Source organism: Methylobacterium sp. E-065 (assembly GCF_022829605.1).
GTDB lineage: Bacteria > Pseudomonadota > Alphaproteobacteria > Rhizobiales > Beijerinckiaceae > Methylobacterium.
This window is the reverse complement of sequence record NZ_JAKSYD010000289.1, coordinates 111816-166805: the sequence shown is the minus strand read 5'-3', so window position 1 is coordinate 166805 and position 54990 is coordinate 111816. Positions and strand designations below refer to the sequence as shown.

General features: G+C 64.9%; 54 protein-coding genes and 4 pseudogenes (1 of these 58 cut by a window edge). 34 read left to right on the top strand and 24 right to left on the bottom strand.

Annotated elements, in window-relative coordinates:
- Positions 1–433 carry the 5' portion of a hypothetical protein gene (locus tag MKK84_RS32805; protein ID WP_243926811.1) on the bottom strand. It extends 374 nt beyond the left edge of the window, so only the first 433 of its 807 coding nucleotides appear in the window; it begins with the start codon at positions 431–433; the stop codon falls past the left edge of the window.
- An 83-nt stretch (positions 434–516) separates the two neighbouring features.
- On the opposite strand from MKK84_RS32805, the gene MKK84_RS32800 reads away from it, so the two are divergent.
- The 5 genes from MKK84_RS32800 to MKK84_RS32780 are packed head-to-tail and all read left to right on the top strand — an operon-like array spanning position 517 to position 1890.
- Positions 517–723 carry a hypothetical protein gene (locus MKK84_RS32800; protein WP_243926809.1) on the top strand — a complete coding sequence of 69 codons (207 nt, stop codon included), beginning with the start codon at positions 517–519 and terminating at the stop codon, positions 721–723.
- Positions 724–733: 10 nt separating this feature from the next.
- Positions 734–1096, top strand: coding sequence for an HNH endonuclease (locus MKK84_RS32795; protein ID WP_243926808.1), 363 nt, complete (start codon positions 734–736; stop codon positions 1094–1096).
- On the top strand, positions 1089–1382 hold the full coding sequence (locus MKK84_RS32790; RefSeq protein WP_243926806.1) for a hypothetical protein: 294 nt from the start codon (positions 1089–1091) through the stop codon (positions 1380–1382). The genes MKK84_RS32795 and MKK84_RS32790 overlap by 8 nt, the downstream gene beginning before the upstream one ends.
- Positions 1383–1384: 2 nt before the next feature.
- Positions 1385–1672 carry a hypothetical protein gene (locus MKK84_RS32785; protein ID WP_243926804.1) on the top strand — a complete coding sequence of 96 codons (288 nt, stop codon included), beginning with the start codon at positions 1385–1387 and terminating at the stop codon, positions 1670–1672.
- Positions 1669–1890 (top strand): hypothetical protein, encoded by a 222-nt coding sequence (locus MKK84_RS32780; RefSeq protein WP_243926803.1) that lies wholly within the window; start codon positions 1669–1671, stop codon positions 1888–1890. Before MKK84_RS32785 ends, MKK84_RS32780 begins: the two co-directional genes overlap by 4 nt.
- 3 nt (positions 1891–1893) lie before the next feature.
- Here MKK84_RS32780 and MKK84_RS32775 read toward each other — a convergent pair whose 3' ends face one another.
- On the bottom strand, positions 1894–2142 hold the full coding sequence (locus MKK84_RS32775; RefSeq protein WP_243926800.1) for a hypothetical protein: 249 nt from the start codon (positions 2140–2142) through the stop codon (positions 1894–1896).
- A 576-nt stretch (positions 2143–2718) separates the two neighbouring features.
- Between MKK84_RS32775 and MKK84_RS32770 the strand changes: the two genes are divergently transcribed.
- The 6 genes from MKK84_RS32770 (at position 2719) to MKK84_RS32745 (ending at position 8026) form a co-directional block, all read left to right on the top strand.
- A complete protein-coding gene (locus MKK84_RS32770; RefSeq protein ID WP_243926798.1) occupies positions 2719–3012 on the top strand; it encodes a hypothetical protein in 294 nt (97 codons plus the stop codon).
- Positions 3002–3274 carry a helix-turn-helix transcriptional regulator gene (locus MKK84_RS32765; RefSeq protein ID WP_243926796.1) on the top strand — a complete coding sequence of 91 codons (273 nt, stop codon included), beginning with the start codon at positions 3002–3004 and terminating at the stop codon, positions 3272–3274. The genes MKK84_RS32770 and MKK84_RS32765 overlap by 11 nt, the downstream gene beginning before the upstream one ends.
- Complete coding sequence (locus MKK84_RS32760) at positions 3271–4425, top strand: tyrosine-type recombinase/integrase (RefSeq protein ID WP_243926794.1); 1155 nt, start codon at positions 3271–3273, stop codon at positions 4423–4425. Before MKK84_RS32765 ends, MKK84_RS32760 begins: the two co-directional genes overlap by 4 nt.
- Positions 4426–4960: 535 nt before the next feature.
- A complete protein-coding gene (locus tag MKK84_RS32755) occupies positions 4961–5245 on the top strand; it encodes a hypothetical protein (RefSeq protein WP_243926792.1) in 285 nt (94 codons plus the stop codon).
- A gap of 90 nt (positions 5246–5335) precedes the next feature.
- Entirely contained in the window at positions 5336–7234 is a 1899-nt protein-coding gene (locus MKK84_RS32750) for a DNA polymerase (RefSeq protein WP_243926790.1), read from the top strand.
- A 60-nt stretch (positions 7235–7294) separates the two neighbouring features.
- Entirely contained in the window at positions 7295–8026 is a 732-nt protein-coding gene (locus MKK84_RS32745; RefSeq protein WP_243926788.1) for a hypothetical protein, read from the top strand.
- 151 nt (positions 8027–8177) lie between these two features.
- Here the strand turns inward: MKK84_RS32745 and MKK84_RS32740 are convergent, their stop codons facing one another.
- Positions 8178–8852 carry a Crp/Fnr family transcriptional regulator gene (locus MKK84_RS32740; RefSeq protein ID WP_243926786.1) on the bottom strand — a complete coding sequence of 225 codons (675 nt, stop codon included), beginning with the start codon at positions 8850–8852 and terminating at the stop codon, positions 8178–8180.
- 188 nt (positions 8853–9040) lie between these two features.
- On the opposite strand from MKK84_RS32740, the gene MKK84_RS32735 reads away from it, so the two are divergent.
- The 5 genes and pseudogenes from MKK84_RS32735 to MKK84_RS32715 all read left to right on the top strand — a co-directional run bounded on the left by MKK84_RS32735 (position 9041) and on the right by MKK84_RS32715 (position 13814).
- Positions 9041–9841: a pentapeptide repeat-containing protein gene (locus tag MKK84_RS32735; RefSeq protein WP_243926785.1), complete on the top strand. Its 801-nt coding sequence runs from the start codon at positions 9041–9043 to the stop codon at positions 9839–9841.
- Positions 9842–9885: 44 nt separating this feature from the next.
- Positions 9886–10275: a thioredoxin family protein gene (locus tag MKK84_RS32730; RefSeq protein WP_243926783.1), complete on the top strand. Its 390-nt coding sequence runs from the start codon at positions 9886–9888 to the stop codon at positions 10273–10275.
- 7 nt (positions 10276–10282) lie between these two features.
- A pseudogene (locus tag MKK84_RS32725) lies at positions 10283–11002 on the top strand (cytochrome c biogenesis CcdA family protein).
- A gap of 198 nt (positions 11003–11200) precedes the next feature.
- Positions 11201–11401: a type II toxin-antitoxin system ParD family antitoxin gene (locus tag MKK84_RS32720; protein ID WP_243926781.1), complete on the top strand. Its 201-nt coding sequence runs from the start codon at positions 11201–11203 to the stop codon at positions 11399–11401.
- Positions 11402–11588: 187 nt separating this feature from the next.
- Entirely contained in the window at positions 11589–13814 is a 2226-nt protein-coding gene (locus MKK84_RS32715; RefSeq protein WP_243926779.1) for a PAS domain-containing sensor histidine kinase, read from the top strand.
- Positions 13815–14133: 319 nt separating this feature from the next.
- Here MKK84_RS32715 and MKK84_RS32710 read toward each other — a convergent pair whose 3' ends face one another.
- The gene (locus MKK84_RS32710) at positions 14134–14997 is read right to left on the bottom strand and encodes a helix-turn-helix transcriptional regulator (RefSeq protein ID WP_243926778.1); all 864 of its coding nucleotides are present in this window, start codon (positions 14995–14997) and stop codon (positions 14134–14136) included.
- 99 nt (positions 14998–15096) lie between these two features.
- Between MKK84_RS32710 and MKK84_RS32705 the strand changes: the two genes are divergently transcribed.
- From MKK84_RS32705 to MKK84_RS32695, 3 genes are all read left to right on the top strand, one after another.
- On the top strand, positions 15097–15999 hold the full coding sequence (locus MKK84_RS32705; protein WP_243926776.1) for an SDR family oxidoreductase: 903 nt from the start codon (positions 15097–15099) through the stop codon (positions 15997–15999).
- Positions 16000–16398: 399 nt separating this feature from the next.
- The gene (gene argC / locus MKK84_RS32700) at positions 16399–17373 is read left to right on the top strand and encodes an N-acetyl-gamma-glutamyl-phosphate reductase (RefSeq protein WP_243926774.1); all 975 of its coding nucleotides are present in this window, start codon (positions 16399–16401) and stop codon (positions 17371–17373) included.
- Between the two features lie 405 nt (positions 17374–17778).
- Positions 17779–18633 carry a hypothetical protein gene (locus tag MKK84_RS32695; protein WP_243926772.1) on the top strand — a complete coding sequence of 285 codons (855 nt, stop codon included), beginning with the start codon at positions 17779–17781 and terminating at the stop codon, positions 18631–18633.
- An 88-nt stretch (positions 18634–18721) separates the two neighbouring features.
- On the opposite strand, the gene MKK84_RS32690 is transcribed toward MKK84_RS32695, so the two are convergent.
- On the bottom strand, positions 18722–19237 hold the full coding sequence (locus MKK84_RS32690; protein ID WP_243926770.1) for a hypothetical protein: 516 nt from the start codon (positions 19235–19237) through the stop codon (positions 18722–18724).
- A gap of 169 nt (positions 19238–19406) precedes the next feature.
- Here MKK84_RS32690 and MKK84_RS32685 point away from each other — a divergent pair, with 169 nt between their 5' ends.
- A complete protein-coding gene (locus MKK84_RS32685; protein ID WP_243926768.1) occupies positions 19407–19742 on the top strand; it encodes a hypothetical protein in 336 nt (111 codons plus the stop codon).
- Positions 19743–19795: 53 nt separating this feature from the next.
- Positions 19796–20710, top strand: coding sequence for a 3'-5' exonuclease (locus MKK84_RS32680; protein ID WP_243926766.1), 915 nt, complete (start codon positions 19796–19798; stop codon positions 20708–20710).
- Between the two features lie 9 nt (positions 20711–20719).
- Here the strand turns inward: MKK84_RS32680 and MKK84_RS32675 are convergent, their stop codons facing one another.
- The gene (locus MKK84_RS32675; protein ID WP_243926764.1) at positions 20720–21580 is read right to left on the bottom strand and encodes a hypothetical protein; all 861 of its coding nucleotides are present in this window, start codon (positions 21578–21580) and stop codon (positions 20720–20722) included.
- Between the two features lie 311 nt (positions 21581–21891).
- Here MKK84_RS32675 and MKK84_RS32670 point away from each other — a divergent pair, with 311 nt between their 5' ends.
- Entirely contained in the window at positions 21892–22641 is a 750-nt protein-coding gene (locus MKK84_RS32670; protein ID WP_243926762.1) for a hypothetical protein, read from the top strand.
- 236 nt (positions 22642–22877) lie between these two features.
- Here MKK84_RS32670 and MKK84_RS32665 read toward each other — a convergent pair whose 3' ends face one another.
- On the bottom strand, positions 22878–23342 hold the full coding sequence (locus tag MKK84_RS32665; protein ID WP_243926760.1) for a DUF6641 family protein: 465 nt from the start codon (positions 23340–23342) through the stop codon (positions 22878–22880).
- Between the two features lie 754 nt (positions 23343–24096).
- On the opposite strand from MKK84_RS32665, the gene MKK84_RS32655 reads away from it, so the two are divergent.
- Both MKK84_RS32655 and MKK84_RS32650 read left to right on the top strand, forming a co-directional pair.
- On the top strand, positions 24097–24774 hold the full coding sequence (locus tag MKK84_RS32655; protein ID WP_279598371.1) for a DUF6629 family protein: 678 nt from the start codon (positions 24097–24099) through the stop codon (positions 24772–24774).
- Between the two features lie 259 nt (positions 24775–25033).
- A complete protein-coding gene (locus MKK84_RS32650) occupies positions 25034–26062 on the top strand; it encodes an SDR family oxidoreductase (protein ID WP_243926754.1) in 1029 nt (342 codons plus the stop codon).
- A 25-nt stretch (positions 26063–26087) separates the two neighbouring features.
- Here MKK84_RS32650 and MKK84_RS32645 read toward each other — a convergent pair whose 3' ends face one another.
- The 11 genes from MKK84_RS32645 to MKK84_RS32595 all read right to left on the bottom strand — a co-directional run bounded on the left by MKK84_RS32645 (position 26088) and on the right by MKK84_RS32595 (position 40225).
- Positions 26088–26537 (bottom strand): cytochrome o ubiquinol/quinol oxidase subunit IV, encoded by a 450-nt coding sequence (locus MKK84_RS32645; RefSeq protein WP_243926753.1) that lies wholly within the window; start codon positions 26535–26537, stop codon positions 26088–26090.
- Positions 26534–27160, bottom strand: coding sequence for a cytochrome c oxidase subunit 3 (locus MKK84_RS32640; protein ID WP_243926751.1), 627 nt, complete (start codon positions 27158–27160; stop codon positions 26534–26536). Before MKK84_RS32640 ends, MKK84_RS32645 begins: the two co-directional genes overlap by 4 nt.
- Entirely contained in the window at positions 27157–29259 is a 2103-nt protein-coding gene (locus MKK84_RS32635; protein ID WP_243926750.1) for a cbb3-type cytochrome c oxidase subunit I, read from the bottom strand. Before MKK84_RS32635 ends, MKK84_RS32640 begins: the two co-directional genes overlap by 4 nt.
- Positions 29256–30176, bottom strand: coding sequence for a cytochrome ubiquinol oxidase subunit II (locus MKK84_RS32630; RefSeq protein WP_243926748.1), 921 nt, complete (start codon positions 30174–30176; stop codon positions 29256–29258). The genes MKK84_RS32635 and MKK84_RS32630 overlap by 4 nt, the downstream gene beginning before the upstream one ends.
- Positions 30169–31872 (bottom strand): GMC family oxidoreductase, encoded by a 1704-nt coding sequence (locus MKK84_RS32625; protein ID WP_243926747.1) that lies wholly within the window; start codon positions 31870–31872, stop codon positions 30169–30171. Before MKK84_RS32625 ends, MKK84_RS32630 begins: the two co-directional genes overlap by 8 nt.
- A gap of 15 nt (positions 31873–31887) precedes the next feature.
- On the bottom strand, positions 31888–32547 hold the full coding sequence (locus MKK84_RS32620; RefSeq protein ID WP_243926744.1) for a gluconate 2-dehydrogenase subunit 3 family protein: 660 nt from the start codon (positions 32545–32547) through the stop codon (positions 31888–31890).
- Positions 32548–32560: 13 nt separating this feature from the next.
- Positions 32561–33652 (bottom strand): hypothetical protein, encoded by a 1092-nt coding sequence (locus MKK84_RS32615; RefSeq protein ID WP_409566570.1) that lies wholly within the window; start codon positions 33650–33652, stop codon positions 32561–32563.
- A 166-nt stretch (positions 33653–33818) separates the two neighbouring features.
- Positions 33819–35606, bottom strand: a complete 1788-nt coding sequence (locus tag MKK84_RS32610) for a thiamine pyrophosphate-requiring protein (protein ID WP_243926740.1) — start codon at positions 35604–35606, stop codon at positions 33819–33821.
- A 177-nt stretch (positions 35607–35783) separates the two neighbouring features.
- Positions 35784–36719 (bottom strand): SMP-30/gluconolactonase/LRE family protein, encoded by a 936-nt coding sequence (locus MKK84_RS32605; protein WP_243926738.1) that lies wholly within the window; start codon positions 36717–36719, stop codon positions 35784–35786.
- 89 nt (positions 36720–36808) lie between these two features.
- Positions 36809–38575, bottom strand: coding sequence for a glycoside hydrolase family 15 protein (locus MKK84_RS32600; RefSeq protein WP_243926736.1), 1767 nt, complete (start codon positions 38573–38575; stop codon positions 36809–36811).
- Between the two features lie 81 nt (positions 38576–38656).
- The gene (locus tag MKK84_RS32595; RefSeq protein ID WP_243926734.1) at positions 38657–40225 is read right to left on the bottom strand and encodes a GMC oxidoreductase; all 1569 of its coding nucleotides are present in this window, start codon (positions 40223–40225) and stop codon (positions 38657–38659) included.
- Positions 40226–40458: 233 nt separating this feature from the next.
- On the opposite strand from MKK84_RS32595, the gene MKK84_RS32590 reads away from it, so the two are divergent.
- Both MKK84_RS32590 and MKK84_RS32585 read left to right on the top strand, forming a co-directional pair.
- Positions 40459–40935, top strand: coding sequence for a DoxX family protein (locus MKK84_RS32590; protein ID WP_243926732.1), 477 nt, complete (start codon positions 40459–40461; stop codon positions 40933–40935).
- Positions 40936–40946: 11 nt separating this feature from the next.
- Complete coding sequence (locus MKK84_RS32585; RefSeq protein ID WP_243926730.1) at positions 40947–41408, top strand: cupin domain-containing protein; 462 nt, start codon at positions 40947–40949, stop codon at positions 41406–41408.
- A gap of 23 nt (positions 41409–41431) precedes the next feature.
- Here the strand turns inward: MKK84_RS32585 and MKK84_RS32580 are convergent, their stop codons facing one another.
- Positions 41432–42409: an SMP-30/gluconolactonase/LRE family protein gene (locus tag MKK84_RS32580; RefSeq protein WP_243926728.1), complete on the bottom strand. Its 978-nt coding sequence runs from the start codon at positions 42407–42409 to the stop codon at positions 41432–41434.
- Between the two features lie 167 nt (positions 42410–42576).
- Between MKK84_RS32580 and MKK84_RS35605 the strand changes: the two are divergent.
- From MKK84_RS35605 to MKK84_RS32560, 4 genes and pseudogenes are all read left to right on the top strand, one after another.
- Positions 42577–42726 (top strand): annotated as a pseudogene (locus tag MKK84_RS35605) (MarR family transcriptional regulator); the annotation flags it as partial.
- A gap of 6 nt (positions 42727–42732) precedes the next feature.
- Entirely contained in the window at positions 42733–42936 is a 204-nt protein-coding gene (locus MKK84_RS32570) for a hypothetical protein (RefSeq protein ID WP_243926726.1), read from the top strand.
- A 471-nt stretch (positions 42937–43407) separates the two neighbouring features.
- On the top strand, positions 43408–45321 hold the full coding sequence (locus tag MKK84_RS32565) for a PAS domain-containing protein (RefSeq protein ID WP_409566571.1): 1914 nt from the start codon (positions 43408–43410) through the stop codon (positions 45319–45321).
- 203 nt (positions 45322–45524) lie between these two features.
- Positions 45525–46070 (top strand): PAS domain-containing protein, encoded by a 546-nt coding sequence (locus MKK84_RS32560; protein ID WP_243926722.1) that lies wholly within the window; start codon positions 45525–45527, stop codon positions 46068–46070.
- 120 nt (positions 46071–46190) lie between these two features.
- Here MKK84_RS32560 and MKK84_RS32555 read toward each other — a convergent pair.
- From MKK84_RS32555 to MKK84_RS32535, 5 genes and pseudogenes are all read right to left on the bottom strand, one after another.
- Positions 46191–47780 (bottom strand): annotated as a pseudogene (locus MKK84_RS32555) (ATP-binding protein); the annotation flags it as partial.
- Between the two features lie 2 nt (positions 47781–47782).
- Entirely contained in the window at positions 47783–49555 is a 1773-nt protein-coding gene (locus MKK84_RS32550; protein ID WP_279599835.1) for a PAS domain-containing protein, read from the bottom strand.
- A gap of 27 nt (positions 49556–49582) precedes the next feature.
- A complete protein-coding gene (locus MKK84_RS35600) occupies positions 49583–49816 on the bottom strand; it encodes a hypothetical protein (RefSeq protein WP_279599834.1) in 234 nt (77 codons plus the stop codon).
- A gap of 264 nt (positions 49817–50080) precedes the next feature.
- Positions 50081–50491: an ester cyclase gene (locus MKK84_RS32540; RefSeq protein ID WP_243926720.1), complete on the bottom strand. Its 411-nt coding sequence runs from the start codon at positions 50489–50491 to the stop codon at positions 50081–50083.
- A 17-nt stretch (positions 50492–50508) separates the two neighbouring features.
- Positions 50509–51585, bottom strand: a pseudogene (locus MKK84_RS32535) (catalase family protein).
- 352 nt (positions 51586–51937) lie between these two features.
- On the opposite strand from MKK84_RS32535, the gene MKK84_RS32530 reads away from it, so the two are divergent.
- The 4 genes from MKK84_RS32530 to MKK84_RS32515 all read left to right on the top strand — a co-directional run bounded on the left by MKK84_RS32530 (position 51938) and on the right by MKK84_RS32515 (position 54923).
- Positions 51938–52174, top strand: coding sequence for a hypothetical protein (locus MKK84_RS32530; protein ID WP_243926718.1), 237 nt, complete (start codon positions 51938–51940; stop codon positions 52172–52174).
- A 78-nt stretch (positions 52175–52252) separates the two neighbouring features.
- Complete coding sequence (locus MKK84_RS32525; protein WP_409566569.1) at positions 52253–53134, top strand: cytochrome b/b6 domain-containing protein; 882 nt, start codon at positions 52253–52255, stop codon at positions 53132–53134.
- Complete coding sequence (locus MKK84_RS32520) at positions 53131–54054, top strand: molybdopterin-binding protein (RefSeq protein WP_243926717.1); 924 nt, start codon at positions 53131–53133, stop codon at positions 54052–54054. The genes MKK84_RS32525 and MKK84_RS32520 overlap by 4 nt, the downstream gene beginning before the upstream one ends.
- Positions 54055–54134: 80 nt before the next feature.
- Positions 54135–54923: an alpha/beta fold hydrolase gene (locus MKK84_RS32515; RefSeq protein ID WP_243926715.1), complete on the top strand. Its 789-nt coding sequence runs from the start codon at positions 54135–54137 to the stop codon at positions 54921–54923.
- Positions 54924–54990: the final 67 nt, after the last annotated feature.

Genomic DNA, 54990 nt, shown 5'->3' with positions numbered 1-54990 from the left:
AAACTGGATATATATCCTGCAAGTCTCTATCATCATAAAATTCCAAAAGTCTTCGCGTTTGATACCGGACATCATTAAAATTATCGAGAAAAATAATCTCTTGTTCGAGATCTTTAGCGAGATCGACCATGGGCTGGCGAGCAGACACTGCAGTCTGCCTATACATCTGGCGAAGCTGGCCACGCGCAGGTATTACGGCAATAGCAGCAGCACCAAGCGCCACAATCGCACCGATGAACGCCTGGTATCGATTAAACCAGAACTCGAAACAGCCAGCAGACTCATTGATTTTTGCGGCTTTAGCGGCTTCCTCATCCCAGCAGACACTTTCCATGCTGGTCTCAAGCACGATAGCCAACAGCATCAACGCGACCGCGCCGGCCCACGGCGCCCAGCGCCGCAACTCGCCATCGCGCACAAAGTTCTTGAACACGCCCGGTCCTCTCGATCGCAGCGCGCGAGCGTAGCAGCGCGCTGGGCTACGCGCACCGCCACCGAAGCCGCGGATCTCGTCCCATGAAACCGAACGCCTGCCACATGCCGGAACCGGCCCCGCGCTCCGAGGCCGAGATCTACCGGAGCATCCGGGACGTGGTCATCCGCTCGCACTGCAAACGGAAGGTCGGAGCGCACCAGTGCGCCGGCGCGATCACGATCACCCGAACGGACATCACCCTGAACTGCCGGCTGTGTGGCGATCTCCGCCAGACGCTGGCGAGCTGAAAGTAGCGACATGCCGATCTCAGCCGCCCGCATGAAGCGTTACCCGGGTGGGTCGATCCGTTCACCAGAATGGCTCGCCCTACGCGCGTCGATCTTGGACCGGGCCGGCGACCGCTGCGAGGGCACACCGCAGTTCCCGGCCTGCCGCGCGGTCAACGGGGAGCCGCATCCGGAGACGCGGTCGAAGGTCGTGCTGACGATCGCGCACATGGACCAGGATCCCGGTCACAACGACCCGGCGAACCTGCGGGCGCTCTGTCAGCGCTGCCATAACGCCTGGGACCGGCCCCACCGCGCGGTGAACGCCAGCATCACCCGAAAGCTGCGCATCGGGCAGCCCGACTTCTTCGCAACGGAGGCGTCCCATGGGTGAGCAGAAGCGCCGCGCAGCCGCCGGCCACGTCCCGCCCGACGGCATGGCGAACGTCTCGGGCCGGCACGTCACCGAGCTCGCCCGCGGGATCATGGACCTGCTGGAGAAGCCCTTCGACGAGGGGATGCAGGCCGACATTGCCGCGCACGTGATGGTCGTCACCGCGGTGGACCTCTGGCGGGCGAACTACGGCGACGAGCACGCCGCCCGGATGCTGAAGCGCGCGATCGACCGGCGGCTGGAGATGCCGACGGAATACTGGGGCGGCACGAAGGGGAGCGCCTGACCATGCATATCGGACGCGTGGCGGGCGCGACCCGCAACCTCGGAGCGCCGGCCGACTGGGACCCGGCGAAGGACGGCATCTGCGGCGGCCTGCCGATCCGCGACGAGCTGCACAGCCCGGGCGTGAATCGGATGATCTCGGCTTGGCTGCCGACGCCGGAGGAGATCGCGCTCATCGCCGCCGGCGCCCCGATCTACCTCGGTGTACTCGGCATCGCGCACCCGCCCGTCTCGCTGTCCGTCGGCAACCCGCCGGTGGAGGATGCTGCTCAGTCGGAGCCCCGCCCATGATCGGCCGCACGTACCTCGAGAAGGGCGCGCCCGTCCGCATCCTGATCCGCTGGGGCAAGACCGGTGCTGGGCTGGCCGCGCCGATCGGCAAGCTGGATGGTTCCGCCTGGGGCCTCCGCCGCGCCCCGCACAACGTCTTGATCGAGCGAGAGGACGGCAGCCGGGTCGTCCGGCCGTTCCGTGGTCTGCGCAAGCTGCCGGAGGCGAGCCATGGATGAGCGTCATTCTGTGGTGAACTTCACCCTCACAAAATCTGCGCCTCTCTCGACCACCTCGCAGCGGTGCCGCAGCTGGATCGACATCGCGATCAGGAGAAACTGGTCGGGGAGGCGGCTGGCGTCTGAAAGCTCCACGAAGGCAGCTTGGTTGCCCTCGCGCTTGGCGACGCAATCGACGGTGCGAAACGGGTCTCCGAAGACAGCAGAAGCTACCTTGAAGCCTACGCGCGGCTTTAGAGGATCTGCTGGCATGCAATTTGAGCTCGAAGCCGTATCACGGCACTTTATGCGTGTTTCGACGAACTCAAACTTCTTTTATTTTGCGCATCCCGTAAATTTAAATATCTGCAACTTTGAGTGCGATGACAATGATTGTATGAAAAATCCAGTCTTTGAAATTACATGCGCGTCCCACGATTTGACAAAGGGCGCTAACGGTCCACGCGCTGCCTTCCAGAGTAAATATCAATCGCCAAATTTGACGCCGATTTTTCGCTCACTTCGCCATATCACCTCACAATGTTGGTTTAGCGAAAGACCTGCCGAAACCAGACGGAATGTATCTGGCGGGGCTGAATGCCCATCAACTTTAATCATTGCCCCGGATTTGCTTAGATCCCAAACGAGACAGTCGAGGCTGTCTTGTGGGGCCCCGAAAGAAATTTGCCCTGTTTTCAGAGCCGACCTCCGGACTTCGCTTCTAAAATCCTCAGCCATTGTCTGCCTCCGAACATTCAATAGGCAGGATATAGGCGACTCTATTAAATCTAGGTTGCCGCTCAAAACTGTCATCGCCCCAGCCGACGCGCTCGACATCGCGGGGGCAGCATGACGAGCGACGACAGCTTCATGATGCTGGCCGGTGTCCGCTACTGTCTCGGCCGCCACAGCTACGCGCCGGGCCTCTGCTGCGACTGGCTTCAGGCGAAGTGGCCCGAGGTCGACGAGCGTGATCGAGCGCAGATCGTCCGCGAGATCGGCGAGCACATCGCCGGAGTTGAAGAAGGCCGCTGGCACAACGTGCAGGCCGGCTGGGAGAGCGACCTGCAGATGTGGCAGGCCTTCCTCGCGTGGGCCGCCAGCGCCGGGCTGAAGGAACGGGGAGGGGGCAATGCCGCGTAGCGTCCGCACAGAAGAGCGGGTCGAGCGCCCCGCACTGGCTTTCGCTCCGAAGGGTCTCTCGCGCCTCGAAGCCGCTCGGTACGTCGGAGTCTCGACGACCACCTTCGACGAGATGGTGCGCGAGCGCCTGATGCCGCGTCCGAAGGCGGTCGGGACACGTGTGCTGTGGGATCGCGCCCAGGTCGACCTCTTCTTCGAGGCGCTGCCGGAGCGCGAGACGACCCAGGAGAGCGACGACGAGATCCTGGCGAGGCTCGGTTGACGCGCATCCGGGTGAAGGGGTTCAAGATCTTCGCGGACCGGCACGGCGCCATGCGGTGCTACCACCGGGCGACCAACGAGAAGATCGACCTGAAGACCGCCCCGCTCGGTTCGGCCGCGTTCTTCGCCGAGGTGGCTCGGATCGGAAAGAGCGCCGAGGCGGCCGCGGCGCCGAAGGTCGGCACGCTCGGCAGCCTGATCGTCGCTTACCGGGCGCACGCCGCCTTCACGGATCTCGCGCCGCAGACCCGGTCCGATTACCAGAAGGTGCTCGACTACCTGAAGGACATTGACGGGACCGACCTCGCCCGCTTCACCCGCCCCTTCGTCGTGAAGGTCCGGGACCGCGCGGCCGAGCGGAAGGGCCGGCGGTTCGGCAACTACGTGAAAGCGGTGCTGTCACTACTGTTCGCCTGGGGCTCGGAGCGCGGCCACCTGCCGGCCAACACGGCGACAGGCATCAAGGACCTCCGTAAGAAGAAGGGCGAGCCCGAAGCGAACCGGCCGTGGTCAGACGCTGAGCGGGAGGCGGTGCTCGCAGCTGCGCCGCCGCACATTCTGACGCCGGTGGCGCTGATGATGTTCACCGGTCTGGGGCCGAAGGAGGCGCTCGGCCTTCCGCGCGAGGCCTTTCGCGACGGCGAGCTGTCGACGAGTCGCGCCAAGACGGGCGAGCCAGTATTCTGGCCGGCGCCGCTACCGCTCACGATGGTTCTTGCTGCCGCTCCCGAGCACGCCGCACCGACGCTGTGCGCAAACTCGGAAGGACGGCCGTGGACCCTCAGCGGGTTTCGGGCCTCGTGGCGGCCGATTCGGGTGAAGCTGGAGAAGGCAGGGAAGGTGCAGCCCGGGCTCACGCTCTACGGGCTCCGGCACACCCTGGCGGTCGTGCTGCGCGAGATCGGGCACGACGAGCGGGCGATCGCTGATGCGCTGGGGCAGCGCACGATCGAGATGGCGCGTCACTACGCGAAGGGGGCCGATCTGGCGCCGAAGATGCGGGCGCTGGTGGCTTCTCTGGATGCAGAATTTGCGCGTCGGAGCGCGAGCGGGCGTCAAACCAAGGCGCCAGAAACGTCAAACCCGCCGGAGGGCGGGTTGGGTACGTCAAACGAAAACAATGAGTTAGATGGTAGCGAGGGACGGATTTGAACCGCCGACACAAGGATTATGATCTGAGCGCGAGCACGGCTAAGTCTTTGTATTAATTGACGGGAGTAGACTGCTGCGCTAGCACCGCGCTAGACTCAAATTTTAAAACAAATGCTGACAATTAGATCAAAAATTATTTGATTGACCTCCCTTGAAGTACTGGATTTTATCCTGTGCAGATCAGCCACGCCAGCGATATGGAGTGCCTCGAGTTGGTGCCTGCACGGCACCCGTTGATAGGCTCAGTTATGATCATTCAGGTCATAATCGGCTCTTCGACAGGCTAGGGGAGTGTGGTTCGGAGTTTAGGGGCATAATCGCGTCCTTCGTACCGGTAGTAGCGTAAGCGAGCCGGCTCCGCTGAGAGCAGAATCTCTCAGTATTCCTCGGATATACCGAGGGATCCTCGCCCTGATCAGGCGATCCCCGACGTGCAGAGGCACGTGGTGGATCGCCTTTGCGCGCGTGCATCGTGTGAGCCATTGCGTCTTTTGCCCGTCGTTCACTGTAACGGCACCTGCAAAAGGAACGCCAAATGGCACGGCAAAACAATCTCTACGATCTTTACATCAATGGACCAGGCAGTTCCGGAGGAGCTCTGCTCTCAACCATGGGTTCTGCCCGTCTTACTCAAGACGGCCAGGTCATCATCGCAGACCGGTTCTCGAACCGACCCGTGATGGTTCTGGACCCTGCTGAATTTTCTGGCGAGTACGAGAACAAGCCCGATTTGATCCTTCGGGATCTCAACCGGATGCTTAGTTTCTACAGCATCGGCCGAAGAATTCAGCTTCCATCCTGGTGCACTGACTTCGAATAAATTTAGCCATTGATTGTGGAAGGGGTCCGACGCGTCGGACCCCTTCTTTGCGCGCCGATGCCTCTCAGATCTTTTGTCGGACCTAAGCAAATGGCTGATTTCAAAACGCAAATTCAAAGGTGTAAAACTTCCGATGGGGACACAAGCGGGGCTACACCACCTGGTCGCCGTCCATCGCTCAAGTCGCGCCCCCGGGCTACATCAAAACCCTTCATCGCTCCACTCATTCACATTGCCTGCGGGGTCGATGCGGAATGGGTCACGCGGGTCGATGCCGTCACGGGCAAGCCCTACAACCAGATTCTCAGCTACCAGCTAACGCTCGATTTTCGGGGCCAGAGGGTCGAGCTGATTCGCTACACCCGCGGCAAGACGCGACGGCATAGAATAACTCTGGAGCGCCTTCTCGAACTTGGCATTCGAAAGGCCATAAAAGAAGGCGTGCTTCCGGACTGGCCTGATCGCGTCACGGTGTTCGGCCATTTCCTACGTGCGGACATCACGGCTTTTAATAACTTCTGGCCCCGCAAGCGTGAGTTCGATGGTTTTGGTCGCACCTTCACAGCCGCATCAGTCCGTTATGATCTCGATCTAGGGAGCGAGGACAGTGAAGTCACGCCGCGGCAACGGTCTTCCGGTCGCCGTGGTTCTTTGACCGTGTGGGCCGGCGGTCGAGGCGGCGCTGCTCGGCTAGTATACGTACGTTATATCGATACGATGCTCCTCACGCCCGGGCGAGGGAGCTTGGAGTCTGCTGCAAATCTGATCGGTACGAGCAAAGTGCCGCTGCCGCCGGGCTACCAAATCGACCGCATGGATTTGCTGCTGGCGGGCAATCGACCAGCGTTCGAGGCTTACGCGCTCCAGGATGCACGAATTGCGCTGGACTATGGCTTGGAGCTTCAGCGGCTTTCTGATGAGATCGGTCTTATCCGTTTGCCATCGTCGCTGGCAGGCTTTGCATTGGCTGTTGCGCGGCGGGAGATCGAGCGCACCGGCCTCACACTTGAAAAGTCCTTTAGTTTCGAAACGCTCAAGAAAACCCTGTACAGCAATATCACCGGCAGATTTCGTACCGCGACTGAGCGACAATCCCTATTTTCGCGTCAGATCTTCGATGAGATCGCGGCGATGGGTTATCATGGAGGTCGTGGTGAGTCTTATGCGTTCGGGCCCGCAGAGCCAGGAACCTACTACGATCTCGATCTTCCAGCCGCGTACACGAGCGTGATGTGCCTGCTTAGACCTCTCGATTATTCACGAGCGTTCATTTCTCGATACAAGGAAGATTACACTCCGGACGTGATGGGGGTAGCGCAGGTGCGATTCAGCTTTCCCACCGGCACGCTTCGTCCGAGTTTGCCCGTCCGTGACAATGGCATCCTGCTGTTCCCGTTGGAGGGCGTCAGCGTTTGCACGTCCCCTGAGATTTTTGCCGCCGTCAACCAAGGCGCGGAGGTGGAGATCCTTCTAGGCATTGTCGTTCCCTGGGCCTCCGACGTAGCCATCTTCGAGAACTTTACCCGCCGCGTTCAGTTGCATCGACACCAAGCTGGCAAGGGTTCGCTCCGCGGACAGTTGTGGAAGGAGATCGGGAACAGCCTTTATGGCAAGACCGCCCAAGGTGTACGGCAGAAGCGGGTGTTCGATCCTCGATCGGGCCGTATGGATACCATGTCGCCCTCTGCGATCACGTCGCCCTGGTTCGCCGCATATATCACTGGTTTCGTGCGAGCCCTGCTGGGTGAGATCTTAGCCGGGGTGCCGGGGCACCGCACCGTAGTGAGCGCCACCACCGATGGGTTCCTCACGGACGCTCCCCTGCAGGAACTCGAGCTCAATGGCCCTCTGTGCGAGATGTTTCGGGGCGTGCGTGAACGCGTTTTCGGGTCCGCAGACATCCTCGAGGAAAAGCATCGAGTGGCCCAGCCCGTGCCCATGCGAACCCGTGGAGTGTTCACTGGAGCCTTCCTACCCGGCTATCCTTAACCGGTGCTGGCAAAAGCTGGTGTGAAACCTCATGCTCCTCGGGATCAACACAACGACTACATGCGAAAGCTTTTTCTTGATCGGCAACCCGGACAACGGCATATTCAAACCTCGCTGATCTCGTTGCAAGAGCAATTCCACACTGAGAGTGATCTCATTGCCATCACGAAGAATACTCGGCTCAACCTGGAATACGATTTCAAGCGGCGGCCGGCGCGGCCGACCGAGCGCGCCGTACAGGGCAGGTTGCACTTGGCCTTCGATAGTGTGCCCTGGCGCAATGTAGCTGAGGCACGAGAGGCGATCGTTCGCTTCAAGTCGTGGAGTCGCGGTCAGGGTAGGCCCGAGGACAAGGGTTACGTGCCGGGCAGGCTGTTGAAGACACTACCCGATTTTCTGGCCTGGCAGGCCTACCACACCATGGCAGCGCCCGTGCGGGCAGCTGGCGTGGGTTTGCGCGGCGACGGGCCTCTGGGACACCTCTACCGGCAATTCCTGCGGGCACTGGTTCGAGGGGAGTGGGGACTGAGCCTGGTTGACCCCGCCACAGGCCATCGCAGCACGTATGGGGAGGTCACTCACTGGCTCGTTACGATTGGATTTCCCGATGCCAACGTGGATGATCTCAAAAACGCCAAACGCAACACGGCCAAGCTGGCTCCGCAAACGATCTATTTGAACGAGGATGTGGCGCGGCTGCTCGTGGCGATCGTCGAGCAATACCCTGGCTTTGATCTAGAGCAGGCCATGCATCCGGATCACCTTATGGAGGCGCAATCCCTATTCTCGTAGTCGAATCTGATGCTCGCCTCCGCGGAGGTCTACAACGGGCTGGGGGCGGGCAATGAACTTTGCGCTGGAGCGGACGTTCCGCGCCCGACCCAACCCGGTCGAAAAGCTGGATTTGCTTCGGCCTCGAAAGCAGACACCAGCAAGCCGTGGATCAGCGTCGACCTGCGGCCTCCAAGCTCGTACGGTCGACTATCTCGACTGCGCCGCGGCGCAGTTCGATGAGACCCGCCTCAGCCCATTGCGCCAGGATGCGGCTCACCACTTCTCGTACGCTGCCGACGTCGTCTGCGAGCTTCTGATGGGTCACCGCCGCGACACCCCGCGGATCGGCCTCGGCCAGGAGCCGTTGTGCAAGACGCTGCTTCAGCGGCGCGAACGCGACCTCATCGATGAGCGTGAATAGGCCGGACATCAGCCGCGTGTAGTCGTCCATGACGAAGCTGCGGAAGGCGGCGCTCTCGCCCATCAGGTGTTGAAACGTGCTCACCGGTAGCGCCGCCAGTTCGGTCCGCTCCTCAGCGACGCTTTGCGCTGGGAAGGTACCGCCGGACAGGAGGCACTGCGTGGTCAGGGCACAGGTGCCACCAGGGCCGACCTTGTAGATCAGCACCTCGCGCCCGGCCTCTGACATGCGGAAGATCCGCGTGCGCCCCTCCAGGCACATCAGGTAATTGGCGCACTCGCCATCCAGTTCGTAGGCAATGGCGCCCGCGTCCAGCTTCGGGAAGTGGACGGTTCCGCGGGCGATTTGCAGGTGCGCTGGGCTCAGCGCTTGAAGGAGCGGGAACCGGTCGATCCAACGTTCGACCTTTTGGGCATCCGTCATGGCTGGCGCCGTCCCCCCCCGGCCATGACGACGGGTTGATCGTCCGGCTCGCGTTGCGTTTTTCTCCCGCCGCGCCGGACTTGTGTGACCTGGGTCACCGACCGGGTGCAGCGGGTCGGCATAGCATCGCGACACAACGAACACTATAAGGGCGCCCGCCACGCGCGACGCCCACCGGGAGTGAACCGATGCGCCGCCTCGCCTTAAGCTTCATGCTCGCCGTCCTCGCCGCCGGCCCCGCCGCGGCCGAACAGGACCTGCTGCTCGGGGCCGACATGTCCTCGCCCGCGATGACCAAGGCCGAGATGAGCCGCGCCGACGTCGAGGCGATGATCAAGGCCGCGGACGGCAAGCCGGTCGACCTGCACGACAAGTCCCTGTCCGGTCTCGACCTCTCCGAGCTGAACCTCCGGGGGGTCAACCTGCGGACCGCACGGCTGAACAAGGCCAACCTACGCGGCGCCGACCTCAGCGGCGCGAACCTCGAACAGGCGTGGTTCATCAAGGCCGACCTGTCGGGCGCCAAGCTCGCAGATGCCAAGATGTTCGGCATCACCGCCCGCGACGCCAACCTCAGCGGCGCCGACCTGAGTCGCTCCATGCCCATCGGCGACTTCAAGGGCGCCAACATGAGCGGCGCCACGCTGGTCGACCTCAAAGGCGGCGCCGACATCAAGAACCAGTCCATGGGCCTGATGCGGGCCGTGTTCGTGTCGGTGAACCTCTCCGGCGCTAACCTGAAGGGTGCCAACCTCGGCCGGTCGCGTCTGGAATACGCCGATCTCAAGGACGCCGACCTCACCGACGTGGTGTTGATGGGCTCGGACCTGTCAGGCGCCAACCTGACCGGCGCCACGGTGACGGGCACGGACTTCGAGAATGTCGATGTCAGCGGTGCCCGTCTTATCGACCTCAAGGGTCAATCCGACGCCAAGAATTGGGCCGAGCGCGTGAATATCGACCGCTCCGTCACGCAGGCATCCAATTGAGCAGCCCGTTTGCCTCGACCCATCACCAAGGAGACGTACAGCCCATGACCACCCGTCGCATCCTGCTCGGCGCCCTGGCCGCCGCTCCCCTGCTGTTCGGCACAGGCGCAAATGCCGCTGAGGCCGCCTTCACCCCCGTCGCCTTCGAGGCGGCGCAGAAAGCGGGCAAGCCGATCCTCGTCCATGTCACCGCGCCGTGGTGCACCGTTTGCGCGGCGCAGAAGCCGATCCTGGCCAAGCTGGAAGCACAGCCTCGCTTCAAGGACCTGCAGGTGTTCGACGTCGACTTCGACAGCCGCAAGGACGTGTTGAAGCGGTTCGACGTGACGACGCAGAGCACCCTGATCACCTTCAAGGGTGAGAAAGAGACTGGGCGCTCGGTTGGAGACACCCAGCCGGAGTGGATCCAGGGGGCCGTCGAGAAGGTCCTGTAGGTCGGCCATGGCGACGACGTTCGGCCTCGCGTTTCTCGCCGGCATCCTTTCGGTGTTGTCTCCCTGCGTGTTGCCCCTCCTGCCGCTGGTTCTGGGCGCGGCGGCATCGGAGCATCGGCTAGGCCCCGCCGCTCTCGCCGCCGGCCTCGCGCTGTCCTTCGTGGCCATTGGGCTGTTCGTGGCGACCGTGGGGTTCGCCATCGGTCTCGACGCCGGCATCTTCCGAACCGGCGCGGCCATCATGCTCATCCTGATCGGGCTGGTCCTGATGGTGCCGGCCGCCCAGACCCGCCTGGCCGTGGCGGCGGGACCCATGAGCAACTGGACGGAGAGCCGGTTCGGCGGCTTCACGACCGACGGCCTGCTCGGCTAGTTCGGCGTTGGCGTGCTGCTCGGGGCGGTGTGGAGCCCCTGCGTCGGACCGACCCTTAGGGCGGCCTCGCTGCTCGCTTCCCAGGGTCGCGACCTCGGCATCGTGGCGCTGACCATGCTGCTGTTCGGCCTCGGCGCAGCCTTGCCGCTGCTCCTGCTCGGCACGCTCTCACGCGAGGTGCTGATGCGCTGGCGCGACCGGATGATGAGCCTGGGCAAGGGGCTGAAGGCCGCCCTCGGCTTGGTTCTGGTAGCCACGGGTCTGATGATAGCCACGGGCTACGACAAGGCCGCGGAAACCGCGCTGGTCAACGTCTCTCCGGATTGGCTCACCGGCCTGACCACTCGCCTGTGAAGCGGCCCTTCCCAAGGCCTGCTATGGGTAGGGACCGGACCCTGACCCTTCGCCCTGAAGCGGACGTTCCGCCAGCGACACAACGCGCACCATCCTAGCGATCTGCCGCAAGGTCCGGACTTGTCCAGCAGCAGACCATCTTCCGGCTCTGGCGGGATTGGGCTTGTAAGAAGCCTTCGTACACCGCACAGCATTTCGATGGCCATGCCCGTGCGCAGAACACTCACTGTCTCGATCACCCAGGAGCAGGACGCCCTCGTGAGGGCGTGCATCCAGTCCGGCCGCTTTGCTAGCGCCAGCGAGGTCGTGCGGGCTGCACTGCGGCTGCTCGACCGCGATGAAGCAGTGATGCGCGGGGATACGTCGAACGCGGCACCGAAGGCGGATGCCCGTGCATGATACGACGGACCACCGAGACACCTTCCTCGCCGGTGGAGGCGAGATGGGGGAACGGATGCGCGCCCATGATTGGGCCGCGACATCGCTCGGTCCCCTGGACACGTGGCCATTGCCGCTACTCTCGATGGTCTCCGCCTGCCTGAACTCGCCCATGTTGAGCACGGTCCTCTGGGGACCAGATTTCATCATGCTCTACAACGATGCCTACGTGCCTTCGCTGGCCGATCGTCATCCGCATGCGCTCGGCCGCCCGGTCGCAGAGGTCTGGGGCGAAACCTGGGATTTAATTGCGCCTCCATTCCACCACGCGATGGCAACGGGTGAAGGCTTCGCGCGGAGCGATGTCGCCTTGCCGATGGTCCGGCGCGGCATGCACGAGACAACCTACTGGAACTTCACCGCGACACCTATCCGAGGCGAGGAGGGTGGCATTGTCGGCCTCCTCAATCAGGGCACGGAGATCACAGAGCAGCACCGCACGGCAAACGCGTTGCGCGAACTGAACGTCGACCTTGAGAACAAGGTCATTGAGCGGGCGCTGGCACGAGGCCAGACGTGGCGGGTGAGCCCCGACATCATGGGTGTGCTCAACGCGGACGGGTACTTCGAGGCGTCCAACCCCGCCTGGGCTGCCGTGCTGGGCTGGTCGGAAGATGAGGTTGCCCGCACGGTCTTCTTCGATTTCATCCACCCCGACGACCAAGCGGTGACGCATGCAGCTTGGGACGCGGCGATCCAGCTCGGATCACCCGCGCTCCGGTTCGAGAACCGCTACCGACACAGGGATGGCACATGGCGCTGGCTGTCGTGGGTCGCGGTTCCGGATGAGGGCAAGGTTTACTGCTCCGCGCGCGACATCACGGCGATCAAAGAGAGCGAGGCGGAGCTGGCGGCGCGGACGGCTGAGCGCGACCGCATGTGGGAGACATCACCCGACCTGATGCTCATCATCGACTTCGAGGGAGTGTTCCAGCGCGTGAACCCAGCGTGGACGACGGTTCTCGGCTACAGCGCGGACGAACTGGTCGGCCAACACGTCAATGAGTTCGTCATCCCCGACGACCATCACGAGACGACGGATGCCTACGAGTTTGCGGCGGAAGGTGGGCTGCCTAGGATCGAGAACCGTTACCGGCACAAAGATGGTTCCGTCCGCTGGATCTCGTGGGTAGCGGCTCCGGCCGGCGAGATGACCTACGCAACGGGCCGCGATATCACAGTCGGCAAACAGCAGGCTGGCGCCTTGTCGAGGGCGGAGGAAGCCCTTCGCCAGTCTCAGAAGCTGGAAGCCATCGGGCAGCTCACCGGAGGCGTGGCGCATGACTTCAACAACCTTCTGACGGTCATCAAGTCCTCAACCGACCTGCTGAAGCGGCCCGATCTCGCTCCTGAGCGGCGGACCCGTTACGTCACAGCGATCTCAGATACGGTGGACCGCGCCGCGAAGTTGACAGGTCAGCTCCTCGCATTCGCGCGGCGGCAGGCACTTAAACCCGAGGTGTTCGACGCCACCGAGAGCGTGCGAGCGATCAGCGACATGATGGGAACCCTGACCGGCTCCCGGATCAGGATCGTGACGGAGCTTCCGAACGTACCCTGCTTCCTCAACGCCGATCCGAGCCAATTCGACACGGCCCTAGTCAACATGGCTATCAATGCGCGTGATGCGATGGACGGCGAAGGTCAGATCACGATCAGTGTGGAGGCCGTTGAGCAAATGCCGGCCGTCCGAACCCACGTGGCTGTCCCAGGCGCGTTCGTGGCCGTCTCGATCATCGACACCGGCAGCGGCATCCCCGAGGAAGGTCTGGAGCAGATCTTCGAGCCGTTCTTCACCACCAAGGGGGTCGGCCAGGGCACCGGCCTTGGCTTGTCACAGGTGTTTGGCTTCGCCAAGCAGTCGGGCGGCGAGGTCACGGTGACGAGTACGGTCGGTAAGGGCAGTGCCTTCACCTTGTATCTCCCACGTGTCGGAGACGCTGCGCTGGCGACGGGCACCGACTACCTGGAGCCCTTGATGGATGGCCACGGCACCTGCGTATTGGTGGTCGAGGACAACGCCGATGTCGGTACCTTCGCGGTTCAGACATTGGCGGACCTTGGCTACGTGACGGTCTGGGCAGCCAACGCCGAGGAGGCACTGGCCGAACTCGCGAAAGATGCTGATCGCTTCGACGTGGTGTTCTCCGATGTCGTGATGCCCGGCATGAACGGCATTGACCTCGCACACCGCATCCGCTCGGAATACCACGACCTCCCCGTCCTACTGGCATCGGGCTACAGCCACGTCTTGGCGCAGAATGGCACCTACGGCTTCGAGCTACTGCACAAGCCCTACTCGGTCGAAGATCTCTCCCGCCTCTTGAGCAAAGTCGCCAAGTGGCAGCGGCGAAAACGCATCATAGGTCGGTAACGTCCCCGCAAACCGGGGTCGAAGGTTTCAGGATTGCGGCTGTTGGCGAATGACGAGACTGCCTGGCCCAACCTGAATACCGGACATCCCTGACGCATCCATTGAACCCCTGCTCCCCGCCTGATCCGGATGTAGGTCATCCTCCACCAAGCTGCCGCGAAGCGGACCTTCCAAGGGGCTGCGATGGGTCGTCAGCGGGCTCGGCGACGATGTCCGCTTCCACGCATCGATGCCCCCAAAGCAGACCAGCTGAAATCCACCCAAATCAGCCGTAATTAAAACGGGCAAATGTCGAACCAATCCGTTTTTAATTGTTGGTTTAACAAGTCTTCGGCAGCGGACATTCTCGGCCGCTCCCTTCAGGGCCCGAGCCAACGAGCGTCCGGATCTGGTCTCGGACGTCCGGGGTGACAGGGTTGTAGACGATCATGCCGAGGTCGGGCCGGCCATCCACAGCGAAGGCTGAGAACTCCAATTCGATCGAGCCCAGTATGGGATGCCGGAGTCGTTTGACTCCGTCTCCATGCACGTGGACGTCGTTCTCACGCCATAGGGCCGCGAACTCCGGGCTCGTGCGGCAGAGCTCGTCCACCAGTTCACCGACCTCGGAAGCCGCCCCCGCCCGTACGGCGTCCGCGCGGAACGCACCGACAACGAAGCGGGCTACGCTTTCCCAATCATGCTGCGCCGTCCGCACGCGCGGGTCGCCGAACATGCGGCGGAGGATATTGCGCTCGCCTGGAGGCAGCGTGTCCCAGTCGGTCAGGACCACGGCGGCGGCGCGGTTCCAGGCGACGACGTCCCAGGTCGCGGTCTTGATGATCGCCGGGCTGACCTCAAGCGTATCGAGCAACCGCTGCAGGCGCGGCGTTATCCCCTCCTTCGGCCGGTAACGGACTTCGGGAGGACGCCCGAGGGCCAGCATGAAGACGTGCTCGCGTTCGGGTTCGGTCAGCATCAGCCCGGTGGCGATGCGGTTCAGCACGTCCGCCGAGGGCGCACCGCCGCGTCCCTGTTCCAGCCATGTGTACCAGGTCGCGCTGATGTTCGAACGTTGGGCGACCTCTTCCCGTCGCAGACCAGGCGTGCGCCTGCGTCCTGCGAACCCGAACGCGGCCGGATCGAGCTTAGTCCGCCGGTCCCGAAGGTACGTTCCCAGCCGGGTCTCGGAACCTGGAGGCATGGCGATCCTGTTAACGCTTATACCGGGATATGATCACTACTTTAACGGGATCTCCGGTAGGCTGAAAGTGGGTGTCCAAACCGAAGCGGGCCACCCCCCATGCGTATCTTCCTTACCGGCGCCACCGGATTCATCGGCTCGGCCATTATCCCGGAACTGCTCCGATCCGGGCACCAGGTCCTCGGTTTGACGCGTTCGGCCGCCGGTGCCCAAAAGCTGATCGATGCCGGGGCCGAGCCGCATCGAGGCGACCTCGAAGACCTGGACAGCCTGCGCGGCGGTGCCAATCGGGCGGACGGCGTGATCCACACCGCGTTCGACCACGACGACTTCTCGAATTTCGTCGCCAACTGTGAGAAGGACCGGCGCGCCATCGAGACCCTAGGGTCCGCGGTGAAGGGTTCGGATCGGCCGCTACTCATCACGTCAGGTACCGGGATGGGAAGCCCCGCGGAGGGCGGGCCGGCGACCGAAGACGTCTTCAACCTTCATCACCCGAACCCGCGCATCGCCTCCGAGATGGCAGGCGCCGCCCTTTTGGAGGCGGGTGTCAACGTGTCGGTAGTACGCCTCCCGCAGGTGCACGATACGGTCAAGCAGGGGCTCATCACCTATCTGGTCGACGTCGCCCGCCGGACCGGCGTCTCGGCATACGTCGGGGACGGAGCTAACCGCTGGCCCGCGGCGCCCGTACTCGATGTCGCCCGCCTCTACGCGCTCGCGTTCGAGAAGCGGGAGGCGGGTGCCCGGTACCATGCGGTCGCCGAGGAGGGCGTCGCCGCCCGCGACATGGCGGAATCCATCGGCCGGGGCTTGAAGGTGCCGACGGTCGCCCTGTCGCCGGAGGGAGCGGTGGAGCATTTCGGATGGTTGGCCGCGTTCGTCGGGCTCGATATGCCTGCGTCCAGTTCACAGACGCGGGCACGGCTCGATTGGCATCCGACCGGACCCGGCCTGCTCTCCGACCTCGAGCGGATGGACTACTCCCGTGCCTCCAACTGAACGGTGAAGTTCGGTTGCCGTTGGCTCCGGCTGTGACCGGACGGTCAGCACACGACCCAACCCGGACGAGCGGAGCCACGTCATGGTTTCTCGAAAGCGGTCAAACGGCGTCCCCCGGTGCTTGGCAGGTATTCTGCTTGACGTTGGATGTGCCGAGCGACAGGGTATCGGGATATGATCGGGAACTGGACCCTTTGCGACCGACGCCGACGCCGCTGCACTTTTGCTGCGGCTTCCCGGCTGCGTGCTGATCGGTGTCCTTCCGCGGAATGACAGCCTCCCCGTAGGCCCTTCCGCCGGAACGATCCCGGCCCACGTTTCCGAACCCCCGCAGCCCCCGGCTCCGGGGGTTTTCTTTTACCCAGGCCACTGCTTCCCAAACCCTTGGAGGACACCACCATGAGTATCCGCGTCGGCATCGTCGGGATCAGCGGCTTCGGCGGCGGCGAAGCCATGCGTCTGATCGCGAGCCACCCGTCGTTCGAATTGGTCTACGCCGCAGGAGAGGGTAGCGCGGGCAGCCGACTGGTGGACCGGTTTCCCGGTGTGCCGGGCAAACTCGCCGATCTCGTGATCGCGAGGTGGGACCCCGCAACGCTGCCGAAGCTCGACGTGCTGTTCGCCTCGCTTCCCACAGGTGCCTCAGCCGACGCGCTGGCGCGCGTGCCGGAGGACGTGAAGATCATCGATATCGGCGGCGACCACCGCTTCGTCGAGGGTTGGGTATATGGACTTGCCGACGTTTGGCCGGACCAAATCAGAGATCAGCGCCGCATCGCCAACCCCGGCTGCTTTCCCGCCGCGACGCTGACCGCGCTCGCACCGTTACTGGCCGCGGGGCTGGTCGAGCCCGGCAACATCGTGATCGATGCCAAGACCGGCATCTCCGGGGCCGGTCGCGGTGGCGATAGCAAGTTTGGCTACGCCGAGAGCAACGAGAACCTCGTGCCCTACGGTCTACTTCGGCACGTTCACATGCCCGAGATGGCCAAGGCAATCGAACGGCTGAGCGGCGGTAGCGCGGCCGGTCTCGTGTTCACTCCGCACTTGGCGCCGATGACCCGCGGCGTCCTCGCCACCATCTACTGTCGCGGTCGCACCACGACGGACGCGTGCCTGGACGCAGCACGGCGGTTCTACGCTGGGCGGGCATTCGTTCGGGTAACCGACAGGCCGCCGCAGACCAAGTGGGCGACGGGTTCGAACCTTGCGTTCGTCAGCTACGCGGCCGACCCCGAGCGTGACCTCGTGATCGCGATGGGGGTCGTAGACAACCTCGGCAAGGGTGCAGCCGGTCAGGCGGTGCAGAACGCGAACCTCGTCTGTGGTTTGGCAGAAACCACGGGGCTCGATGGCTCACCGGTTTGGCCATGATGGTGGCAAGCCCAGGCAGTTCTTCGATCCACTCGGCAAGCCTGTGATGTGAGAAAGGGTTGGGACGGCATGTCGGCTTCGGCCCATGTGCCGCCCGGAAGCGGACGGGCCGTTTCCCACCCGACCCGGACGTTAAGCGTCCTCCGCCAAGCTGCCGCGAAGCGGACCTTCCGTGGATTTGCAACGGATCGCAAGCGTTTCTTCGTGATGAATGTCAAGCTTCATATCTCGATAATTAGTGGTCCGATTGATTGATCTTTTCCAAGCGCATGACCTGTCAGCTGCAAGCCTGGCGGGTCATGTGTTCTCAACAATAAAGCTTGTGATTTTGTCCTGTTAATGCTGGGAAGGCCATTGCTAAATACCTCAGATCAAACCGAGGTGCACTTGATGTCTTTTGAGAGAATGAAACAATTCCGTGCCGCGCTGATCCGGGTGTTTGAGCCGTGGGAGCGGCGTCAGATCCGATGGCTGAGCACGGGCATGCAAGGGCAGCGAGATCAGGTACTGTCGGCGTTGGGTATGATGCATCCGCTGTACGAGAGGATGACGTGTTGCGGGGAGATGGACGAAAACCGCAACAACATGCGGGTGTGCGGGATCCCGCTGTGCCCGCGCTGCTTTTTGCGTCGCCGAGGCAAGGAGACGGGCCGAGCGCTGGGTGAGGCCTTCGTTGGCGTTCCCAATGAGCAGCTGGCGTTCCTAACTCTGCTGCTGGAGCCCACGCTGGACCTGCACTCGGTGGACCCGGGCATCCAACGGACCAAGCGGCGAATCCGCAACATGATCGCGTATCAACGGGGGCAGGACCCGCGGTGGAATGATGTTCAGCTGACGGGGTGGTGGGAGATGGACCGGGACTCGTACGGAGATCTTGAGGGGTTTGGCCGGAACAAGCGGATTGCCATGCAGGGGTTGGGATGGCCCCTTTTCGCGCGTGCCTATGAGAGCACGGTGTGGCGGCCGCATCTGCACGGGATCGTGGGGTTGGGTGAAGTGACCGCACAGGAGTTCGCCGATGCGTTGAGAGCCCGTGGACACGGCGCTCCCTATCAGGTGAGCTTGAAGCCGTTTGATCGGGATCAAAGCGTGGTGAGGAACATCAAAGGGGTGATCCGATATGCGCTGAAGTTCCGAATTGAACGGGATTTCAAACGCTCAATTGCGGAAAACTCGGATGCCACAAGGGGTTTGGGATTTGTTCGTAGTTGGTGGAAGCAGGAGGACATACGTGAGTACGTGGAGTGGTTGATGTGTTAGAGAGGTGGGTTTGAGAGATTGAGGTTTGTGGTTCGTGCGTTGTGACTGTCAGTACTTTTACATACACGATACTAACTGGTTAGTTTATTCAGATCTGCGGCCCATGCCCTGGGGCCTGCCATGTATTGAAAAAGTCCCAGACATCTTCCCAAAGTAGGGCTGCCGCGAACCGACCCGCTCCGCCCCATAGCCAGCTTTCTTGCAGATAAAGTATTGATCGAACTTTTCTGCGATTAGATGTTCCGTCGAGGAAATCCCGCTTGAAGGTTTCTGGAACTATCCCTACATCCCGGTCAGAAAATAATTCTTCAAGAATCAAACAAATAGGCGTCCATCCATAGGTTACTCCTAGCACATATTTCAGCTCAAAGAGACTAACCGTATCTCGTCTAGGAGATGTATCAATTACAATGGATTGATTTGGATTTATTCCCCCTGCTTGCAGCATTTCGCTATTGGAAACGGCCCAAGGACCCTCGCATTCGTGATGGGTACGTTTCCACGCTTTCTGGATTAGACCATTGCCTGCCAGCTTTACTGGTTGTCGGTTGTGATAACGATGCTCGTCAACTGCATCGTCTACTTCGTATGTGTAAAACGGCATAAGTTATTTCCCCGGTTGATTTGCGCTGTAGGGAAGGCTTTGGTGACTGTTTGTGCCGAAGGCAAGTTCTTTCACCATGGAAATGCCATATACCATTGCCCCATCTTCTAGGTATCAATTTTTTAGTACCCTGCCTGGTATTGCTTTATTCTTTAAGAATAGGTGGCCAATGGCAATCGTAATCGAGCTTCTAAACAGAATCGATGCGGCTGGTCTTCTTGGGATATCTGCCAAAGGTCAGCGAGTCCTTAAAATAACAGGCGATCGGTGCGATGAGATAGAGCAATCTATGCTTGAGCAGCGCTATGGGTTTGGCGCAATATTTGCTCGCGATGGCGCTGAGATCGTCATGATCTGCCTGATGGTTTCTGAGTATGGCGTCCAGCAAGCAGATGGCGATGCTTTCAATGATGCATTTATGCGATTCAAACTCGTAGAGCAGGGTCTATTTAATAGCTGGCTTATCCCAGTAGGTTTCAAGGCTGTCCCAGCTGGATATTATTAACCGAACATCTACGGGTGCACTGGACCCAAGGCCACAGCCGGAGAGGAACGTTTTTGAACCAGCCTCTCGACAGCATCGCTGCAGTGCTCGAAGCCACTGGCGACTACCGCGTACTGCGTCGGTTGGAGCCCCTGATAGTGTGCTCGGATGCGCCCGACGAGCCCACTTTCATTGGCTTGATCCTCGACACCAAGACCACCGGCACCGACTGCGTCGCGGATGAGGTGATCGAACTGGGCATCCTCAAATTCGAGTATGGCGCGAGCGGCCGTATCTACCGCGTGCTGGAGACCTTCAACCAACTTCAGCGGCCGGGTAAACCCATCCCTGCCGAGATCACCCGGCTAACCGGCATCACCGACGCCGATGTGGCTGGTAAGCACATCGATGACGCTGCCGTGCAGGCTTTGGCAGCCGACGCCGCAGTGGTGATAGCGCACAACGCCAGCTTCGACCGTCAGATGTGCGAGATCCGCCGGCCGGTGTTCACGGAGAAAAATTGGGCCTGCTCCTGCCATCAGATCCCATGGCGGGCAGAGGGCCATGAGGGCATGAAACTAGGATACCTCCTGATCGACTATGGGTTTTTCCATAAGGGCCACCGGGCGATTGATGATTGCCACGCTCTCATGGCGCTGCTGGCGCAGCCGCTACAGACCTCAGGAAGGCAGGCCCTCTCCACCCTTCTTGAGACTGCCCGCCGGCCCACCGTACGCTTGTGGGCGCAGGGAGCCGCGTTCGAGACTAAGGACACTCTGAAACGTCGTGGCTTCCGGTGGAGCGGGCCACGCCAGTGTTGGTACCTGGACTGCGATGAGGCGCACCTGGAGATCGAGCGAGCCTTCCTGGAGCAGGAGGTGTTTGGGCGTGCAATGCCCGATCTCCCGGTGGACCGGATCACAGCCCGTGACCGATATTCCGGTGCACCAACCCGGAGGCTCCGGCAGTGTGAAGCGGCGATCCTGTAGACGCGCCGCTCAATGGCTCCACGAAACCTCTTTCACGGCGCAGCTCGTGATGCTGCGACCGGCAAAAAGCTCGGTGTTGTAGAGGGTTATTCGCTTCTCAGGCGGCACGCGATAGCTGGTGCCGTCCGCGTATAGAGGGATCACCCGCAAATCCTGCTTGTGCGGTTGGCTGCCGCTCGCAGCGTTCAGGACCCAGCAGGAAAAGCTTACCCGCGTGAGGTTGGCATCCTGTCGCGTGTTGGTGACATCGAACACGTAGTGGTTGTCCCTGTCCTTGGCGTAGGTGAACGCGGGTTTGAATTGGGGGTCCGCGTAAAAATCGGCAGAGCCGATGCTACAGGTGGTGAGCGTCATGCTCATGCCGGGCTCCCATAGGAGTCCAGAACTGCTCAGCAAGGGTTGCTCCACCTCCTCACCGGGTGCCAGCCATCCGCCAGCGCCGACTGAAATCTCCTGCACCCGCTGGCTGGGCGTGCCGTTCGCGAATACCGGCGTGCATCGGACCATGGCCAGGCGAAGCCAATCCCGGGCGTGCCGATTGGTGATCCGCCCGTACAGGTGCGAGCCTTCGATCCCGGTCTGCAGGCTTACGGGTGCATCCGCGCCGTAGCGATGGAAAGCACCGCTGGGTTTGATCCTATCCTGGAGGATGTGTTCGCTGTACGCCATCGTCAGGGGGAGGGCGCCCACGATCAGCAGCACGAGTGTGGGGCTGCCGAGTAGGGCGGCCACGATGATGAGTAAGCCCGCCCCGAACACGAGGGCGCCGAGGATGATGCCTTCGTACAGGTAGGGAGCGAATGGATCGAGGCCGTAATACCAACCGGCGAGCGTGCCGGTGGCCGTGCTGGTGATCCATAGCCGGATCATTCCTTATCCTCGTATCCCTGATGGTTCAGATGGGCGAGGCCACGCCACGTGCTGCCCCCTCTTTTCGGAGCGATAGCTGTCATCCCGCGCCAGGACGCCCCAGCAACGGCGGGGTGCGGGCTCAGTACTCTCGCAGCACGGAAGCCCTTCGAGCGTGTGGGTGAGCGTTCTGGAGCAAGGCTGAAAACCCTGGCCATCGCCGCCGGGGCGGTGGCACATCTTCGCGGATGACCACGCTTACCCATCCCCCAATTTGGAGCCTTCTCACACACGCCAGCTTGCATGCCCTGCTGAAGCTGTCGGCCGGAGGAATGCCGGAGGTGATCACCGTCGATGCCACGGCTGATGCCGCGATAACCGCGCCACTGGTTGGCACGACGCGCCTGATGATCCAGCGGGCTCAGGCTCTCGCCGGCCTCACGCTGACCGCCACGGGGGCGCTTAGTCGCGCCGACGTTCGCGCGCTCTTCGATGCTATGACCTGGCCCGGCTATAACAAGGCCCAGGAGCTCCTGATGAATAAGGTGCTCAACGAGATCGACGTGATGCCCGTGGAGGCCACCCGGCTCATCGCGCAAACTGCCAAGCTGTTTCGCAAAGGACAGAAGCGTCTGATCGCGACCAAAGCCGGTGCAGCCCTTGGCCGTGAGGAGCAAGCTAGTGAGCTGTTCCGCTGTCTGTTCGAGACGGTGTTCTGGCGCGTCAATCTCGGCTATTTCGACCGCGTGCCTACGGAGGCCTGGCCGCAGAACCACATCGGCATCGTGCTGTGGTGCCTTTCCATCACGTCCCCGGAGTGGGTCGCGCGCGAGGACCTGATGCGCAGCTGTACGGTTTGGGACCCCGCGCTGGACCACGGACCAGCGGATTTTGCAGGCTTCGCTTTCGAGAGCCGAGTGCTGCGACCGCTTACATGGCTGGGTCTGTTCGAAACCCAGTTGGCGGGTGATGAGAGCGCTCCATCGTGGCGGCGTGATCGGCAATATCGGAAAGCCCCGCTGTTCGATCAGGCCATCCGGTTTCGCTTAGAGCTCGCCAAACCGGCGGGCCTCGCGCACTGAATGGTGACTGAGAATGAGCTGAGAAGATCGTTGGCAAGCCGGTATTCGTGGGATCACGTCATTCTGTACGCAAGCAGCTGGCGACCACATTGGCTCGCCTAAGCTCTTGCGATTACGCTCAGAAAAACCGCTAAAACACGGCTTTTGGCGGCATACGCGGGGCCCTCTTCGCACGTAGCAGACGGCGCAGTGAGCGGTACGATATGCCATGCCGCTCACCGTCACTCTCGCAGCGATCAAGCTGCCCGGGGCTTTCGGCGCTCCGCCATCATGAGCCCGCGGGCCACCGCCGCTTCCTTGATCTGAGGATCCAGCTCCCCCGCGCGCACGGCGATGATCAACGCCTCCAGGGTGCCCGGCAGCTTATCCAGGCTGCCAATACTGATCGCCGCTTTGCCCGGCTGCAGCTCCATCGGCTTGCCGCCCACGCGCATGATGAAGTGCACGGTACCCGCCGGGTCCTGAAACCAACCCCGGCGCACGCGGCGGTTGACCTCAACCTGTACCCGCTGGCCCGAAGCATCCTTGCGCAGAGCCAGCATCTTGGGCGGCTCATACAGGCGTCCTTCCAGCGCGGCGCTCACCATATCCCGTTGGTCCCCCAGTTGTGCCAGCAGCTTGTCCCGTGCACGGCCCAGTGGATCGTTGGTCGATGCGGCGGGGTCGGCGGCACTCAGCTTGAGGGTCTTCAACACACTCATCACTGTCTCCTCGCATGTGAGCTCCGTCAGCTCTCATGCACAGGAGGTTACTGCCGCTATCCTCATGTTCAACCGAAGAAATATGGGTTTTATTCCGAGCCTTAATAGGCGCTGCTGAACGCGGCTCTATCAGGCGTCGGCACGTCTGTTCCAAATTGATCTCTTGAGCTGCTACCCGCTCTTCCAGAGCCTTGTCTGTGACCAGAAAACGGACGTTTCGCTTTGCGCCCATCCAGGTCATTCAAAGAGGTTTCGACGTATCCCGAAAGCAGACACGTAAGGTCGCACTCGGGCACCTCTTCACGGACAACTAAGCAGCTGCCGGATCTGGTCCGCGGCAACGTAGATTCGAATTATATATTTGGCAGAAGTGTTTTCCGTAGTTACAACACATAGTTAGTTTTCCGCGTGCTCGGTTGAATTTATTCACAGCTCGTGCAAGTTCTCGAATTATGGTTTTTGAACCTGTTTGTAGCCAGAGATTTATGTTAATCTTTGGTCATTCAGCCGCCGACAGCTGGAGAGCTCCCCCACAGAGGCCAGTTCTTTTAGCCGGATGCGCGGTGCCATCTGCGGGACAGCGCGCTTCCTGTAGCACTGGGGCGGACGGCGATGGCGGCTGCAGAAGCGCTTACGCTGCGAGTGCTGGGTAATTCTTCGGCCTATTGTGCTCGGGCGACGAACGCAGCTTGACCGACTGCGGTGCTCTCCGCACGAAGGCTCTTCGAAACTTTTCGAGTTTGGGTAACTGCGTATGTGTTTTTCGCCAGAAGTCGATTTCATCGCGAGCGGAGTGATCAGCCTTATCGGTGTCGCGACGCTTGCCCATGTCCGGCAACCCCGCGCCGTCCTGTTTGCGGCAACGCCCATGTTCTTCGCCCTCCACCAATTCACGGAGGGATTCGTCTGGCTCGGTCTTGAGGGCCAAATCAGACAAGAAGCCCAAGGGCATCTCGTCTTCCTGTATATGCTCTACGCGCAGGGCATCCTGCCGCTCCTGATGCCGCTCGCCGTTCTCCTGATGGAGCCGCCTGGGCGTCGGCGTTGGATGATCGCGGGCTTAACGCTCCTCGGAGCGGGTCTCGCCGCCTTCGTGTTCCGTGGCCTTATCGTCTATCCGAGCACGGCCTGCATCGAACGACACTCGATCCACTACGACAATCCCGGCACCGCCCTGTCCGGGGTGGCGGTGACATACGTCCTGGCGACCTGTGGCGCACTGATCCTGTCGAGCCACAAGGTGGTGCGTTGGTTCGGATGGCTCAACTTCGTAGGTGTGATCGCGACCCTCATCGCCAAAGGTTATGCTTTCACGTCGGTCTGGTGCCTCTACGCTGCCATAGCCAGTATGATGTTGTTCTGGCAGTTTCGCGCCGGCCGCATCGACGTTTCGGAGCCGAACGCCTCACGCGTTGCGCGGGCCGCGGGGTGAGCGACCGCCCATGTCCCCACCTCCCCCTCCACCCGTCGCGCGCTGCGTGGGATCGCCCGGGCGAGCGCGACAATGTCGTGCGGACGTTCAGCTCGCATCTTGTGTCACAGCGCCTGTTCGCCAGGTGGGATTTCGAGCGATCATGGCACGCGACGGATCTGATCGAACCGCCCTATCGTCCATACCGTGCGAACGCCCAGTCGATTCGGGGGTTAACGACCGTCGAAGTGAAATCTTCACGTCAATCCATGGGCGATCAATGAACCGCGAGAGTAGAGCCGACCGACGTCCCACCGTGGTGATAACGGGGGCCAGCGCCGGAGTGGGGCGGGCGATCGCACATGAGTTCGCCCGGAATCGCTGGAACGTCTCGGTACTGGCACGGGGCGAGGCCGGATTGCGAGGAACGGTGCGCGATATCGAGCGCGCCGGAGGCCGGGCGCTGCCCCATCAGGTCGACGTCGCGGACGCCGACGCCGTCATGCGCGCGGCGGACGAGACCGTGACGGAGTTCGGTGGCATCGACGTCTGGATCAACGTCGCCATGGTGACGATCTACGCGCCCGTGCAGCAGACATCGCCGAAGGAGTACAGGCGGGCGACCGAGGTAACATATCTCGGTCAGGTTCACGGCACACTCGCGGCCCTGAAGCACATGCAAGCGCGCAACGCCGGATCCATCGTCTGCATTGGATCCGCCTTGGCGTACCGTTCGATCCCGTTGCAGTCGAGCTACTGTGCTGCCAAGGCCGCCGTACGCGGATTCATCGACAGTCTGCGCAGCGAATTGCTGCACGATGGCAGCCGGGTGCGGTTGACGATGGTGCAGCTGCCGGCGGTGAACACGCCTCAATTCGACTGGGCGCGCACGCGCATGCCGCGTCGGCTGGAGCCGGTGCCGCCGATTTACCAGCCGGAGGCGATCGCGCGCCACGTCTATCGAGCGGCGCACACCGCGCCCCGGGAACTCTGGATCGGTGTCCCGACCTGGAAGGCGATCATCGGCAACATGATCATTCCGGGCTGGATCGACAGATATCTCGCACGCCACGGCTATCGCGGTGAGATGACGAGCCAGGCCGCACTTGAAGGCCGACCGGACAACCTCTACGAGCCCGTCGATACCGATCCCGGCGCGCACGGACGTTTCGACGATCGAGCGGTCGCCACGGTGCCGGCCGCCGATCCGCGCTGGCTCAAGCTCGGCATCGCCACTGCGCTCGGCGCCGTGCTGCTCGGCACCCTATCGATCGCCAGGGCCACGGAAACGCCACGCCGGCTTCGGTAGACGGCATGGGTGGCGCCTCGATCGTCTACATCATCCGCATGCGCAGGTTGAGAAGTACGACGAGGGTGCCGCCCACCATCAGACAGACGATGAGAGTGGAAAAGAGGATCAGTTGAAGATCGTCGCGGGCCGAGCGCTTCAAGTCGACGTGCAGGAAGAAGCGGAAGTGCACGATGGCCTGGAGCAGCGCGAGGGTGAAGACGATCCCGAGCGCCGTCGCTCCCGCCGCCCAGCGCCACGTAACGACGGCGAAGGCGGCCCCGGTCAGAAGCAGCGCCAGTCCGTAACCGACGCCGTAGGTCATCAGGTCGTCCCGCCTGGAATGCTCCGCATCCTCGGTTCGAGCCTTGCCCGCGCCTGCCTGCCGCGGTTCCCGGTTCGCGAAGCCGGTCAGCGCGCGCGCGGTTCCGAGCAGGGCCGCAGCGCCGACGGCCTTCAGCAGGATGGCGCCCTTGGATCGGCCTCGCGCATTCATCCGAGTGTTCCCTGAAGATAGACCACGGAGAAGATCGCGATCCAGACGATATCGAGAAAGTGCCAGAACAGGCCGAGCTTCAGCAGGTCGAGCTTGACCCGAGGGTCCGTACCGTGGACCGCGATCTGAACGAGCATCACCGCGATCCAGAGGCAGCCCGCGGTGACGTGGAGGCCGTGCGTCGGGACGAGCGCAAAGAAGGCCGAGAGGAAGCCGCTACGATCCGGCGTGGCGCCATCGCGGAACATCGCCACAAAATCGTGGATCTCGAAGCCGAGGAAGGCGAGGCCAAGGGCGAGGGTGACGCACAGCCAGACGACGAGACCGGTCCGTGTCCGGTCATACTTCATCGCGATCGCCGAGAGCCCGAAGGTCAGGCTGCTGGTCAGCAGGATCAGCGTCTCGAGAAACGCGCTGCCGAGCTTGAACTCCGCCTCCGGTCCGGGAGCGCCGACGGTTGCCGACAGCTGCGTGCCATAGACCGCGAAGAGCAGGGCGAACAGCACCGCATCGCTCATCAGGAAGATCCAGAACCCGTAAAGGCCAAGCGCGGCCTCGCCCGGTTCGAGTTCGTCGGAGCCGGTGAGGTTCAGTCCGACATGCTTCAATTGCGGGCCACTCACGCCGTCACCTCCGGTGGGAAGGGTTCCGCGAGGCCGAGATTGGCCGAGCTCTCTTCCAGACGGCGCGGTATCGGCCGCGTCGCGGCCGCCAGGGCGAGCCAGCGGCGCTCAGTCGACTCGACCTCGGCGGCCCGGATCGTGCGGTGAGTGTCTCTCACGAAGCTGCGCGCGATCACCGCGAGCCAAGCGGTTGCGAACCCCAGAATCGTCAGCCACCAGATGTGCCAGACCAAGCCGAAGGCGCAGGCTGCGCCAGCACCCCCGACGATCGGGCCGACCCAGCTGTTCTTCGGGATCACGATGTCGGCGTAGCTGTCGGCAAATTTGTACGCATCCCCGCGCGCCTTGCGCCAGTAGAAGGCGTCGAGGTGATAAACCCGAGGGATCGTGGCGAAGTTGTACTCCGGCGGCGGTGCGGGGATCGACCATTCGAGGCCGCGCGCATCCCAAGGGTCGCCGACGGGAACGCGGTTGTGTTCGCGGTCGCGGATGCTCACCCAGAGCTGCACGAACAGCGTGGCGAGGGCGGCCAGCAGGATGAAGGCGCCCACGACGGCCACGATGAGCCAGGGTTCATAGTCCGGGTCGAACAGCGCCTGCGAGCGGCGCGCCATGCCGCCGAGCCCGAGTACGTAGAGCGGCATGAAGGCGAGGTAGAAGCCCACGACCCAGCACACGAACGAGATTTTACCCCACCCTTCCGAGAGCCGGAACCCGAACGCCTTCGGGAACCAATACTGATAGCCGGCAATCATGCCATAGAGCAGGCCGGGGATCAGCACGTTGTGGAAGTGGGCCACCAGGAAGACGGTGTTGTGCACGACGAAGTCGATCGGCGGGATGGCGAGCATGACGCCGGTGATGCCGCCGAGCACGAAGGTCATGATGAAGGCGACGGAAAACAGCATCGGCGGCGTGAAACGGAGTTCGCCGCGAAACATCGTCCAGATCCAGTCGTAGACCTTGACCCCGGTCGGCACGGCGATCGTCATGGTGGCGACGCCGAAAAAGGCGTTGACGTTGGCGCTCTGGCCCATCGTGAAGAAATGGTGGAGCCAGACCGTGAACGAGAGCACCCCGATCGCCATCGTGGCGATGACCAGCGACTTGTAACCGTAGAGCTCCTTGGACGAGAACGCCGAAATCACCTCCGAATACACCCCGAAAGCCGGCAGGATAAGAATGTAAACCTCCGGATGGCCGAATAGCCAGAAGAGGTTCACGTAGTTCATCATGTTGCCGCCGAGATCGTTGGTGAAGAAGTGAAAACCGAGATACCGATCGAGGGCGAGCAGGGCGGTCGCGAGCGTCAGCGGCGGCATCGCGAAGATCATCAGGATCGAGGTGCACAACGCGGTCCAGCAGAACAGCGGCATGCGCGTGAGATGCATCCCCGGGCACCGCTTCTTGTAGATCGTCGCGGCGAAGTTCAGCCCCGAGAGGGTCGTGCCGAGGGACGACAAGGTGATCGCCCAGATCCAGTAGTCGGGGCCGACGCCGGGTTGGAACGCCGTTTCCGTATAGGGGGGATAGCCGGACCAGCCACCGGTCGAAAACTCTCCGACGGCCAGAGAGATCATCACGAGGCCGGCGCCTCCCGCCGTCAGCATCAGGCTGATCGAGTTGAGGAGCGGAAAGGCGACGTCGCGCGCGCCGATCTGGAGCGGCACCACGTAGTTGATCAGGCCCGTCAGGAACGGCATCGCCATGAAGAAGATCATGATCGTGCCGTGCGTACTGAACAGCTGCGCGAAGTGCTCGGGAGCGACGATGCCGGGAGCGTTGACGGCGAGCGACTGCTGCGCCCGCATCAGAACCGCTTCGATCAGGGCACGGCTGAGCATGACCCCGGCGATGACGACGTACATGATGCCGATCTTTTTGTGGTCGAGACTGGTCAGCCAATCGAGGAACAGCGGTCGCCACCACCGCTTCCACGTCAGCACCACGACGAGGGCCACGGCGCCGATCACCACCATCGCACCCGCGGCCGCGCCGATGATCTCGCTGAGATTCGGGTTCTCCCAGGCTCGGACGAAGGGAAACGCCTTCGCGTCTAGGCGGCCGAAAAGTGCGTATCGGATCGCTGCGTCGGTCATCGGTGTCCATGTCCGTGGGCGCCGTGCATGCCCGGGTCATTCATCGCGACGATTGCCTCGAACAGGCCAGAAGCGGTCGCGCCGAACTGAATCGGGTCGGCTTGGACGGACCGCGCCGACAGGGTCTTGAATGTGGCCAAGTCCAGGGTCTTGCCGCCTGCACGGGCCTGCGCGAGCCATGCCCGATAATCGTCCCCCGTCTCGGCCTCGACGGAAAATTTCTGATTCTGAAAACCCATTCCGTTGAATTGCGTGTTCTCGCCGCGGAACTTTCCGGGTGCATGTGCAGCGAGGTTCTGCTGCGTGGTCATGCCCGCCATCGCGTAGATCTGGCCAGCCAGTTGCGGGACGAAGAACGACTGCATCACGGTGCCGCTGGTCAGGCTGAGATGGACGGGCCGGCCAGCGGGAATGACGAGCCGGTTGACGGTGGCAACGCCTTCGTCGGGGTATATGAACAACCACTTCCAATCGAGCGCGACCACCTGGACCTCGACCGGGGGATAGGGCGACGCGAGCGGCTTGTAGGGATCGAGACGGTGGGTGTCCCGCCAGAGGAACACGGCGAGAACGACCACGATGATCACCGGGGGAATCCAGATCAAACCTTCGAGCGGCCAGTTGAAGCCCCATTGCGGGCGGTAGGCGCTCTTCGTGTTGGAAAGGCGGTAGTGCCAGGCGAAGAGGGGGGTCAGTACCAGCACCGGCCCGACGACGAAGATCAGGATTATACAGACGAGCAGGAACAGGCTGCGCGTCTGATCGGCGACCGGCCCCGCTGCGCCGAGCATGCCGTGATCGAGAATGCCGCAGCCACCGAGCGGCAGCAGCGCGAACGCGACAAGAGACGACGCGAGACGGGAGGACGCCCTGCCGTGACGGTTCGGGCGCGGCGGCGCGCCTAAGGCCTCAGGCATCGCGGCGGTCCCCGCCGCGTGCCATCGCCCTGATCCGGTCGGCCGTGCGCAAGGCGATCGCCTGGATGGTGAGCGACGGGTTCACGCCGCCGGTCGTCGGGAAGACCGAGCCATCACAGACCCAGAGGTTGGGGATGTCCCAGGAACGGCAATCGCCGTTCACGACCGAGGTCTTGGAATCGTGACCCATCCGGGCGGTGCCGTAGAGGTGGTTGGTGTCGTCGCCCTGCTCCCAGATGTTGCGACCGCCCGCGGCGGCGAGGGCTTGGCCCATGAAATCGAGGCCGTGACGGTTCAGAGCCTTGTCGTTGTCGCACCAGGAATAGGTGATGCGCGGGATGGGCAGCCCGTACTGATCCGTCTCGTCGGAGAGGGTGACCCGGTTGCGCTCCTGGGCGAGGTATTCCGAGACGATCTTCAGCCCGGCGACGTGATTGTAGCGCTGCATCTCGGAGACCAGCGCCTCGCCCCAGAGGCCGTGCGCACCGGCCTGAGTGCTGCCCCAGAGCGTCGGAAGCGGCCCCTGGCTCATGTAACAGTAGCCGCCATGGAAATCCTTGCCCCGATCCTCGTAGTTCCAATGTTCGGTGACAGCGAGTGAGGGCGGCCCCTTGTAGCTGCGGATCTCTTCCTCGAAGTCGCCCCAGACGGCCTGGTTGCCCTGGACGATGAGGTTCTTGCCCACCAGACCGGAGGAGTTGGCGAGCCCGTCCGGAAACTCGCGGTTGGCCGACATCAGGAGCAGGCGCGGCGTCTCGATGGCGTAGCCCGCCACCACCACGTTCCTGGCGCGCTGGAAGCGCCAGCGCCCATCGCGAAAATAGTGCACCCCTGTGGCGCGCCCGTCCTTGGTCTCGATCCGCCCGACCATGGCGAGATCTCGGATCTCCGCACCGGCCGCCAGCGCCCGCGGCAGGTAGGTCACGAGGACGCTCTGCTTGGCGTTCGTGGAGCAGCCGACCGTGCAGAAGCCGCGGTAGACGCAAGGGGGGCTGTCGCCGCGCGGTGCCGAGACGGTGGCGAGCGGCGTCGGCGTCCAGTCGATGCCCATCGCCTCGGCCCCGCGGGCGAGCACCTTGGCGGCGGCGTTCAGCTCGTGGGCACGGTAGCGGTAGCGCGGGCGCTTGGGGCCCCACGGATAAGTGACCGGACCGGAGATCTTCAAGTCGTCCTCGACCTGATCGTAGTACGACCACATCTCGCGCCAATCGAGCGGCCAGTCCGCACCGTAGCCGAGCAGCGTGCGCGACTTGAACCATTCGGGCCGGAACCGCAGGGCGACCATGGCATAGTGCACGGTGGAGCCGCCCACCGACTTGCCGGAATTGTTCGAGCCCATCTGCAACGGGTTCTCGCCGTCGACGATGCGCTCGTCGGTCCAGTAGAGCTTCGATTGATGCATCTCGTCGGAGGCGAAGTCCTCCAGCGGGCGCCAGTACGGGCCGGCATCCAGCGCCGCGACCGTGAAGCCGTGCTCGGCCAGGCGGCACGCCAGCGTCCCACCCCCGGCGCCGGTGCCGACGATGACGAAATCGACCTCCTCCTCGTCGCGGAACTGGCGCATCGGCACCCACTCGCCCCTGCGCATCACGTCAGGCGCGCGCCCGTCGACGGCGCGGGGCCGGTGCATCGGATCGTCGGCGGGCGTGCCGCGGCTCGGATTGTCTGCGGCGGTGCCGGTTCCGGAAAGTCGCATGTCGATCAACGATCCTCAGCGGCCGACGCGCAGGTTCTCTTGGTAGGCCTCTTCCTCGCGGCCGGGCTTGGCCTCGGTCGCCTCCCATGGGTCGCGCCGGTCGAAATCCATGCGGACGTAGCCGCGCGGACTCGCCGGACCGCCCCAGCCGATCTCGTTCCAGGCCGTGGGATGGGCGTAGTAGGCCTTCACGAGATCGGGGATGATCCGCTTCTTGAAGAACAGGTCGCTCGGCATGTCGGCCCAGGCCGGACCGCGCAGCGCGCCGTCTTCGCAAGTCTTCAGCAGCATATCCTGCGCCCAGGCACCGAGCTCGCCGAAGGCCGCGCCGAAGGCCGCACGCGCCTCGGCATCGAGGGCCTTGAGGCCGAGGCGCCACGCCGTGCCCTGCTCGGGCAGGCCGGCCTGACGGTAGCCGTCGTGCTCCCCGCTCGCGAGCTTGTGGTCGACCATCGCCGCCGCCGGCACCGGATCGGTGCGGCCGGCCGGCTGGGGCACGATGCGCCCGGCGACAGCCAGGAGGGTGGCGAACTCCGCTGCGTCGAGAAAGCGGTGCGTTCTCGGCGTGATCGCCAGCCGCTCGTCGATCACGGACCGGGTCTTGGGATTCCAGGAGGGCGTGTCGCGCTTGGCGAGCACGTCGTAGCCTGGAAAGAGGTCTTTTCGGGATTGCACGGGACCTCGGGGGCTAGAACCGGGAGCGGTGACGTTCGAGGAGTTCGAGGGCGGCGAGACCGCCCAGCGCGACGCCGGAGAAGGAGGGAGGCGCCGGGAGCGGCGGCCCGTCGATGAGGTTCTGGCGCCAGTTGCCCCAGCCGCCCATCATTCTGGCAACGCCGTAGGCGTGGAAGGCTACGCCGATGATCCCCATGGCCGAGACCGCCCACATCGCCGCCTTGGCCTCGGTCTGGGACGCGCCGGGTGCGCGGGTGGCGGCGAGCGCCAGCGCCGCGGCGCCGAGCGGCGGCAGCGTCACCGGCAGCAGCATGGCCGGGTTCTGGAACGCACCGCGGAAATGCAGCAGCCCGGCCTCCGCGGTCGTGCCGAGCAGCATCCCGGCGGTGGCCAGGGCGAGGACCTTGCCGGCGGGCAGGCCGGCCAGCTCCGGCGCGTCCGGGTCGGCATCGCGCACCCGTTCGGCGACGACGCCGAGGATGCCGGCGAGCGTCAGCGCCATCGGCGCCCCGATCGGGGCGGCATAGAACAGGTTCTGGAAGGAATACCCGCCCTCACGCTTGCCGACGTTCCAGGCGTGGAAGCCGAAGCCCACGAGGCCGGTGAGCCCGGCGAGGGCCTGCGCGGCGTGGCGAACCCGCGAACTGCCGGGGTCTGTGTCGCCCGCCCCGTGCAGCGACGAGGCCAGGGTGATGCTCGACACCACGATCGGGGTGTACATCGCCCGGTTGAAGAACTGGCCGCGATAATGCTCCAGTCCCGAATCGAACAGCACGGAGGCGGCGAGCATGGAGGAGGCGTGGTTGAGACGTTGCGCGGCGCTGGCGGTCACTTCCGCGCCGCGCGAACCGTAGCTGCGCCCACGATCGGGCAGTGCCTGCCGGCCGCCCTGGGACGCCGGACCTGCACGCTTCGATCGACCGGCGGCGAGCCAAGTCAGCAGGCCCGCGCCGGCGGCGGCGAGGGCGAGCGTCGCGACCGGATGTCCAGGAAGTTCCAGGCACAACGGCGAGGCCCGACGAAGGGTCGGCGGCACAACGCCACCTGCGGCATCCGCCGAGGATCGGTGACGCTCGCGCAGATGCGGCGCGCGACTAGACGGCATAGGCATCGATGTCCTGGAATTCGAGCAAGCGTCTGGGCCGGATCGCCCCGCGATGTGGAACCGGTACCTTATCGAGACAGTAGCTTCCGATCCGCGCAAGATCCCGGAAGGCTCGCGCCGTCATCGATCCGATCGACGGGTCTTCCCGCGTGCCGGGAGGCCGATCCTACTTGCTGCCGGGCAGGACGGAGCTCAGTACCTGCCGCGCGGTGTCGACGAGCAGGTGGCGCTCCTTCGGGTCCCCCTTGCCGAGCATCGACATGAAGTTCCGCACCTGCTGGAAGGTGAAGAACGGCGGCAGCGGCGGCACCTCGGGATCGGTCTTCACCTCCAGCACCACCGGCACCGGGCTCGCCAGAGCCTCGTCCCAGGCCGCGCCCATACACTCCGGATCGTCGACGTAGATGCCCTTCAGTCCGATGAGCTCGGCGAACTTGTGGTAGGGCACGTTCGGGATCGTCTGGCTCGCCTCGAACTTCGGGTTGCCCTCCATCACCCGCTGCTCCCAGGTGACCTGATTCAGGTCCTCATTGTTGAACACGCAGCAGATCCAGGTCTTGTTCGACCAGCGGTGCATGTACTTCGAGACGGTGATGAGCTCGGCCATGTTGTTCATCTGCATCGCGCCGTCGCCGACCAGCGCGATCACCGGCCGATCGGGATGGGCCACCTTAGCGGCGATGGCGTAGGGCACCGCGGCACCCATGGAGGCGAGGCCACCCGACAGCGAGCACATCTGGCCACGGCGCATTTTCAGGTCGCGGGCGAACCAGTTGGCGCAGGAACCGGAATCAGAGGTGATGATCGCCCGCTCGGGCATGCGCGGGGACAGTTCCCACGTGACGCGCTGCGGGTTGACCGGGTTGGCCTTGGCCATCGCCCGGTCCTCGGCCTCCTTCCACCAGGAGACCATCCCCTTCTCGATGCCCTTGCGCCAGGAGCCGCCTTCTTTCTTCTGTTCCAGGAGCGGCAGCAGAAGGCGAAGGGTCTCGGCGGACTCGCCACAGAGCGGCACCTCCATCGGGTAGCGCAGCGAAAGCATCTCGGGCGCGATGTCGATCTGCACGCCGCGAGCCTGGCCTTCCTCGGGCAGGAACTCGGCCCAGGGAAAGCCGGAGCCGATCATTAGTAGGGTGTCGCACTCCTCCATCATGTCCGAGGACGGCTTGGAGCCGAGGAGACCGATCGTGCCAGTGACGAAGGGGAGGTCGTCGGGCAGCGCCGCCTTGCCGAGCAGCGCCTTGGCGACGCCCGCCTGGAGTTTCTCCGCCACCGCGATCACTTCGTCGGTGGCGTGCAGCGCGCCGGCGCCGACAAGGATCGCGACCTTCTTGCCCGCGTTCAGCACGTCGGCGGCACGGCGAAGGTCGGCCTCGAACGGCACGACCTTCGGCGCCGTGTAGCCGACGCCGGAGAACGTGTTGCCGTGCGCCCGGACCGGTGCCTCGTAGGGAACGTCCTGCAGGTCGTTGGGCAGGATGATCGCCGAGACCTTCCTTTCCGCCTTGGCGATGCGCATGGCACGATCGACGATGTGGCGGACCTGGGCGGGCGAGGAGGCCTGCTGCACGTAGGCGGCGACATCCTTGAACACACTGGTGAGGTCGAATTCCTGCTGGTAGTGCGCGCCGTTGACGTTGCGGGCCTGCTGCCCGGCGATGGCGAGCAGAGGCACGTGGTCCATGTGCGCATCGTACATGCCGGTCAGCAAGTGGGTCGCGCCCGGTCCGGAGGTGGCCATGCATACGCCAACCTCGCCGGTGAACTTGGCGTAGGCCGCCGCCATGAAGGCGGCCATCTCCTCGTGGCGCACTTGGATGAACTCGAAAGGCAGGTCGGTGCGCTGCATCGCGCCGAGCAGGCCGTTGATGCCGTCGCCGGGGTAGCCGAAGATCTTCTTCACGCCCCACTCGGCAAGACGTTTCCAGAAGAAGTCGGCGACGGTTTCGGCCATGTCTGGTGCCTGTCGATGTGGGGCGGCGTCCGTGCAGACGGCGGTGCGGGTGAGGAAGCTGCGGGCCGGCGTCGAGGTGCACCGCGTCGGGTCGCGCGCTCGTTCCTGGCTAACCTGACTGTGGATGTGCGGTTCCTGGCTAAGTTGCGCGCAATCTGACGATCTCGTGAGGCAGGCTCACCCAGCTCGGCCGGTGAGATCGAGCGCGTAGAGGTGCTGCTTCGAGGTGACGAACAGCGTCCGCTCGTCGGGCGAGAAGCATAGGTTGGAGCAGACCTGCGGCGTCGGGATCAGCCCGAGCCGATGCCCCTCGGCGGAGAACACCTGGATTCCAGCCTCCGAACTCGTCCAGACCCAGCTGCGGCTGTCGGTCCGCAGGCCGTCCGGTATGCCGGGCTCAATCTCGGCGAAGACGCGACGGTTCGTCAGAGCGTGGTCGTGGGCCACGTCGAAGGCGAAGATCGTGTGGCGCCCTCCGCCGAGGGAGCGGGAGGTATCGGTGACGTAGAGCGTCCGTTCGTCGGGCGCGAAGGCGAGGCCATTGGGCTGTTCGAGGTCGGCCATGCGTGACACCGCGCCGGTGTTCGGGTCGAACCGGTAGACGCTGCGATGGTCGAGTTCGGCCTCGGCGAGCGCACCCTGCTTGGGCAGGACGAGACCGTAGCCGGGGTCGGTGAACCACAACGCGCCGTCGGCAGCGCAAGTCACGTCGTCCGGCGAATTGAACCGCTTGCCGCCATACGCGTCGACGACGATCTCGTAGCGGCCATCCGGCATCGTCCGCGACAGGCGCCGCGTCCCATGCTCGCAATGGATCAATGCGCCGTCGCGGTCGATCGTATGCCCGTTGATAAACGGCGTGGCGTCGACCACCACCTCCACGCGCCCGTCTTCCCGCCAGCCGAGGACGCGGCGCCCCTCGACATCGGACCAGACCAGCAGCTGCCGGGCCGGCCACCACACGGGGCCCTCACTGAACGTCGCCTGGTCGTAGAGGGATATGAGCCGCGCATCGTGCGGTACGACCGCCGCGAAGCGCGGATCGCCGGCCCGCGGCGCATCGACGTGCGGGACCGGATGCGGCGCACCTGCATGGCGAAGCAATTCGGGCATGGCGTCATCTCCTCGAGGCGACACTCGGCGTCCGAGCGTTCGGGCGGCGTTCGCAGAACCAAGCGATCGGAGTGGCTCGCGCGCGACCGTCAGCCGCCGCCGCGGTCGATGACCGGGCCGGACAGGCTCAACGCTGTGTTCACGACGCCGAGATGCGTCAGGGCCTGCGGAAAGTTCCCGCTGAGGCAGCGGCCGGGGACGTCGTATTCCTCAGAGAGAAGCCCGACATCGTTGGCCACGCCGAGCACGCGTTCGAGGTAGGCTTCGGCCAATTCGTGTCGCCCCTGGAGCCGCAGGCAATCGGCCATCCAGAGCGAGCAGGGCAGGAACGCCCCCTCGTCGCTGGCGTCCCCCTTCGCCCGCATGCGTCGGATCAGGCCGTCCTGGTCGAGGTCGGTCCTGATCCGCTCGATCGTCGCCGCCATGCGCGGCTCGTCGGCCTTCAGGAAGCCGACGAGCGGAAGGAGCAGGAGGCTCGCGTCGAGTTCATGGCTGCCATAGCTCTGCGTGAAGGTGCCGAGGCCGGCGTTCCAGCCCTCGCGGCAGACCTCAGCATGCGCCCGGTCCCGGTTCGCCGTCAGCGTCGCGCGAAGCGTCTCGGACGGGTCGCAATGCCGGAGCACCCGGTCGAAGCCGACCCAGCACATGGCCTTGGAATAGGTGTACCGCTTCGGATCCCCACGCGATTCCCAGATCCCCGCACCGCGATCCTGCCAGATCCGGGCGAGGTGTTCGACGAGGCGCCGTTCGACCGCACGTTGATGGTCCGTTGCCTCTATGCCGGCCCTGCGCGCGAGAGCCAGGGTGTCGAGGACCTCGCCGTAGATGTCGAGCTGCTTCTGGGTGGAGGCGGCATTGCCTATACGCACGGGCCGCGCCTCCCGGTAGCCGGGAAGGGCGTCGACGGTCCATTCGGACAGGTGCCTCGACCCGTCGACGCGGTACATGATGCGAAGCGCGTCCGGATCTCCGGCGATGGCCCGCAGGAGCCAGTCGCGCCAGGCGGTCGCCTCGGTTGTGAAGCCGGCATTGAGAAACGCGCCGAGCGTGAAGGTCGAATCGCGCAGCCAGGCGTAACGATAATCCCAGTTCATGCCGCCGGCCGGCACTTCGGGCAGGCTGGTAGTCGGCGCTGCGATCAGTCCGCCCGAGCGCGCGTGCGTCAAGGCCTTCAGCGTCAGGAGGGAGCGCTTGACTGCAGCGGGCCAGCGGGTTCGCGCGGCATCGAAACCGGCGATCCAGCGCTCCCAATGAGCTTGCGTTGCAGTCAGCGCGGCCTCGATGTCGAGGCGCGGCACGTCGGCGTCCCAAGCGGAGGTGCGGGATAGGACGAAAGTGTGGCGCTCGCCCTCGCGCAGCGTGAATGCCGCCTTCGCATCACCATCCTCGACAGTGGCAGGCATGCTCGCGCGGAGTGTCAAACGATGCCGGCCAGCTACCGCCACGGCGCCGTCCTCGCAGACCTCCCACCACGGCTTTAGGGCGCCGTAATCGAAGCGTGGACACACGTTGCACTCCAATGCGACGGTGCCCGACAGCCCCTCAACGATACGCACCAGAGCCGATTGCGTCTCGCGGATCGGCATGAAGTCCGTGATCCGAACGGTTCCGTCGGCTGTCCTCATCTCCGTCTCGAGGATCATCGTGTCGCCGCGATACCGACGGCTGACATGTATGACAGGTCCCCGGGGGGCGATCGACCAGCGGCCATTCTTCTCGGTCCCGAGAAGCGCGCAAAAACACGCGTCGTCGTCGAAATCCGGCCAGCACAGCCAGTCGATCGAGCCATCCCAAGCGACCAGAGCGGCGGTCTCCCCATCGCCGATCAAGGCATAGCTTTCGATAGGTTTGCTCAAAATTCTTCTCCCCAAAGAAGCCCATGCCGAGTGCGTCGGCCAGCCTTCCGGCGGCATGCACGTGATGGAACGTTGTGCTGCCTAGGCCAGCCTGTCGGCGATGTGGTCGGCCACGCGCAGGGCGTTGGCGATGATCGTCAGCGTGGGGTTCACGGCGCCGATCGACGGGAAGAAGCTCGCGTCCGTGACGTAGAGGTTGTCGAGCTCGTGCGCTTTGCAGTTCAGGTTTAGCACCGACGCCTTCGGGTCAGTGCCGAAGCGCAGCGTGCCGGCCTGGTGCGCGGTGCCACTCAAAGGAATATCCTTGCCAAGGTAGAGCGAGCGCTCGAACAGGTAGGTGTAGAGGCCGCCGGGCCGGAGCAGGTCCTCGAGCTTGCCGCGCAGGCGGTCGTGCGCCTCGCGGTTGGTCTCGCGCACGTCGAGGATGACCCGGCCGTCCGAGCCCAGCATCACCCGGTTGTCGGGGTGCGGCAGGTCCTCGCTCTGCAGCCAGAAGTCCATGGAATGGCGCGCCACCATCTCGAACGGCGCGTTCGGGAGGAACCCGGTCCATTTCGGAAACTCCTCGCCGCGGATCTGCTCCGGATGCGTCTTAGCGCACATCTGGATCAGACCCATCGGGAACTCCCACTCCTTCGATCCGAAGTAGAAGTCCGAGACCGCGAGGGTCTTCTGGAAGACGGTGTCGTTGACCTCCTTCGACAGGGCCATCAGCACCGACATGGTGTGGCGCATGTAGTTGCGCCCGACCTGATCCGAGCCGTTGGCGAGCCCGTTCGGGTGGGCCGCGTTGGCCGAGCGCAGGAGCAGCAGCGCCGAGGAGAGTGCGCCGCACGCGACCACGACAATGTCGGCGGTGTAGCGCTCGTCCTGCCCCTCGCGGGTCACGCGAACCCCGGTCACCGTCCGGCCCGAGGGATCGGTCTCCAGCGTCGAAACGTAGGCATTGACGAGCAGGGTGACGTTGTCGTGGCGTGCGAGCGTCGGGTCGACGGTCATCACCTGCGCGTCGGCCTTGCCGTTGAGGAGGCACGGGAAGCCGTCGAAGGCGTCGCAGCGGATGCAGATGCTCGTCGGCGTCGGCTTGCCGTTCCGCTCGTCGAGCTTGATGCCGAGCGGCAGGTGGTACGGGTTGAGACCGAGCTTGGCCCAGTCGTCCGAGAGCTTCTGGATGCGCGGCTCGTGGCTGACCGCCGGATGGTCGTAGGGACCGCTTGACCACGGCTCGTTCGGATCCTCGCCGCGGTTGCCGTGCACTGCGAACAGCGCCTCCGCCTGCGCGTAGTACGGCTCGAACTCCGCATACGAGACCGGCCAAGCCGGTGACAGGCCGTCCACGTGACGGACCTCGCCGAAGTCGCGCGCGCGCAGCCGGAACAGGGCGGCGCCGTAGACCTTGGAGTTGCCGCCGACATAATAGTGCAGTGCCGGGCTGAAGGACCGCCCGTTGCCGCCGTACCACGTCTCCTTGGCTTGATAAGCGCCATCGACGAAGACGGTTTTGGACGACCAGTTGTCCTGCGAGCGCGGAAGGTAGTCGCCGCGCTCCAAGAGCAGGATGCGCTTGCCGGTCTTGGCCAGCCGCGACGTCAGCGAGCCGCCGCCGGGGCCCGAGCCGATAACGATGACGTCGTAGTGGTCTTGCGGCATCGCTCGGTCTCACGCTGCGGCCCGCTCCGGGACGGGTTCGCCCGCCAACGGGACAAGCTTGGAGACGTTCCAACGTCCGGAGTCACGGGATCGTGCTCGCCGCGCTGCAGCAAATCCTCTCCCTCCTGCGGCGTCGCGCGGCAACCGTGGAAGCCAAGCGGCGTTGGGCACCCGAACACCGTTCCCGCCCTCCCCCCGCCGGACCCTCCCATGCACCCGACGTCCCACTTCCGATGACGTGGCTCGATCTCGTCGCCGTGCCGCTCCTGGCCAAGATCTGCCTCGTCGGCATGTTTCCGTTGAGCGCCTACGACAAGGTCGCGCATTGGGACGAGGCTATGGGGCAGGCGCGCTCCGGACCGTTGCCCTTCCCGAGCCTGCTGCTCATCCTCGGCATCCTGGTCGAGGCGGTGACGCCGGTTCTGATCGTCGTCGGGGTGTTCGACCGGGCAGCGGCCTTCGTGCTCGCCGGCTTCTGCGCCGTCACGGCACTGATGTATCACCCGTTCTGGCGGTTCCCGGACTTCTGGTCGAAGAACGGTGAGGGCCGCACCCATTTCTGGGACTTCTTCAAGAACTTCGGCCTCGTCGGCGGGCTTCTTCTGGTGGTGATCGGCGGTGCCTACGCGCCGGTCGTGCAGGTGGTCGCGCATCCGCTGGCGAACGGCCCCTGGGCCGCCGCGAGCCGCTCCATCCCCGACAACCGTTGAAGGAACAGCCTATGGCCAATCAGGACAACGGAGGCCCGCCGCCTCGGGTGCCGTACTGGCACGTCTACACCGATGTAGACGGCGTGAGTCGTCAGGCGCGATTCGAACTCGACGCGTTCACGTTCGAGGGCGTGAACTCCGAGACCGCCCCGCAATGGAACGACAAGCAGGAGCCGACGAAGTCCAACGTCACGGTCACGGTGCTCCCCGTTGGCTGGGTCGGGCAATGGCACGAGAACCCGAAGCCGCAGTGGATCGCGATCCTGTCGGGCCGCTGGTTCGTTGAGACCATGGACGGAACCCGCGTCGAGATGGGGCCGGGCGAACTGATGATGGGCGAGGACCAGAACACCAGGGAGCGCGACGGCAAAAATGGTCATCTGTCGGGCACCGTCGGCGATCAGCCTTGTGTGATGATCGTGACGGGCCTCGACGTGGAGCCGACTGTAAACCAACCGGGTCGCTTCAAGTAGTCGTCCGAGGGACCAAGCGCCGCTCAGGCGCGCAGGTCGACCGCCAGAAGGTAAGATTGCGCGGCGATGAACAGGCGACCGCGGCCCGGGCCGTCGAAGCAACAGTTCGAGGGCGTGGCGGGCATCGGGATAAAACCGAGGCGAATGCCGTCCGACGCGTAGATGTGGATGCCGTCGCCGGCCGTCGTCCAGACCCAGCCGCGCTCGTCGACGGCAAACCCATCCGGATAACCATGGTCGGTGCGGCAGAACAGTCGCCGCTCCGAGAGCTCGCCGGTAGCAGCCACGGTGAACGCCTGGATCTCGTGGGTGTCGCGCGCGTGGCCACCGATGATCTCGCCGAGGGACCGAGCCGTGTCGGACACGTAGAGTGTGCGCCCGTCCGGTGAGAAGAACAAACCGTTCGGCTGCTCGAAGTCGGCCATGCGACGCAACGCGCCGTCGCGGGAATCGAACCGGTAGACGCTGCGGTGGTCGAGTTCGGGATCGACGAGGCTGCCCTGGTTCGGCATGAGGATGCCGAAGGTCGGATCCGTGAACCAGATCGAGCCATCCTGCGCCACGGTCACGTCGTTGGGCGAGTTCAGGCGCTTGTCCTCGTAGTGGGTGACGATCGGTTCCGGCTCGCCGTCGGCGTTCGAGCGGCTGATGCAGCGTCGGCCATGCTCGCAATGGACGAGGCGCCCCTCGGCATCGACGGCATTGCCGTTCATGAACTGCGTGTTGTCGATGGCGACCTCGACACGGCCATCGGGATACCACGCGAGGAGGCGCCGGTTCGGCACGTCGGACCAGATCAGGCGGTCGCGCGACGCATCCCAGATCGTGCCCTCGCCGTGCAGGGTGAATTGATAGAGGATCGACGGCACCTCATCGAGGGACAGAGCCTCTTCGAGCCTGGGATCGTGCACCTCGATACCGGTGAAGCTGTCGAGCTTCCGGGGCGGCCCCGCCTTACGCAGAAGCCGGCCCGGCGACAAATCGATGCTCTTCGACATCATGCTTCCCATATCCTACCAACCACGCGTCGATCGCGATGCGCGTTGAACCCGAACGCGCCCTCGACGGTTCGGTGCCCCTGCGAGCGTGTGACCGGATGAGCCCCGCTCAGGCCCTCGCCCGGCTCGGATGATCCGCCTCAAGCCAACGGCTGCTGTGACCGGCAGGTCTGCGCACGACAACCGGCCTGTCGGCGGGACATGAAAATCGTCCGGCCGGCGAACTCGGCGCGCGGCTCCACATCGGGCCCAGCGCGATCACGCCGCTCGTCGACAGGCTGGAGGCCGCCGGCTTCGTCGCCCGCGCCAGGACCTCGGACCGGCGGGTGGTGCTGGTCGCCCTGACCGATGCCGGGCGTCGACTGGAGGAGGAAGCCTCGAAGGCGCAGCAGGACGTCGTATGCCGGGTGGGTCTGTCGGACGGCTCGCTGTCGGCTCTGCGGCAAGAACTGATGAATCTCGCGGACCGCGTCACCGCCCCCGTCGCGGTGCAGGGCGCTTACCCGGGTCGGCCGCGGCAGGGCAGATGAGGACGGCGCTCGATCCCGTTCCGTCCTCGGGCGCCCGACGCCCGACAGGCTGTGCGTGCCCGTCCATCGCGTCCGGAACCATTCGGGATGGAACGACCGGGATCGCGCCTTCGTGGCGAGGATGGTGCAGTCGGAGCGCCTTGCGGACCGAGCCGCGTCGTCGAGCGTTGACGCCTTGCAGCGCGAAAACGCTTTCCACCTCTTCGAATCCGAGGCCGAACATCCGTATGTCCGCCCACCCTCTCGTCACCGACACATGGAGCCCAGGCCGGTGCTCCGCTTCCGAGGCCCGAACCGAGTCCTGCGAGGCGTGAGGTGGTGATCGACGCGACGGCGTTCCTCTCCGGGGGCGGTGAGGCCGCGCGCCTCATTCGCGAGCGCGACTGGTCGGGCCATCCTCTTGGGCAACCCGAGACGTGGCCGCAAGCTTTCAAGACCGCGCTCTCACTGGTCCTGAACTCGCCCGAGAGCATGATCCTGGCCTGGGGGCCGGACCTGCATTTCTTCTTCAACGACACCTATTCTAGGCTGCTCGGCCCTCGGCTGGCCTGGGCTACGGGCGAGCGCTTCGACCGGGTCTGGGCGGACGCTTGGGACCAGGCGCAGCCGATCATCGAGGACGCCTTCGCCGGGCGCAGCCATCGCTTCGAGGACCTTCCGTGGAAGCTCGACACCGACCGCGGGGCGGCGCAGACGTGGTTCTCCTTCTCCTACTCGCGCGTGCTCGATGCCGACGGAGCGGTGGCAGGCCTCTTCATCTTCACCAACGAAACCACGCAGCGGATGCTGGCCGACGCCGCCCTCAAGGAGAGCCAGGAAAATCTGGAGCGGGCGCTCGACGAGGTGCGTTGTCTGAACGCGACCCTTGAGCAGCGGGTGCAGGAGCGTACCACCGAGCGGGACCTGATGTGGGACACCGCCCCGGACCTGATGCTGATCATCGATTTCGAGGGGGTGTTCCGGAGGGTCAACCCGGCCTGGACCCACCTGCTCGGCTACGAGCCGCACGAGCTCGTCGGCCACCACGTCAACGAGTTCGTCCTGGCCGAGGACCATGCCGAGACGGTCGAGGCTTACACCGAGGCGGCCGGGGGAGGGATGCCCCGCATCGTCAACCGCTACCGTCACAGGGACGGCTCGACGCGCTGGATCTCCTGGACCGCAGCGCCGGCCGGGAACCTGACCTACGCGACAGGGCGGGACATCACCGTCGAGCGGGAGCGGCAGGCCGACCTGGAACATGCGCAGGAAGCGCTTCGCCAATCCCAGAAGCTCGAAGCCGTCGGCCAACTCACCGGCGGCGTCGCGCACGATTTCAACAACCTGCTCACCATCATCCGCTCGTCGGTGGACTTCCTGCGCCGGCCGGACCTGCCCGAGGCGCGCAAGGACCGCTACCTCAACGCGGTCTCGGAGACCGTGGAGCGGGCCGCCAAGCTCACCGGCCAGTTGCTGGCCTTCGCACGCCGCCAGGCCCTCAAGCCCGAGGTGTTCGACGTCGGCGAGAAGGTCGGCGGGATCGCCGAGATGCTCGACACCGTCACCGGCGCGCGCGTCCGCGTGGTGACGGATATGCCCCATGCGCCGTGCTTCGTCCGGGCGGACCTGAGCCAGTTCGAGACCGCGCTGGTCAACATGGCGGTCAACGCCCGAGACGCGATGGACGGGGAGGGAACGCTCACCCTCCGCCTGGGGTGCGGGGCGGCTCTTCCCGCCATCCGCGGCCATGCCAGTTCGCGCGAGGCCTTCGCGGCGGTCTCCCTGACCGATACGGGCTCAGGCATCCCCCCGGACCGGATCGGGCGGATCTTCGAGCCGTTCTTCACCACAAAGGAGATTGGCAAGGGCACGGGGCTCGGGCTGTCCCAGGTGTTCGGGTTCGCCAAGCAGTCGGGCGGCGACGTCGACGTGGCCAGCGCGATTGGGGAAGGCACCACTTTCACCCTCTACCTCCCCGAAGTCGAGCCCGAGGAAAGTCTAGCCCGCGACCGCGTGCACGACGGCGAGCTGGCTCCTTTGGGAACCGGCCAGCGTATCTTGGTGGTCGAGGACAACATCGGCGTCGGCCAGTTCGCGACCCAGATCCTGGAAGACCTCGGCTACCGGCCGACCTGGGCGGCCAACGCCGAAGAGGCGCTGGACCGGCTCGGCGCCGACGGCAACGGCTTCGACATGGTGTTCTCCGACGTGGTGATGCCGGGCATGGGTGGCGTGGACCTCGCCAAGACCCTGCAGCGGCGGCTGCCGCACCTGCCAGTGGTCCTGGCGTCCGGCTACAGTCACGTGCTGGCGCAGGAGGGCACGCACGGGTTCGAGCTGCTGCACAAGCCCTATTCCGCCGAGCAGCTCGGCCGCATCCTGCATCGGTTCCTCGGTCTACGGTAGGAACCGTCGAACCTTCCCGGTCCGATGCCCGGGCAAGTGGTCACGAACCCCGCCGACACGCCTTCTCGACGCGGGTGACGTGGAAACCGCGCGGACCGCGAGACGGGGCGGATGCCCGGCTGGAAACGGTATCGGGCCGACGCTTGTGCCGCCGCTGCGGAGAGATATTGTCTCGAAGCATCCGCCCAAGCAGAGGCCCATCGATGATCTTCGTCACGGACGCGGCCGGTGCCTGCGTCTACACCAGCCCGGAGTGGACGACGCTCACCGGACAGGAGGTCGCCGACGCCCTCGGCCTCGGATGGCTGGATCGCGTCCACTCCGACGACAGGGCCATCGTCGCGGAAACGATGGCTGCCGCGGTCCGTCGCGGGGAGGAGTTCAGCGTCAGGTATCGGCTACTCAGGCCGGACCGCACCCTTCGCTGGGTCGGAGCGGGCGGCGTCCCTGCGTTCGGCATGCTGGGCGATGCCTTCATCGGTTACTTCGGCACGGTGACGGAACTGGCCCCGGGCGCGACGGACACGATCACGGCCTACGGCAAGATCGAGCGGTTCGTGCCGCCGGCGCCCCATCCGAACACGATGCCGAATTCCTGGCTGGACCAGGTCGCGGATCACCTGCTCCTGGCGCATTCGCTCATCGAGTCCGACGGTGGCAAGGAGGCCCTGCCGGACCTCCGCAGCGCCCTGTTCAAGATCGGCCAGGCGCTCGCCGCCAGGATCGAGGTCAAGGAGCGGCTGAACTGAGCGACGCCGTCACGGGCGGGATCGTTTCTCCTGTTCGACCTTCGGCGATGCTGCCGCCCGAAAGTGGCGAGACCGGTCTGCAAACGGAACCCTGCGCCGCCGTGGATGCCCTGGGGCCGGTCAGCCCTGACCCTCGATGATGCCGCGGATACGGGTGGCCAGCGCCTCCAGGGCGAACGGCTTGGTCATCACGTTCATGCCGTGCGCCAGGTGCCCATGGTTGAGCACGGCGTTCTCCGCGTAGCCGGTGATGAACAGGACCTTGAGGTCCGGGCGGTGCTGGCGCGCGGCGTCCGCCATCTGGCGACCGTTCAGGCCCCCGGGCAGGCCGACATCGGTGACGAGCAGGTCGATGCGCACGTCGGACTGGAGCACCTTCAGGCCCGAAGCGCCGTCGCCGGCCTCGATGGCGGCGTAGCCGAGGTCCTCCAGCACCTCGGTGACCAGCATGCGCACGGTCGGTTCGTCGTCGACCACCAGCACCGTCTCAACGGCCTTGGCGCGAGCGGCGTCCGAGAGGTCGGCCACGACCTCGGCATCCTCGGCCTCGCCAAGGTGGCGGGGAAGGTAGACGCAGACCATCGTGCCCTGCCCGACCTCGGAGTAGATCCGGACCTGGCCGCCCGACTGCTTGGCGAACCCGTAGATCATCGACAGGCCGAGGCCGGTGCCCTCGCCGAGCGGCTTGGTCGTGAAGAACGGGTCGAACGCCTTGGCGACGACGTCCGGGGTCATGCCGGTCCCGGTGTCCGAGACGCAGAGCGCGACGTACTGGCCCGGGCTCAGGTCGCGCTCGCGGGCGCCGCGCTCGTCCAGCCAGCGGTTGCCGGTCTCGATGGTGATCCTGCCGCCGTCCGGCATCGCGTCGCGGGCGTTGATGCACAGGTTGAGCAGCGCGTTCTCCAACTGGCTCGGGTCGACCAGCGTCGGCCACACGCCGCCCATGCCGACGAACTCGACCGGTACCGCGGGGCCGACGGTGCGGCGGACGAGGTCGACCATGCCCTCGACCAGCCGGTTCACGTCGGTCGGCTTCGGATCGAGCGTCTGGCGTCGGGAGAAGGCGAGCAGGCGGTGCGTGAGGGCGGCGGCGCGCTTGGCAGCGCCCTGCGCCGCGCCGATGTAGCGCTCCAAGTCGGACATCCGCCCCTGGAGCATGCGGGTCTGCATCAGCTCCAGGGAGCCGACGATGCCGGCGAGCATGTTGTTGAAGTCGTGCGCGAGGCCGCCGGTCAATTGCCCTACCGCCTCCATCTTCTGGGACTGGCGCAGGGCTTCCTCGGTCTTGGCCAGGGCCTCGGCCGCCGTCTTGGCCTCGGTCACGTCGCGGACGGCCGAATAGACCAGCCCCCCGCGCGGCACCGCGTTCCAGGACAGCCAGCGGTAGCTGCCGTCCCGATGCCGGTATCGGTTCTCGAAGAAGAGTTGCGCCTCGCCCCGAATCAGCCCCGCCGCGGCGGTCTTCGTGGATGAATGGTCGTCGGGGTGCACGAAATCGAGGAAGGGCTTTCCCCTCAACTCGTCCTCCGACCAGCCCAACGTCGTGCGCCAGGCCGGGTTGAGGCTCGTGAAGTGGCCGTCGAGGGTCGCGACGCAGAGGAGATCGCTGGAGACGCGCCAGATCTCGTCGCGCTCGGCCGTGCGCGCGGCGACCTGGGCTTCGAGCTCCGACTTCTCGGAACGGAGCAGGGCCTCGGCCCGGTGCCTGTCGGTCACGTCCTGGACGAAGACATGGAAGCCGTCGACCGCGCCCCCGGTATCGCGCCGGGGCAGGTAGCGGATCTCGGCGACGCGCAGGCGCCCGTCCCGATGCGGTCAGTCGAGCTCGAACAGGACGGACTCGCCCCCGAGGGCCCGGTCGACGAAATCCTTCCGGGCCGCGTAACCGGCCGGGCCGCGTAACCGGCCGGGCCCAGGAGCTTGCGGACGTCTCGTCCCACCACCTCGTCCGGCGGGACGAAGAACCAATCTCGATAAGCCTCGTTGGCGAAGCGGTAGACGTGGCCGGCGTCGATGAACGCGATCAGCACCGGAAGCGCGTCAGCGATCAGGCGGAGCTCGCGCTCGTTGGTCTCCGCGAGCAGCTCGGCATTCCTGCGAGCGGTGATGTCATTGAAGAACACGGCGACGCGGTGGTCCCCCGGTTCGCCGACCCGGTGCGCGCGCACGTCGAACCAGCGCCCGAACCCGGAGGCGTAGTTCTCAAATCGGGCCGGCTCGCCGGTCCGGGCCACGCGGCCGTAGCTGTCGAACCAATGCCGTTCCAGGCCGGGCGCGAACGTGCTGACCCACCTGCCGGCGAGGTCGGCGCCGGTCTGCCGGGCGAAGGCCGGGTTGGCCTCCTCGATCAGGTAGTCGACCGCCCGCCCGTCCGCGTCGAACCGCAGCCTGAGGATGTAGAACCCGACCTCGATGGTCTCAAAAAGCGTGCGGTACCGATTCTCGCTCTCGCGCAGGGCCTCCTCGACGAGGCGGCGGTCGTGGATGTCCTCGACCACCCCGTACCAGCGCACGATGCTCCCGGCCGCGTCGCGGCGGGCCTGCGCGCGGGCGCGCATCCAGCGGTACTCGCCGCTCCCCGCGATGTTAATGCGGTAGTCCACGTCGACCGGGTCGCCCGAGGAGAGGCTCGCGGAGAACACCTCGACGGTACGCGGGACGTCGTCCGGATGAAGGGCCTTCATCCAGCCGGTGCCGTCCGGCTCGCCTGGCGCCTGGCCCGTCAGTTCGAGCCAGCGGTTCGAGTAGGACGTGATGTTGCCGGCCGGGTCGCAGGTCCACGGCACCTGCGGGTTCAATTCGACCGTGTGCCGGAAGTGGTCCTCGCTCTCGCTGAGTCTCGCCTCGCTCTCCCTCAACGCGCGTCCTGCCTCGTGCTCGGCGGTACGGTCGCGGGCGATCTTGGTGAAGCCGAAGTGCTTCCCGACCTTGTCGAACAGCGGCATCATCTCGCCGGACGCCCAAAAGCGGCTGCCGTCCTTGCGCAGATGCCATCGCTCGTCGGAGGCGCGGCCCTCCTCACGGGCCCGGCGCATCTCGGTCTCGATGCGACCGGCCGCTCGGTCCTCGGGCGTGAAGAAGCGGTCGGCGGGTTGCCCGCGCATCTCCTCGGCGGTCCAGCCGAACACGCGTTCCGCCCCGGCGTTCCAATCGGTGACTAGGCCGTCGCAGTCGGTGACGACGATGGCGAACTCCACGGCGCTGTCGAACACCGCCCGCTGCCGCCGCTCGTTCTTCGCCAGGCGCGACATCGTCTGCCGGTAGCCGGTGACGTCGACCTGGCTACCGAAGTGATAGAGAACGCGCCCCTCTGCATCGAGGATCGGGCTGATGAAGAGCTCGTTGAGGAAGGGCGTGCCGTCACGCCGGTAGTTGACGATATCGATGGCGAGGTCGCGCCTGGCCGCCAACGCGTCCCGGATGGCCTGGACGTGGGCGGGGTCGGTGTCCGGTCCCTGCAGGAAGCGGCAGTTGCGGCCGAGCAATTCGTTAGCGCCGTAGCCGGACAGGTCCTAGAAGGCCCGGTTGGCGAAGACGATGGGGTCGTCCGGCCGGCTCGGGTCGGTCAGGATCATCGGCGTGCGGGTCTTCTCGACCGCGGCGAACAACTCGTCCCGGCCGCCCGGCGTCGTGCGGACCTGGCGCCCGAAAGCCTCCGGGGAGCCCCCGGCCTGCAACCACCTGAGCCGCAGGATCTCGGCCTCAAGCTCGTCGCGCGACAGCGATTTCAGATCCGAACCGACCAACGTCCGCCCTTCTCGATTGGCCGGGACCTCCCCGCAATCACAGGAATCCGGTGTCCAAGCTGCGAGGGGCTGACCGGTTCCGCTTCCCCGGCGGCACCCCGATTGGGAAAACCAATCGGTTCAGCGCCGGCCAGTCAGCTTCCCGCGCTCGCGGAAAGACCCACCTCAAGCTTGGTCCGGCGGGGTGTAAAGAAGGCGGCCGTCGAGCGGACGGTGTCCAAGCGTCGCGGTGCGCCGACCGTCCGCAGAACGCCGCCGCGACCCTCAGGCATCGATGGCGCCGACCTGCTTGAGCAAGGACAGGTTGTCCATCAGGGCCCAATGCTCTGCCAGCCGACCGTCCACGACGCGGAAGAAATCCATCACGGCGATATCGACCGCATTGCCGGTGGCGGGCGTGCCCTGGAACGTCCCGGTATGACGGCCGGTGAAGCGGAGACGCGCCAGCACCCGGTCGCCCTCGGCGATGACCTCGGCGACATGCATCTCGATGTCCGAGAAAGCGCCGTGCAGCACTTCGCCGAGCCTGGCGACGCCCGCCGGGCCACGGACCTCGAAGTCGAGGCCGGGGTCGTGGCGCACGAAGTCCGGGGCAATGAACCGCTCCCACCACACCGCGTCCCGGTCCCGGAACGCGGCGAAGTAGGCGCGGACGAGGTCCTTGTTCGATTCCATCGGCACCGCATCCACCCTCAGCGACCGGTGGGCTCGTGGATCGGGCAGCCGTTGAAGCGCTGACGGAATTCGGCCGAATCCCTGTAGGGGGCGTTGCGGGCCCGGTTGATGTCGCCGAGCGGACGGTGGGCGGCGAGGCCGGTCCAGACCGCGAAGCGCATGCGCTCGTCCACGGCGTCGACGCGGATCGCGTCCCAGCTGTCCTGCGGCCGGACGGTGATGGTGGCGACCCGTTGGAACGGCGCCTCATCCTCGTTCCACTCGACCGTCGGGTCCTCGACCGGCTGACGCGCCAGGTCGCGGCACAGCTGCACACGGAACTCCCAGACGCCCTCGATGCCGGCCATCTCCGACCTGACCGTCTCGCGGATCGCGTCGGGGCGGCCGGAGGCGTCGATCTCGGTGCCCGTCAGGGTCGTCAGCGCTGGCGCTACGGGGGCCACGGAGAACTAGGCGATGTGGTCTCCGTACCGGAACGGCGTGACGCTGTAGTAGGTCTCACCGAGGGGGTCGACGTTCGGTGCGCCGCCCAGCGAGCCGAGCGTCGGGCTCTCGATGCCGATTGCGGTCAGCGCCTTGTTCACCCCGCGCAGCACGCTGGAGGCGGCGACCTTCACGCCCTCGATCCGGTCAGTGGTCTTGGCGAGCAGCTTGAGGCTGCCGAGGAACTTCTCGGCGTTCGGCGCCTGGAACACCTTGCCGTTGACCATGACGAAGTCCTGCGTCGTCCCCTCGGCGTCGGGCAGGCGCTCGCCGGCCACGTCCAGGACCTTGATCGCGAGGCCGCGCGGCAGGGAGACGGCGTCCGGCAGGATGTCGCCCGCGTTCGTCGACATCCGCATGTAGACCTTGTGCTCGCCAGGGGTCGAGAACAGCCCTTGCGCGAGTTCCGGCGGCAGGCCCGCGTCGATGCGAAGCGTGCCTTCCAGGATGCCGTGGGCCTTGGCGTGGACCGAGCGCACCGCGTGGCCGGAGTCCTTCGCGATTCTGTCCAGGATCTTGTCGAAGGTCTCGTTCAGACTCTCAATGGTCTTGCCTTCGTCGACGGCGATCTTCTCGACGTCGGGGGAATAGCGAACGGGCGCTGCCGGCATGCACGATCTCCAAAACTCACTTGTGCACAACCGATTAAGCCCGGACCCGTTCCGGTCATCTCCCCGATCAACCTCTCTTACTGGCCTCACGTGATCGAAAACTGATCGCGTCGCCCTGGAGGTGGACCGTCAGCGTTCCCGGTCCGGTTTGAAACTTTCTCCTCCATGCCTCCGTACAGGTTGGCGTACGCCCGGCCTGGGCGCGGCGCGAGGCCCTGCCTCGACGTCCGATTTGTTGCGCCAAACTCTGTCGGACGACAATTTTTATTCGATAAATCAGGAACTTGGTGGTCGCCCCTTCTCTTCTCTCCCTGTGCGAAAGGGGATTCCTTCCCCCTATAGGAGACGTCGAATGAAGATCACCACCCTTGCCCTCGCCGCTTCGGTCCTCGGCAGCCTCGCGCTCGGAGCCGGCGCCGCCTCCGCCGCGCCGATGGGCCCGAACGGTCTCCAGGCCGGCTCCTCCGCGGTCACCCAGGTTCGCATGGACCGCAGCGAGCGGATGATGATGAAGAAGCGGATGATGCGGAAGCAGATGATGAAGCGCCGCATGATGAAGAAGCGGATGATGATGAATCGCGGCATGTGATTTCGAGGCGCGGTGCGCTTCCGGAGGCCCCGATCCCGGGGCCTCCGCCCTGGCCGTCCTGAGTGCGGGAAAGACCGTTTGGCTCGAACCTACCTGACCCGATCCGCTCCCGAGACCGGCGAGGTCGAGCGTCGCCGCTGGATGTTTCGCCACCCTCTCGTCATCCGTGTCACCCACTGGGTGAACGCGGTCTGCCTGCTGGTCCTGCTGATGAGCGGCCTGCAGATCTTCAACGCCCACCCGGCGCTGTACTGGGGCAAGGTCTCGACCTTCGATGCGCCGCTGCTGGCGATGTCATCGACCGAGGACGATCCGCCCAAGGGCGTCACAACGGTCCTGGGGCGGGCTTTCGACACCACCGGTGTCCTGGGCTCCTCGGTCGGATCCAACGGCGAGGCGGCCGACCGCGGCTTCCCGGCCTGGGCGACCTTGCCGAGCGACCAGGACCTCACCGGCGGCCGCTCCTGGCACTTCTTCTTCGCCTGGGCCTTCGTCCTGAACGGACTCGCCTACCTGCTTTACAGCCTGGCCAGCGGGCAGCTTCGGTTCCGCGTGATCCCGTCCCGCGACCAGATCCGGCATTTCGGCGCGTCGATCCGGGAGCACCTGACGCTGCGCTTCCCGCAAGGCGACGAGGCCAAGCGCTACAACGTCATCCAGAAGCTCACCTACCTCGTCGTGCTATTCGTGCTCCTGCCGGTGCAGGTCCTGGCCGGCCTTGCGATGTCCCCGGCGATGGATGCGGCCTTCCCCTTCCTGCTGACGCTGTTCGACGGACGCCAGTCGGCCCGCACGGTCCACTTCGTCGTGGCGGTCCTGCTCGTCCTGTTCGTGGTCGTGCACGTCGCCCTGGTCCTGCTCTCGGGCTTCCGGAACAACATGCGCGGCATGCTCACCGGCTGGTTCGTGATCGAGCGCAAGGTCGAGCCGGCACCCGTCACCGGGGAGACCCGGGTATGAGCCGCCCTCCCAGCCGACGTGCCCTCCTGACAGGAGCGTCCGCCGCGGCCGCGGCGGCCATGCTCGGCGGCTGCGACCGCCTCGGCAACGCGGAGTGGTTCCGCCGCACGCTCAAGACCGGCGAGGACGCAAACCTGTTCGTCCAGCGCCTGCTGCTCACTGATCGGACGCTGGCCCCGGAATTTACCGAGGCCGACATCTCGCCGTGGTTCAAGCCGAATGGGACCGAGGACCCGCCCGACAGGGACTACAAGGCCCTGGCGAAAGGCAAGTTCGCCAAGTACCAGCTGGAGGTCGGCGGCCTCGTCGAGGCGCCCTTCAAGCTGTCCCTGGCCGACCTCCGCAAGCTTCCCGCCCGCACCCAGATCACCCGGCACGACTGCGTTGAGGGGTGGAGCGCCATCGGCAAGTGGACCGGGGTGCCGCTCGCCGAACTGCTCAACCGCGCCCAGCTCAAGCCTCAGGCACGCTACGTGGTGTTCCACTGCGCCGACACCATGGATCAGGGCAGTCCGCTCGAAGGCGGGGGAGACGACGAGGGGGCCGACAAAGTCCCCGCCGGCAACGCCAACCCGAGCATGACGAAGCAGTCGGGCGGCGGCGAGAGCAGGAAGGACTCCGGCGGCCAACAGGCGACGGAGGACGATGCGGCCAGCGGCGGAACGCCGGTTCGGTTCTACGAGAGCATCGACCTGGTCGACGCGTTCCACCCGCAGACCATCCTCGCCTACGACATGAACGGGCAGGCGCTTCCCGTGTCGAACGGCGCGCCATTGCGCCTGCGGGTCGAGCGCAACCTCGGCTACAAGCAGGCGAAATACGTGATGCGCATCGAGGTGGTCGAGAGCTTCGCCCACATCGGCGACGGCAAGGGTGGCTACTGGGAGGACCAGGGCTACGCTTGGTACGCCGGCATCTGAGTTAACGCGGACGTGACGTCTACGTCACTGCGGGCATTGCGAGCGTAGTCCGCTCGTGGCGAGTTAAGGACAATGCCGTCATGTCCCTGCATTTTGAACGCGTCGGCACGGGCCGGCCGCTGCTTATGGTCCATGGGCTCGGGTCCAATCTCCGCACCTGGGATCCGCTCGTGCCCGCATTACGCGGCTCGCATGAACTGATCCTGGTCGACCTGCCGGGACATGGCGGATCGGCCCCGCTCGCGGGTCGGCAGACGATGGAGGCCCATGCGGACGCCCTCGCCGGCTTCGTGCAGTCGCAAGGCCTGACGACGGCGGACCTCGTCGGTAGTTCGGTGGGAGGCCGGCTGGTGCTGGAGCTGGCGCGGCGGGGCATCGGTCGGCACTGCGTGGCGCTCGATCCCGGTGGCTTCTGGCGTGGGTGGGAAACGGGCTGGCTCCACTGGACGCTCGCGGCATCGATACGCTTGGTGCGGTTGCTGCGGCCCTTCCATCCCGGCCTGTCGCGCCACGCCGTCACCCGTACGCTGCTGCTCGCCCAACTGTCGGCCCGCCCCTGGGCGCTGCCACCGCAGCTCGTCGTAGGGGAGCTGCGGAGCCTGGCGGCCACACCGGTGTTCGATGCGATGCTGCGCGAGCTGGCACGCGGGCCGTTGCAGCAGGGTTCGGCAACGACTCCCGGACTCGTCACCATTGGCTGGGGCCGTCAGGACCACCTGCTGCTGCCGCGCCAGGCCGCACGCGCCCAGCTAGCATTCCCGTCGGCCCAGCTGCACTGGTTCGAGCGCTGCGGCCACTTCCCGCATTGGGATCAGCCTGCCGAGACGGCACGCGTGATCCTTGAAACGGTTGGGAAGGATGCGCTTTAAACTGGCTTGTCGCGCACCCGAGCCCGCGGCCCCTTCGATATTCGGAACGGCCTCCCGTTCCTGATTC

Excerpts from the sequence above, each read along its gene's own strand:
- MKK84_RS32765 (WP_243926796.1), top strand. The coding sequence starts at position 3,002 with ATGCCGCGTAGCGTCCGCACAGAAGAGCGGGTCGAGCGCCCCGCACTG.
- MKK84_RS32610 (WP_243926740.1), bottom strand. The coding sequence starts at position 35,606 with ATGGCCGAAACCGTCGCCGACTTCTTCTGGAAACGTCTTGCCGAGTGG.
- MKK84_RS32685 (WP_243926768.1), top strand. The coding sequence starts at position 19,407 with ATGGCAATCGTAATCGAGCTTCTAAACAGAATCGATGCGGCTGGTCTT.
- MKK84_RS32715 (WP_243926779.1), top strand. The coding sequence starts at position 11,589 with ATGCTCTACAACGATGCCTACGTGCCTTCGCTGGCCGATCGTCATCCG.
- MKK84_RS32705 (WP_243926776.1), top strand. The coding sequence starts at position 15,097 with ATGCGTATCTTCCTTACCGGCGCCACCGGATTCATCGGCTCGGCCATT.
- MKK84_RS32730 (WP_243926783.1), top strand. The coding sequence starts at position 9,886 with ATGACCACCCGTCGCATCCTGCTCGGCGCCCTGGCCGCCGCTCCCCTG.
- MKK84_RS32630 (WP_243926748.1), bottom strand. The coding sequence starts at position 30,176 with ATGCCTGAGGCCTTAGGCGCGCCGCCGCGCCCGAACCGTCACGGCAGG.
- MKK84_RS32560 (WP_243926722.1), top strand. The coding sequence starts at position 45,525 with ATGATCTTCGTCACGGACGCGGCCGGTGCCTGCGTCTACACCAGCCCG.
- MKK84_RS32800 (WP_243926809.1), top strand. The coding sequence starts at position 517 with ATGAAACCGAACGCCTGCCACATGCCGGAACCGGCCCCGCGCTCCGAG.
- MKK84_RS32780 (WP_243926803.1), top strand. The coding sequence starts at position 1,669 with ATGATCGGCCGCACGTACCTCGAGAAGGGCGCGCCCGTCCGCATCCTG.
- MKK84_RS32580 (WP_243926728.1), bottom strand. The coding sequence starts at position 42,409 with ATGATGTCGAAGAGCATCGATTTGTCGCCGGGCCGGCTTCTGCGTAAG.
- argC (WP_243926774.1), top strand. The coding sequence starts at position 16,399 with ATGAGTATCCGCGTCGGCATCGTCGGGATCAGCGGCTTCGGCGGCGGC.
- MKK84_RS32755 (WP_243926792.1), top strand. The coding sequence starts at position 4,961 with ATGGCACGGCAAAACAATCTCTACGATCTTTACATCAATGGACCAGGC.
- MKK84_RS32710 (WP_243926778.1), bottom strand. The coding sequence starts at position 14,997 with ATGCCTCCAGGTTCCGAGACCCGGCTGGGAACGTACCTTCGGGACCGG.
- MKK84_RS32565 (WP_409566571.1), top strand. The coding sequence starts at position 43,408 with ATGATCCTGGCCTGGGGGCCGGACCTGCATTTCTTCTTCAACGACACC.
- MKK84_RS32595 (WP_243926734.1), bottom strand. The coding sequence starts at position 40,225 with ATGCCGCAAGACCACTACGACGTCATCGTTATCGGCTCGGGCCCCGGC.
- MKK84_RS32750 (WP_243926790.1), top strand. The coding sequence starts at position 5,336 with ATGGCTGATTTCAAAACGCAAATTCAAAGGTGTAAAACTTCCGATGGG.
- MKK84_RS32695 (WP_243926772.1), top strand. The coding sequence starts at position 17,779 with ATGAAACAATTCCGTGCCGCGCTGATCCGGGTGTTTGAGCCGTGGGAG.
- MKK84_RS32745 (WP_243926788.1), top strand. The coding sequence starts at position 7,295 with ATGCGAAAGCTTTTTCTTGATCGGCAACCCGGACAACGGCATATTCAA.
- MKK84_RS32650 (WP_243926754.1), top strand. The coding sequence starts at position 25,034 with ATGAACCGCGAGAGTAGAGCCGACCGACGTCCCACCGTGGTGATAACG.
- MKK84_RS32770 (WP_243926798.1), top strand. The coding sequence starts at position 2,719 with ATGACGAGCGACGACAGCTTCATGATGCTGGCCGGTGTCCGCTACTGT.
- MKK84_RS32790 (WP_243926806.1), top strand. The coding sequence starts at position 1,089 with ATGGGTGAGCAGAAGCGCCGCGCAGCCGCCGGCCACGTCCCGCCCGAC.
- MKK84_RS32530 (WP_243926718.1), top strand. The coding sequence starts at position 51,938 with ATGAAGATCACCACCCTTGCCCTCGCCGCTTCGGTCCTCGGCAGCCTC.
- MKK84_RS32775 (WP_243926800.1), bottom strand. The coding sequence starts at position 2,142 with ATGCCAGCAGATCCTCTAAAGCCGCGCGTAGGCTTCAAGGTAGCTTCT.
- MKK84_RS32655 (WP_279598371.1), top strand. The coding sequence starts at position 24,097 with ATGTGTTTTTCGCCAGAAGTCGATTTCATCGCGAGCGGAGTGATCAGC.
- MKK84_RS32585 (WP_243926730.1), top strand. The coding sequence starts at position 40,947 with ATGGCCAATCAGGACAACGGAGGCCCGCCGCCTCGGGTGCCGTACTGG.
- MKK84_RS32795 (WP_243926808.1), top strand. The coding sequence starts at position 734 with ATGCCGATCTCAGCCGCCCGCATGAAGCGTTACCCGGGTGGGTCGATC.
- MKK84_RS32785 (WP_243926804.1), top strand. The coding sequence starts at position 1,385 with ATGCATATCGGACGCGTGGCGGGCGCGACCCGCAACCTCGGAGCGCCG.
- MKK84_RS32520 (WP_243926717.1), top strand. The coding sequence starts at position 53,131 with ATGAGCCGCCCTCCCAGCCGACGTGCCCTCCTGACAGGAGCGTCCGCC.
- MKK84_RS32590 (WP_243926732.1), top strand. The coding sequence starts at position 40,459 with ATGACGTGGCTCGATCTCGTCGCCGTGCCGCTCCTGGCCAAGATCTGC.
- MKK84_RS32665 (WP_243926760.1), bottom strand. The coding sequence starts at position 23,342 with ATGAGTGTGTTGAAGACCCTCAAGCTGAGTGCCGCCGACCCCGCCGCA.
- MKK84_RS32515 (WP_243926715.1), top strand. The coding sequence starts at position 54,135 with ATGTCCCTGCATTTTGAACGCGTCGGCACGGGCCGGCCGCTGCTTATG.
- MKK84_RS32675 (WP_243926764.1), bottom strand. The coding sequence starts at position 21,580 with ATGATCCGGCTATGGATCACCAGCACGGCCACCGGCACGCTCGCCGGT.
- MKK84_RS32605 (WP_243926738.1), bottom strand. The coding sequence starts at position 36,719 with ATGCCCGAATTGCTTCGCCATGCAGGTGCGCCGCATCCGGTCCCGCAC.
- MKK84_RS32740 (WP_243926786.1), bottom strand. The coding sequence starts at position 8,852 with ATGACGGATGCCCAAAAGGTCGAACGTTGGATCGACCGGTTCCCGCTC.
- MKK84_RS32540 (WP_243926720.1), bottom strand. The coding sequence starts at position 50,491 with ATGGAATCGAACAAGGACCTCGTCCGCGCCTACTTCGCCGCGTTCCGG.
- MKK84_RS32735 (WP_243926785.1), top strand. The coding sequence starts at position 9,041 with ATGCGCCGCCTCGCCTTAAGCTTCATGCTCGCCGTCCTCGCCGCCGGC.
- MKK84_RS32615 (WP_409566570.1), bottom strand. The coding sequence starts at position 33,652 with ATGCCGTCTAGTCGCGCGCCGCATCTGCGCGAGCGTCACCGATCCTCG.
- MKK84_RS32670 (WP_243926762.1), top strand. The coding sequence starts at position 21,892 with ATGCCGGAGGTGATCACCGTCGATGCCACGGCTGATGCCGCGATAACC.
- MKK84_RS32720 (WP_243926781.1), top strand. The coding sequence starts at position 11,201 with ATGGCCATGCCCGTGCGCAGAACACTCACTGTCTCGATCACCCAGGAG.
- MKK84_RS32635 (WP_243926750.1), bottom strand. The coding sequence starts at position 29,259 with ATGACCGACGCAGCGATCCGATACGCACTTTTCGGCCGCCTAGACGCG.
- MKK84_RS32645 (WP_243926753.1), bottom strand. The coding sequence starts at position 26,537 with ATGAATGCGCGAGGCCGATCCAAGGGCGCCATCCTGCTGAAGGCCGTC.
- MKK84_RS32625 (WP_243926747.1), bottom strand. The coding sequence starts at position 31,872 with ATGCGACTTTCCGGAACCGGCACCGCCGCAGACAATCCGAGCCGCGGC.
- MKK84_RS32690 (WP_243926770.1), bottom strand. The coding sequence starts at position 19,237 with ATGCCGTTTTACACATACGAAGTAGACGATGCAGTTGACGAGCATCGT.